Source organism: Meiothermus rufus DSM 22234 (assembly GCF_000423425.1).
Classification (GTDB): Bacteria; Deinococcota; Deinococci; order Deinococcales; family Thermaceae; genus Meiothermus; species Meiothermus rufus.
The window spans coordinates 1-45,486 of sequence record NZ_AUHY01000019.1; the positions used below are offsets into that span (position 1 = coordinate 1).

General features: G+C 63.5%; 40 protein-coding genes, 1 tRNA gene and 2 riboswitches. Of the genes, 19 read left to right on the top strand and 22 right to left on the bottom strand.

Annotated elements, in window-relative coordinates; translation table 11 throughout:
- Positions 1-171: 171 nt before the first annotated feature.
- Both trpA and trpB read right to left on the bottom strand, forming a co-directional pair.
- On the bottom strand, positions 172-960 hold the full coding sequence (gene trpA, locus G552_RS0104730) for a tryptophan synthase subunit alpha (RefSeq protein WP_027881984.1): 789 nt from the start codon (positions 958-960) through the stop codon (positions 172-174).
- On the bottom strand, positions 957-2,171 hold the full coding sequence (trpB, locus tag G552_RS0104735; RefSeq protein ID WP_027881985.1) for a tryptophan synthase subunit beta: 1,215 nt from the start codon (positions 2,169-2,171) through the stop codon (positions 957-959). Before trpB ends, trpA begins: the two co-directional genes overlap by 4 nt.
- A 405-nt stretch (positions 2,172-2,576) precedes the next feature.
- Between trpB and G552_RS0104740 the strand changes: the two genes are divergently transcribed.
- Positions 2,577-3,806, top strand: coding sequence for an aminopeptidase (locus G552_RS0104740; RefSeq protein WP_027881986.1), 1,230 nt, complete (start codon positions 2,577-2,579; stop codon positions 3,804-3,806).
- A 3-nt stretch (positions 3,807-3,809) separates the two neighbouring features.
- Here the strand turns inward: G552_RS0104740 and G552_RS0104745 are convergent, their stop codons facing one another.
- On the bottom strand, positions 3,810-4,256 hold the full coding sequence (locus G552_RS0104745; protein ID WP_027881987.1) for a regulatory protein RecX: 447 nt from the start codon (positions 4,254-4,256) through the stop codon (positions 3,810-3,812).
- 99 nt (positions 4,257-4,355) lie between these two features.
- Here G552_RS0104745 and G552_RS0104750 point away from each other — a divergent pair, with 99 nt between their 5' ends.
- A complete protein-coding gene (locus tag G552_RS0104750; RefSeq protein WP_027881988.1) occupies positions 4,356-5,066 on the top strand; it encodes a metallophosphoesterase in 711 nt (236 codons plus the stop codon).
- A 50-nt stretch (positions 5,067-5,116) separates the two neighbouring features.
- Here G552_RS0104750 and gcvP read toward each other — a convergent pair whose 3' ends face one another.
- The 8 genes from gcvP to G552_RS0104790 form a co-directional block, all read right to left on the bottom strand.
- Positions 5,117-7,969, bottom strand: a complete 2,853-nt coding sequence (gene gcvP / locus G552_RS0104755) for an aminomethyl-transferring glycine dehydrogenase (RefSeq protein ID WP_027881989.1) — start codon at positions 7,967-7,969, stop codon at positions 5,117-5,119.
- A gap of 79 nt (positions 7,970-8,048) precedes the next feature.
- Positions 8,049-8,136, bottom strand: a riboswitch (glycine riboswitch).
- A 48-nt stretch (positions 8,137-8,184) separates the two neighbouring features.
- Positions 8,185-8,565 (bottom strand): glycine cleavage system protein GcvH, encoded by a 381-nt coding sequence (gene gcvH / locus G552_RS0104760; protein ID WP_027881990.1) that lies wholly within the window; start codon positions 8,563-8,565, stop codon positions 8,185-8,187.
- A 51-nt stretch (positions 8,566-8,616) separates the two neighbouring features.
- On the bottom strand, positions 8,617-9,678 hold the full coding sequence (gene gcvT / locus G552_RS0104765; RefSeq protein WP_027881991.1) for a glycine cleavage system aminomethyltransferase GcvT: 1,062 nt from the start codon (positions 9,676-9,678) through the stop codon (positions 8,617-8,619).
- A gap of 33 nt (positions 9,679-9,711) precedes the next feature.
- Positions 9,712-10,302, bottom strand: coding sequence for a GTPase MglA (gene mglA / locus G552_RS0104770; protein ID WP_027881992.1), 591 nt, complete (start codon positions 10,300-10,302; stop codon positions 9,712-9,714).
- Between the two features lie 2 nt (positions 10,303-10,304).
- Entirely contained in the window at positions 10,305-10,796 is a 492-nt protein-coding gene (gene mglB / locus G552_RS0104775; RefSeq protein WP_027881993.1) for a GTPase-activating protein MglB, read from the bottom strand.
- Positions 10,797-10,894: 98 nt separating this feature from the next.
- On the bottom strand, positions 10,895-12,034 hold the full coding sequence (metX, locus tag G552_RS0104780) for a homoserine O-acetyltransferase MetX (protein ID WP_027881994.1): 1,140 nt from the start codon (positions 12,032-12,034) through the stop codon (positions 10,895-10,897).
- Positions 12,035-12,063: 29 nt separating this feature from the next.
- Positions 12,064-13,356, bottom strand: a complete 1,293-nt coding sequence (locus tag G552_RS0104785; RefSeq protein ID WP_027881995.1) for an O-acetylhomoserine aminocarboxypropyltransferase/cysteine synthase family protein — start codon at positions 13,354-13,356, stop codon at positions 12,064-12,066.
- A 205-nt stretch (positions 13,357-13,561) separates the two neighbouring features.
- Positions 13,562-13,678, bottom strand: a riboswitch (SAM riboswitch).
- Positions 13,679-13,753: 75 nt separating this feature from the next.
- Positions 13,754-14,650 (bottom strand): nucleotidyltransferase family protein, encoded by an 897-nt coding sequence (locus G552_RS0104790; protein ID WP_036270268.1) that lies wholly within the window; start codon positions 14,648-14,650, stop codon positions 13,754-13,756.
- A gap of 207 nt (positions 14,651-14,857) precedes the next feature.
- Between G552_RS0104790 and G552_RS0104795 the strand changes: the two genes are divergently transcribed.
- From G552_RS0104795 to G552_RS0104825, 7 genes are all read left to right on the top strand, one after another.
- A complete protein-coding gene (locus G552_RS0104795; protein ID WP_027881997.1) occupies positions 14,858-15,736 on the top strand; it encodes an FAD binding domain-containing protein in 879 nt (292 codons plus the stop codon).
- Between the two features lie 20 nt (positions 15,737-15,756).
- Positions 15,757-16,245: a (2Fe-2S)-binding protein gene (locus G552_RS0104800; RefSeq protein WP_036270271.1), complete on the top strand. Its 489-nt coding sequence runs from the start codon at positions 15,757-15,759 to the stop codon at positions 16,243-16,245.
- Between the two features lie 14 nt (positions 16,246-16,259).
- Positions 16,260-18,659, top strand: a complete 2,400-nt coding sequence (locus G552_RS0104805; RefSeq protein WP_027881999.1) for an aerobic carbon-monoxide dehydrogenase large subunit — start codon at positions 16,260-16,262, stop codon at positions 18,657-18,659.
- Between the two features lie 72 nt (positions 18,660-18,731).
- The gene (locus G552_RS0104810; RefSeq protein WP_027882000.1) at positions 18,732-19,181 is read left to right on the top strand and encodes an SRPBCC family protein; all 450 of its coding nucleotides are present in this window, start codon (positions 18,732-18,734) and stop codon (positions 19,179-19,181) included.
- 78 nt (positions 19,182-19,259) lie between these two features.
- Positions 19,260-20,288: an XdhC family protein gene (locus G552_RS0104815; RefSeq protein WP_027882001.1), complete on the top strand. Its 1,029-nt coding sequence runs from the start codon at positions 19,260-19,262 to the stop codon at positions 20,286-20,288.
- On the top strand, positions 20,285-21,181 hold the full coding sequence (locus G552_RS0104820) for an AAA family ATPase (protein WP_027882002.1): 897 nt from the start codon (positions 20,285-20,287) through the stop codon (positions 21,179-21,181). The genes G552_RS0104815 and G552_RS0104820 overlap by 4 nt, the downstream gene beginning before the upstream one ends.
- Positions 21,182-21,184: 3 nt before the next feature.
- Positions 21,185-22,405, top strand: coding sequence for a vWA domain-containing protein (locus tag G552_RS0104825; RefSeq protein ID WP_051195682.1), 1,221 nt, complete (start codon positions 21,185-21,187; stop codon positions 22,403-22,405).
- 9 nt (positions 22,406-22,414) lie between these two features.
- On the opposite strand, the gene G552_RS0104830 is transcribed toward G552_RS0104825, so the two are convergent.
- The 6 genes from G552_RS0104830 to G552_RS0104855 all read right to left on the bottom strand — a co-directional run bounded on the left by G552_RS0104830 (position 22,415) and on the right by G552_RS0104855 (position 26,118).
- Complete coding sequence (locus G552_RS0104830) at positions 22,415-24,016, bottom strand: aldehyde dehydrogenase family protein (RefSeq protein WP_027882004.1); 1,602 nt, start codon at positions 24,014-24,016, stop codon at positions 22,415-22,417.
- 1 nt (position 24,017) lies between these two features.
- Positions 24,018-24,515: a pantetheine-phosphate adenylyltransferase gene (coaD, locus tag G552_RS0104835; RefSeq protein WP_027882005.1), complete on the bottom strand. Its 498-nt coding sequence runs from the start codon at positions 24,513-24,515 to the stop codon at positions 24,018-24,020.
- Positions 24,516-24,562: 47 nt separating this feature from the next.
- Entirely contained in the window at positions 24,563-25,087 is a 525-nt protein-coding gene (locus G552_RS0104840) for an RsmD family RNA methyltransferase (protein ID WP_027882006.1), read from the bottom strand.
- Positions 25,088-25,094: 7 nt separating this feature from the next.
- Positions 25,095-25,493: a hypothetical protein gene (locus tag G552_RS0104845; RefSeq protein ID WP_036270272.1), complete on the bottom strand. Its 399-nt coding sequence runs from the start codon at positions 25,491-25,493 to the stop codon at positions 25,095-25,097.
- 25 nt (positions 25,494-25,518) lie between these two features.
- Positions 25,519-25,893 carry a hypothetical protein gene (locus G552_RS0104850; RefSeq protein WP_027882008.1) on the bottom strand — a complete coding sequence of 125 codons (375 nt, stop codon included), beginning with the start codon at positions 25,891-25,893 and terminating at the stop codon, positions 25,519-25,521.
- Positions 25,894-26,041: 148 nt separating this feature from the next.
- Positions 26,042-26,118 (bottom strand) — tRNA-Pro (locus tag G552_RS0104855).
- A gap of 178 nt (positions 26,119-26,296) precedes the next feature.
- On the opposite strand from G552_RS0104855, the gene G552_RS0104860 reads away from it, so the two are divergent.
- Entirely contained in the window at positions 26,297-28,783 is a 2,487-nt protein-coding gene (locus G552_RS0104860) for a G8 domain-containing protein (RefSeq protein WP_245575115.1), read from the top strand.
- Here G552_RS0104860 and G552_RS0104865 read toward each other — a convergent pair.
- Positions 28,780-30,669 carry a S8 family serine peptidase gene (locus tag G552_RS0104865; protein WP_027882010.1) on the bottom strand — a complete coding sequence of 630 codons (1,890 nt, stop codon included), beginning with the start codon at positions 30,667-30,669 and terminating at the stop codon, positions 28,780-28,782. The genes G552_RS0104860 and G552_RS0104865 overlap by 4 nt on opposite strands.
- Positions 30,670-30,772: 103 nt before the next feature.
- Between G552_RS0104865 and G552_RS0104870 the strand changes: the two genes are divergently transcribed.
- Genes G552_RS0104870 through G552_RS0104880 form a run of 3 tightly spaced genes read left to right on the top strand, consistent with a single transcriptional unit; the run spans position 30,773 to position 34,173 of the window.
- A complete protein-coding gene (locus tag G552_RS0104870; RefSeq protein WP_027882011.1) occupies positions 30,773-33,034 on the top strand; it encodes an FdhF/YdeP family oxidoreductase in 2,262 nt (753 codons plus the stop codon).
- Entirely contained in the window at positions 32,973-33,821 is an 849-nt protein-coding gene (gene fdhD, locus G552_RS0104875) for a formate dehydrogenase accessory sulfurtransferase FdhD (RefSeq protein WP_027882012.1), read from the top strand. Before G552_RS0104870 ends, fdhD begins: the two co-directional genes overlap by 62 nt.
- A gap of 25 nt (positions 33,822-33,846) precedes the next feature.
- The gene (locus G552_RS0104880; protein WP_027882013.1) at positions 33,847-34,173 is read left to right on the top strand and encodes a DUF503 domain-containing protein; all 327 of its coding nucleotides are present in this window, start codon (positions 33,847-33,849) and stop codon (positions 34,171-34,173) included.
- Here the strand turns inward: G552_RS0104880 and G552_RS0104885 are convergent.
- Together G552_RS0104885 and G552_RS0104890 are read right to left on the bottom strand one after the other, a co-directional pair.
- Complete coding sequence (locus tag G552_RS0104885; RefSeq protein ID WP_027882014.1) at positions 34,170-35,363, bottom strand: thiolase family protein; 1,194 nt, start codon at positions 35,361-35,363, stop codon at positions 34,170-34,172. The genes G552_RS0104880 and G552_RS0104885 overlap by 4 nt on opposite strands.
- Before the next feature lie 24 nt (positions 35,364-35,387).
- A complete protein-coding gene (locus tag G552_RS0104890; protein WP_211224806.1) occupies positions 35,388-36,410 on the bottom strand; it encodes a lipid II:glycine glycyltransferase FemX in 1,023 nt (340 codons plus the stop codon).
- 53 nt (positions 36,411-36,463) lie between these two features.
- Here G552_RS0104890 and pheA point away from each other — a divergent pair, with 53 nt between their 5' ends.
- On the top strand, positions 36,464-37,306 hold the full coding sequence (gene pheA / locus G552_RS0104895; protein ID WP_027882016.1) for a prephenate dehydratase: 843 nt from the start codon (positions 36,464-36,466) through the stop codon (positions 37,304-37,306).
- Here pheA and G552_RS0104900 read toward each other — a convergent pair.
- Positions 37,303-37,740 carry a hypothetical protein gene (locus tag G552_RS0104900; RefSeq protein WP_027882017.1) on the bottom strand — a complete coding sequence of 146 codons (438 nt, stop codon included), beginning with the start codon at positions 37,738-37,740 and terminating at the stop codon, positions 37,303-37,305. The genes pheA and G552_RS0104900 overlap by 4 nt on opposite strands.
- Before the next feature lie 123 nt (positions 37,741-37,863).
- Here G552_RS0104900 and G552_RS0104905 point away from each other — a divergent pair, with 123 nt between their 5' ends.
- From G552_RS0104905 to G552_RS0104915, 3 genes are all read left to right on the top strand, one after another.
- Positions 37,864-38,355 (top strand): OmpH/Skp family outer membrane protein, encoded by a 492-nt coding sequence (locus G552_RS0104905; RefSeq protein ID WP_027882018.1) that lies wholly within the window; start codon positions 37,864-37,866, stop codon positions 38,353-38,355.
- A 10-nt stretch (positions 38,356-38,365) separates the two neighbouring features.
- Positions 38,366-38,857, top strand: coding sequence for an OmpH/Skp family outer membrane protein (locus G552_RS0104910; RefSeq protein WP_027882019.1), 492 nt, complete (start codon positions 38,366-38,368; stop codon positions 38,855-38,857).
- 103 nt (positions 38,858-38,960) lie between these two features.
- A complete protein-coding gene (locus G552_RS0104915) occupies positions 38,961-41,705 on the top strand; it encodes a DNA translocase FtsK (protein WP_027882020.1) in 2,745 nt (914 codons plus the stop codon).
- Here the strand turns inward: G552_RS0104915 and ligA are convergent.
- Positions 41,671-43,701 carry an NAD-dependent DNA ligase LigA gene (gene ligA, locus G552_RS0104920; RefSeq protein ID WP_027882021.1) on the bottom strand — a complete coding sequence of 677 codons (2,031 nt, stop codon included), beginning with the start codon at positions 43,699-43,701 and terminating at the stop codon, positions 41,671-41,673. The genes G552_RS0104915 and ligA overlap by 35 nt on opposite strands.
- A 186-nt stretch (positions 43,702-43,887) precedes the next feature.
- Here ligA and G552_RS0104925 point away from each other — a divergent pair, with 186 nt between their 5' ends.
- Positions 43,888-45,015 carry an RNA-guided endonuclease InsQ/TnpB family protein gene (locus tag G552_RS0104925; protein ID WP_027882022.1) on the top strand — a complete coding sequence of 376 codons (1,128 nt, stop codon included), beginning with the start codon at positions 43,888-43,890 and terminating at the stop codon, positions 45,013-45,015.
- Positions 45,016-45,233: 218 nt separating this feature from the next.
- Positions 45,234-45,486, top strand: a 253-nt coding sequence (locus tag G552_RS14770; RefSeq protein ID WP_156890674.1) for a helix-turn-helix domain-containing protein, incomplete at its 3' end; no start/stop codon positions are given.

Below are 45,486 nucleotides of genomic sequence, written 5' to 3' on the forward strand. Positions count from 1 at the left end.
CCTGCTTTGGCCTCGGCCAGCCTCTGTGCTTGTCTAGCGCCTTGCCATATCTCTCGGCCAACGGTGGTAAACTGCACCTGGGGAACCTCCTTTCTTGGTTGGTTCCCCTCTTTTTATCCCAGCTTAGAGTCTCACATGTGTTTGTCCGGGTTCATCCCTACATTCATGACCTCATCGGCCCAACCCTATCGACCGCTCGAGGCCGGCCCGAACCTCCGCGAGCACCAATGCCAGCCCCCGCCCCTCCTCCATCGCCCGGATCAGGGCACTAGCGATCACCGCCCCATCGGCGGCCTGGGCGGCCTGCTGGGCGGTGGCCCGGTTGGAGATGCCAAAGCCGATGGCCACGGGCACATCGGTGTACTGCCGGATCTGCTGCACCAGCTCCGGCAGCCCATCGGGCAGCCGGTCGCGGGCCCCGGTCACCCCAGTCACCGATACCGTGTAGACGAAGCCATTGCAGTATGGAACCACCTTCTGGATGCGGGCCAGGGTGGAGGTAGGGGCTAGCAGGAAAGCGGTCTCGAGGCCACTGGCTTGGGCTTTGGCCACCAGGAGGGGATCCTCGTCGGGGGGCAGGTCGGGCAGGATCAGCCCGTTGGCCCCGGCCTCTTTGAACATCTCGAAAAAGGCCTCGGGGCCGATGGCCAGAACGGGGTTGATATAGGTCATCACGAATAGGGGTTTGTCAGTGAGGGCCCGAATTTCCCGCACGAACTGGGCCACATCCGCCACCCGCACCCCCTGGCGCAGGGCCTGTTCCGAGGCCCGCTGAATCACCGGGCCATCGCCCAGGGGGTCGGAGTAGGGCAGGCCCACCTCGAGCAGATCAGCATAGGGCAGCACCTGCCGCACCATCTCCAGGTCGGCCCCCCGGCTGGGGTAGCCGGCCATCACGTAGGGAATCAGGGCCGCCCGGCCCTGGGTGTGGGCCTGGGCAAAGGCTTCTTGGGTGGTCATGAAGCCCCTCCTTCGAGCAAGCGCATCACCTCGACCACGTCCTTGTCGCCCCGGCCCGAAAGGTTGATGACGATGACCTGCTCTGGTTCCATCTCCGGGGCCAGCTTGGCCGCGTAGGCGATGGCGTGAGCCGACTCCAAAGCCGGGATGATGCCCTCCAGGCGGCACAAGAGCTGGAAGCCCTCGAGGGCCTCCTCATCGGTGATGCCCACGTACTCGGCCAGGCCCTGCTCGGCATAGTAGCTGTGCTCCGGCCCCACCCCAGGATAGTCGAGGCCCGCCGAGACCGAGTGGGCCGGCCGAATCTGGCCGTCGTCGTCGTAGAGCAAGAACATCTTAGAGCCGTGCAGCACCCCTTTGCGACCCGCGCCAATGGAAAGCGAGTGCATCCCGGAAGCCTGGCCGTGCCCGGCGGCCTCCACCCCGATCAGGCGGGGGCGGTTTTCCAGGTAGGCAAACGGTGCAAACACCCCAATGGCGTTGGATCCGCCCCCCACACAGGCCAGCACCACATCGGGGGTCTCGCGCCCCTCCTTTTCCAGGAGCTGGGCCTTGATTTCTTCGCCCACGATGCTCTGGAAGTCGCGGGCCATCATGGGGTAGGGGTGCGGCCCCACCACCGAGCCGATGATGTAAAACGAGTCACGTACATTCGTAACCCAGTCCCGAATGGCCTCGTTGGTGGCGTCTTTGAGGGTGCGGGTGCCGCTTTCCACCGGGCGCACCTCGGCCCCCAACAGCTTCATGCGGAAGACATTCAAAGCCTGCCGTCGCACGTCCTCGGCCCCCTGGTAGACCACGCACTCCAGTCCCATCAAAGCCGCCACCGTGGCTACCGAGACCCCGTGCTGGCCGGCCCCGGTCTCGGCGATGACCCGCTTCTTGCCCATGCGCTTGCACAAAAGGGCCTGGCCCAGGGTGTTGTTGATCTTGTGGGCCCCGGTGTGGTTGAGGTCCTCGCGCTTGAGGTAGATTTTGGCCCCGCCTAGGTGACGGGTGAGGTTTTCGGCGAAGTAGAGGGGGCTGGGCCGGCCCACGTACTCCCGCAGATAGTACTGGTACTCGGCCAGGAAGGCGGGGTCGGTTTTGAAGTGCAGGTAAGCCTCGGTGAGCTCTTCTAGGGCCGGAATCAGGGTCTCGGGTACGTAGCGTCCGCCAAACTCACCGTAGCGGCCTCTGGAATCGGGGAGGGGGTACTGGGGTAGGTTCATCGGGCTCCTCGTTTGGTATGGAACAAATCAAGGCCAAGTGTCGCTGCCAAAAGAAAAACTCGAGGACTCGACCTCGAGTACAGGCTCAAGCGCTGCGGTTACAGCGCTCGAGCCGGGCTGCGCCACCAACGCTGGTGGTGCCACTTGTAGCTGCGGGGGGTTCGCACGCGCATCTAGGGGCAGGGTAGCAAGCCCCGTTGCCTCTCGTCAAGATTGGGTAGCCTGCCCCACACAAAGAGCTATGCTTTCCCCTTTTTGCCCAAAACATGGTTAGGCTCCCCAAAAGCTTCGAAAGCCCTTTAGTGGCTTCCACGCGCCAAGCCGATAAACGCTGGCCAAACACCGGGGTGAAGAGGCAAGGAAAAAGCCCTGTTGATCCAGTCATTATGGGTTAGAGTTTAGAGCGTGAACAACACTGACTCCCTCCTCGACAAACTCGCCCAGGTAGCGGTGCACATCGGCCTGGGCCTTAGGGAAGGACAGGAGCTGATCCTGACGGCCCCCCTCGAGGCCGCCCCACTGGCCCGCAAGATCACCGAACAGGCCTACAAGGCCGGCAGCAGCTTGGTCACCCTGCTCTATGAAGATGACGAGGCCACCCTGCTGCGCTTCCAGCACGCCCACGAGGCCTCCTTCGACCAGGCCCCGCGCTGGCTCTTAGAGGGTATGGCCGATGCCTTCGAAGCAGGGGCCGCCCGACTGGCCATCGTGGGCAACGACCCTGCCCTCCTCAGCGGCCAGGACCCCCAGAAGGTCGCCCGAGCCAACCGGGCCCGCGCCCAGGCCTACCAACGGGCCTTGGAGCTCATTACCAGCCACCACATCAACTGGAGCATCGTGGCCTATGCCAGCCCGGCCTGGGCCCGTCAGGTCTTCCCCCACGACCCCGAGCCAGTCGCGGTAGAAAAGCTGTGGGAGGCTATTTTCAAGGCCTCGAGGCTGGATACCCCCGACCCGGTAAGTACCTGGAAGGCCCACAACCAGGCTTTGCAAAGCCGGGTAGACTACCTCAACCAAAAGCGCTACGCCGCTTTGCATTTCAAAGGCCCTGGTACCGACCTAGTGGTCGGCCTGGCTGAGGGCCACCGCTGGGGCGGAGGCAGCGTACAGGCCAAAAACGGGGTGGTCTTCAACCCCAATATCCCCACCGAAGAGGTCTTCACTGCCCCGCACAAAGACCGCGTCGAAGGGTATGTACGCAGCACCAAGCCGCTTTCCTACCAGGGCAGCCTCATAGAGGATATCGAGGTGCGCTTTGAAAAGGGGCGCGTGGTGGAGGCCAAAGCCCGGCGTGGGGCCGATGTGCTCAACCGGGCGCTGGAAACCGACGAGGGAGCCCGCCGCTTGGGCGAGGTGGCCTTGGTGCCCCACTCCTCCCCCATCGCTCAGATGGGCCTCCTGTTCTACAACACCCTCTTCGACGAGAACGCCGCCAGCCACATCGCGTTTGGCCAGGCCTACCGCGAGTGCCTTCACGGCGGCGGCCAGCTCAGCTCCGAGGAGCTGGCTGCCAGGGGGGCCAACCAAAGCCTGATCCACATTGACTGGATGATCGGCTCAGAACACCTCGATGTAGACGGGCTTACCGCCGATGGGCGGGCCGAGCCGCTGATGCGGGGCGGGGCATGGGTGTGAAGCCTACGTGTCCCCCTCGGCGCAGTGGGCCTTCCAGGCCTCGAGGGCTTGCTCCAGGGTATAGCCCCGGTTGAGCAGAAAGCGAACCGCCCGGACTCTATCGCCTTTGTGGCGGCTGGGGTAGCGCTTGAGCAAGGCCTGAGCCTCCCCTACGGGGTCGTGCTGGGCGGCTTGTTCGGCCAGCACCTCCTCCACGATGGCGGAGGGAACCCCCTTCTCTCGCAAGGCTCGGCCTAGCCGGGCTGGCCCCCAGCGCCCCGCATGCAACCGGGCGTACCCTTGGGCATAGCTTCGGTCATCTAGGTAGCCCAAGCGCCGGAGCCGTCCTACCACCTCCTCCACCACCGGCGGGGGCCCGCGCCGGGCCAGCTTCTGCCGCAAGCCCCATTTGGTGTAAGCCCTAGCGCTTAAAAGACGCAGGGCATAGCGAAACAGGGCCTCGGCGTCCATGCCCCCATTCTGTCACAAAGCCCACCCCTTGACGCTTTCGGCCTAAGCCGAGACACTAGACACGGCTGCCCACCCCTTGCGGAAGCCCCAAGGAAGCCCATGCGCGTTTTTGCCATTGCCGACATCCACCTATCCAAAGCCTTTCCCAAGCCTATGAACATCTTTGGGCCGGAATGGGAGGGGCATCCTGAGGCGGTATTTGAGGAATGGCGCCAAACCGTGGGTGAGGACGATCTGGTCATCGTGGCGGGGGACATCTCCTGGGCCATGAAGCTACCTGAGGCGCTGCTGGACCTAGCCGACCTGGCCCAGCTACCCGGCACCAAGGTGCTTTTGCGGGGCAACCACGACTACTGGTGGCCTTCCATTTCCCGGCTGCGCCAGGCCTTGCCTCCCCGGATGCACGCCCTGCAACACGATTCCCTCCTAATAGGCAACCTGGCCATCGCAGGCAGCCGAGGCTGGGACACCCCAGGCAGCTACGGCTTTACCCCCGCGGACGAAAAAATCTACAAGCGCGAGGTCGAACGCTTAGCCCTCTCCCTCAAGACCCTCGAGGGCCAGGACTACGAACACCTGGTGCTGGCCATGCACTACCCCCCTTACGGCCCTACCGGTGGCCCTACCGGTTTCACCGAACTTATCGAACGCTACCGGCCTACCTGCGTGGTGTACGGCCACCTACACGGAGCCGACCCGCGAAAACTCCCCCAAAGCTGGAATGGCATTCCCCTGCACTTCGTCTCGGCGGACGTGGTGCGCTTCAAGCCCCAGCTCATCCTCGAGACGCCCCATCTCACTCACCTCTAAACCCCACCCTCACAAAGTCAGGATGGGGCCAAAATTCGGCGCGAAAGGCCTCAATCTGCCGCCTGGGCGTACTCCTCCAGCGGGGGGCAGGTGCAGACCAGATGGCGGTCGCCGTAGACGTTATCCACCCGGTTGACCGGGCTCCAGTACTTATCCAGAGGGCTCTGGCCCGCCGGGAAGCAGCCCTGGGCCCGGGTGTACTTGCGCGGCCAGTTCTCATCCGCCAGGTCGAGCACGGTGTGCGGCGCGTGGTGCAGGGGGCTTTCCTCGGCTTTGAGCTGGCCCCGCTCTATCTGGGCGATCTCTTCCCGGATGGCGATCATGGCCGCAATAAAACGGTCGAGTTCGGCCTTCGACTCCGACTCGGTGGGCTCGATCATCAGGGTACCGGGCACCGGGAAGCTCATGGTAGGGGCGTGGAAGCCAAAGTCAATGAGCCGCTTGGCCACGTCCTCGGCAGTGATGCCTATGGCCTTGAAGGGGCGCAGGTCGATGATGCATTCGTGGGCTACCCGCCCTCGAGCGTTCTTGTAAAGCACCGGGAAGTGGGGCTCGAGGCGGCAGGCGATGTAGTTGGCGTTCAAAATGGCCACCTGGCTGGCTTGCCTCAGCCCTTCGCTGCCCAAAAGCCGGATATAGGCGTAGGAAATGGGCAGAATCGAGGCCGAGCCAAAAGGCGCCGCCGAGACCGGGCCTACCGGGGCAGTGCCCCCATCCAGAAAGGGGTGGCCGGGCAGGAAGGGGGCCAGGTGCTTCTTCACCCCGATCGGCCCCATACCAGGCCCGCCCCCCCCGTGGGGAATGGCGAAGGTCTTGTGCAGGTTGAGGTGCGAGACATCGGCCCCATACTGGCCAGGCTTGGCCAGACCCACCTGGGCGTTGAGGTTGGCCCCATCCAGGTAAACCTGTCCCCCGTAGCGGTGCACAATCTCGCACAGGGTGCCAATCTCCTCCTCAAAAACCCCGTGGGTGGAGGGGTAGGTGACCATCACCGCAGCCAGCCGGTCGGCATACTGCCGGGCCTTGGCCTCGAGGTCGGCCAGATCCACGTAGCCCCGGGCATCGCAGGCCACCACCACCACCTCCATCCCCGCCATCTGGGCCGAGGCGGGGTTGGTGCCGTGGGCCGAGGAGGGAATCAGGCAAACGTTGCGCTGGGCCTCCCCCCGGGCGCGGTGGTAGGCCCGGATGGCCAGAAGTCCGGCATACTCCCCCTGGGCGCCCGAGTTGGGCTGGAGCGAGACCGCGTCGTAGCCGGTTATCTCGGCCAGGTAGCGGCTGAGCTGGACAAAGAGTTTCTGGTAGCCCTGGGCCTGCTCGAGGGGGGCAAAAGGGTGCAGCTGGGCAAACTCGGGCCAGGTAATGGGCAGCATGGCCGCGGTGGGGTTGAGCTTCATGGTGCAGGAGCCCAGCGGGATCATGGCCCGGTCTAGCGCCAGGTCGCGGTCGGCCAAGCGGCGCAGGTAGCGCAGCAGCTCGGTCTCGGTGTGGTAACGGTTGAAGACCGGGTGGGTCAGGTAGCTCGAGGTCCGGCGCAAGGCCGTGGGTAGGTGCGCCTGGGGTGTGAATTCGGCAAAGGCCATGGCCCCGCCGAAAGCGGCCCAGACCGCCTCCACCACCTGAGGGGTGGTGGTCTCGTCCAAGGCGATGCCGATGTGCCCTTCGTCCACCTTGCGCAGGTTGATGTGGCGAGCCCGGGCCGCAGCCAGGATGGCCTCGGTCTTCGAGCCCGTGGGCACAGTCAGGGTGTCGAAGAAGTGGGGGTTGAGGGGGGCATACCCCAGCCGGGCCAGGCCCTGGGCCAACACGCTGGTCTTGCGGTGAATCTCCCAGGCAATGGCCCTGAGGCCCTGAGGCCCGTGGTAGACTGCATACATCGAGGCAATCACCGCGGGAAGCACCTGCGCGGTGCAGATGTTGGAGGTGGCCTTCTCGCGGCGGATATGCTGCTCGCGGGTCTGCAAGGCCAGGCGGTAGGCCCGGTTGCCCCGGGCGTCCAGCGAGACCCCCACCAGCCGCCCCGGCAAAGCCCGCTTGAGCTCCTCCCGCACCGCAATGTAGCCAGCGTGGGGGCCCCCATAGCCCATGGGAACCCCAAAGCGCTGGGTGGAGCCCACGGCGATATCGGCCCCCAGCTCGCCCGGCGGCGTGAGCAAGGTCAGGGCCAAAAGATCAGCCGCCACCACCACCAGGCCCCCTGCGGCTTTGACCCGCTGGATGGGGCCCCGCAGGTCGCGAATCTGGCCCAGGGTGTCGGGATACTGGAAGATGGCCCCAAACAGCCCCTCGACCTCGAGACTGGCCTCTGGGTCGCCCACCACCACCTCCCAGCCCAATGGCTCGGCCCGGGTCTGTAGTACCGCCAGGGTCTGGGGGTGAAGATGGCGGTCGGCGAAAAAGCGGGTGCGCGGGGCCTTACAACCGCGCTGGGCTACGGCCATGCCCTCGGCAGCGGCAGTGGCTTCATCCAGCAAGGAGGCGTTGGCTACCGGCAAGCCGGTCAGGTCGGCCACCATGGTCTGAAAGTTGAGCAAGGCCTCGAGGCGGCCCTGGCTGATCTCAGGCTGGTAAGGGGTATAGGCGGTATACCAGGCTGGGTTTTCCAGGATGTTGCGCTGGATGACGGGGGGCAAAAAGGTGCCGTAGTAGCCTTGCCCGATGAGCGAGGTGTACACCTGGTTCTCCGCGGCCAAGGCCCGCAGGTGTTCCAGCACCTCCGCCTCGCTTAGGCCCGGGCCGATGGAAAGGGGCTCGCTCTGGCGGATGGAGGCCGGTAGGGTCTCCTCGATGAGGGCCTCGAGGGTAGGCACCCCCACCGCCTCCAGCATGGCTTGCCTCTCCTGGGGAGAGGGGCCAATGTGCCGAGGGGCAAAGTCCTGGGTCAACGGTTTTTCGCTAGACATAGGGGCCTCCTGAGGCCCCATCTGTCCTTTTGCCTGAGAGTGTTATCCCTTCGGCGGGCCGGATGGCCTCTCTCCAGATTGCTCCGCCGAGGTCCTTTTGCCTGAGAGTTTCCGGGGCGGTTGCTCCTTCGGCGCTGGCCGGGCCAGTCTCTCCCTTCGGCGGCGCTCCTATTTTCTTCATCATAGGGCAGGCCAGGCCCTAGGAAAAAGGGGGCCTAGGCGCTTTCCGCCAAGGCCTGGTACTCCGCTGCCGAAAGAAGGCTTGTGGTTGCCGCCGGATCGACCCGCAGCTTGAAAATCCAACCCTCCCCGTAGGGCGACTGGTTGATAAGCTCGGGTTTGTCGGCCAGAGCGGTGTTGACCTCGAGCACCTCCCCCGCCAAAGGTGCGTAGATGTCGGAAGCGGTTTTGACCGACTCCACCACCGCCACCGCTGCCCCCGCCTCCACACGCCGGCCCACCTGGGGCAGCTCGACGAAGACCACGTCCCCCAAAGCGTCCTGGGCATAATCGGTGATGCCCACCACGGCCATATCCCCTTCCAGCCGAACCCATTCGTGCGTTTTGCTGTACTTGAGCTCTGTCGGGTAGTTCATGGGGGCCAGTTTATCGCTAAAGGGCTTCCGCGCCCAGAGGCTTTCAGCCTTTTAGGCAGAGGAGCGGATAAAAGGCATCTCTACTACTTTAGCCTCCGTCCGCCGGCTGCGAATCTCCACCTCGAGCGAGGTGCCCAAGGTGGCTAGGCTCGAGTCCACATAGGCCATAGCAATCCCCTTCTTCAGCACCGGCGAGTGGGTACCCGAGGTCAGCACCCCCACTTCCCGCTCCCCCTGCCACACCCGGTAGCCCTCGCGCGGTACCCCTCCTTCGACCAGTAAACCCACCAAGCGGCGGGGACAGGGGGCTTCAAGCAAGGCCCCCTTGCCGTAAAAATCCTTTTGCGTCTTAACCACCCAGGCCAACGGGGTGCAAAGCGGGTTGGTCTGGTCGGTTAGCTCGTGCCCATACAGGGGGAAGCCCGCCTCCAGGCGCAGGGTATCCCGTGCCCCTAGGCCGCAAGGGGTCGCTCCCGCATCCAGCAGGGCCTGCCAAACCGCACCCACCTCGTCAGGGGCTACAAAAATCTCGTAGCCGTCCTCACCGGTGTAGCCAGTGCGGGCAAAACGCACCCATTTGCCCACCAGCCGGCCCATGAAGGTATCGTTCTTCTTGCGGTTTTCCAGCTCAACCTCGCAGAGCTTTTGCAGCGTAGCCACCGCCCGCGGCCCCTGCACGGCCAGCAGCGCGAAGAAGTCGGAGGCGTCCTCGAGGCTTACCCTAAAGCCCTCGGCCAGAGCCTGGAGGTGGGCCCAGTCCTTCTCGATGTTGGCAGCGTTGACCACCATCAGGTACTCCTCCTCGCCGGTACGGTAGAGGTAAATATCGTCCACCACCCCTCCCTGGGCGTTGGGCAGCATGGAGTACTGGGCCCGACCCACCTTAAGCCGGGAAACGTCGTTGAGGGTGGCAAACTGCAAAAACGCCAGCGCCTGGGGCCCCCGGATCCAGAACTCCCCCATGTGGCTCACGTCAAACAAGCCCACCCACCCTCGTACCGCCAGGTGCTCGGAGGTAATGGAGGTGTACTGGATAGGCATCTCAAAGCCAGCAAAAGGCCCCATCCGGGCCCCGAGGGCCAGGTGCGCTGGGTGAAGCGGTGTGGTTTTCATAGCCCCCCTAGCATACCCAAGGAGGGCTGGCGGCTACCCCGCCGAGGCCACCCGGGAAAGCACCTCGCGGCTTACCGCCTTTAGAGTCTCGAAAACCCCCACCCCGGTGGTAGCCACCGCCTCGAAGATGGGCAGCCGTTTCTCGGGGTCTATAACCGCCTGAATCATCTCCACTGGCAAGGCCTCGGGGACGTCGCGCTTGTTGGCCTGCAACACGATGGGAATATCCTCGAGCTTGATGCCATACTCGGCCAAGTTCTCGCGCAGGTTGCGCATAGACTCGGCATTGGCCCTTAGGCGGTTGGGAGCCGAGTCGGCCACAAAGACAATGCCGTCCACCCCCCGCAAAATGAGCTTCCGACTGGCATTGTAGAAGACCTGTCCCGGCACAGTGTATAGGTGAAAACGGGTCTTAAAGCCTTTGACCTCGCCCAGGTCCACCGGAAGAAAATCGAAAAACAGGGTGCGCTCGTCCTCGGTAGCCAGCGAGACCATCTCCCCTTTGCGGTTTTCCGGCACCTGCTGAAAAACCCACTTGAGGTTGGTGGTCTTACCCGACATACCGGGCCCGTAGTAGACGATTTTGAAGTTGATCTCCCTGGCAGCAAAGTTGATCGTGCTCATAATCAGTTACCGAATAGTTCATCCAGAAGGGCACTGGCCCCGTCGCGGTACTCGCTGTCGATGCCTACCTGGCCAGGGTTGACCACCGCGTCTTTGGTGATGGGCTCGAGGGCCTGGGCGGCCCGCTTGCCGTAAAGCTTAACCCGTCCCACCGGGGCAGTGTTGTCGAAGATAACCACCAGCAAAGCCAGCTCGCCCACCTCTTCCACATATAGGCCAAAGGCGCTGCCCTGGTGCAATAGCTCGTTGAAGCGGGGTTCGCCTAACATCTTGGCCAGGGCCTGGGTTGCTGCCGCGTTGCCTGCGATCAGGGTGGCTAGGGAGTCCAAAGCCGGGGGCCGGGGGGCCCATAGGGCCTCCTTGTGGGCCAGCACAAACCCCTTCCGATCCAGCAGCAAGGCGTAGCGGGCCCCGCTCTCGCGCAAAAGTTCCTCGAGGACCCGCGAGGCCTCCTCGTAGGCCCCCCCAAAGAGGGCGACGGCAGGCTCAACCATAACAGGCTCAGTCTAGCATGCAAACTTGACCTACCCCTGTGACGGATACAAGCCAGCCTGCCCAAAGCCATACCCATTCCAGCGGGGAAGGCCTGGGCCTAGAGGAAATCGCCCAGAATACGCTCGACCTGGTCGGTCTCAATGAGGAAGGCGTCGTGGCCGTGGGGGCTTTTAATTTCGCGGTAGATTCCCCCACTCAAAAGGGCCATCTCCCGCACCTCCTGTGCGGTGTAGAGCACGTCGGAGTCAATACCCACAAACATGCTGGGTAGGGCGCGCAGCCGGCGCAAGGCGGCCTCTACCCCTCCCCGGCCCCGCCCAACATCGTGGGTGTCCATGGCCTCGGAGAGCACCAGATAGGCATTGGCATCGAAGCGGCGGGCAAACTTCTCCCCCTGATACAGCACGTAGCTTTCCCCACGCTCAGGGTGTTGCTGCCAGCGTAGGCGAAAAGACTCGGGCGAGCGGAAGGAGAGCATGGCGATGGCCCGGGCCAACTGGAGGCCCAAAGGCTGCTGGGTATAGTGCCCTCCTTGGTAGGCTGGGTCAGCCAGCACCGCCTCGCGCGAGAGGCGGTTGAAGGCTCTGGCCCAGGGGCTGTGCACCGCAGGGGCTGCCAGCACCACCAGCTTCTGCACCCGCTCGGGGAAGAGCAGGGCGAACTCCAGGGCCACCATTCCCCCCAGGCTACCCCCCAGCAGGGTCACCTTCTCGATGCCCAAGAAATCCAGGAGCTTGGCCTGGGCCCGGGCCAGATCGCGCACGGTGAGTTTGGGAAAGTCGGGGCCGTAGGGCCGCCCGGTCTCAGGGTTCAAGGAAAGGGGGCCCGTCGAGCCATAGCAGCTTCCGATGTGGTTGGCGCAGATGACGAAGTATTTGTCGGTATCCAACATCCGCCCCGGCCCGGCTAGCTCGTCCCACCAGCCGTCGGGCCCGAAGGCCTGGTCGAGCCGGGGCAGGCGGGAGAGGGTCTCGCGGGTGTAGGTGCCGGCCAGGTGGGCCGAGCCGGTCCAGGCGTGAAAGACCAGCACCGCGTTGCTGCGCTGCTGGTTCAGGTGGCCATAGGTCTCGTAGCGGAAGTGCAGCTCGGGCAGAACGCCGCCGTACTCCAGCCGGAACCCCCCCGCAACCAACGCCTGGGCCGGCACCGGCGGCGGCACCCGCCCCCGGCTCTTGGGCGGCTTGATCAACAGGGCTTCGTGGTCGCCCCAGGCTTCTTGAATCAGCACCTCAGACATGGTTGCCCCCTCTCGGGAGGAAAGCGGGCTTATACCTGTACCTTCTGGCTCAGGGCCTGCTTGATGTCGGCCTGGATGTCCTCCAGGGCCTCGAGGCCCACGCTCAGGCGCACCAGCTCGGGGCTGACCCCGGCCTTGAGCTGTTCTTCTGGCGAGAGCTGGGAGTGGGTGGTGGAGGCCGGGTGGATGGCCAGGGTGCGGGTGTCGCCCACGTTGGCCAGGTGGGAGACCAGTTCCAGCCGGTCGATGAAGCGTTTGGCCGCCTCGTAGCCCCCCTTTAGGCCAAAGGTCAGCACCGAGCCCGGCTTGCCCTTGAAGTACTTCTGGGCCTTGGCGTAGCTGGGGTGGTCGTCCAGACCAGGGTAGTTGACCCAGGCCACCTCGGCCTGCTGGCGCAGCCAGTGGGCCAGGGCCAGGGTGTTCTGCACGTGGCGCTCGGCCCGCAGCGAGAGGGTCTCCAGGCCCAATAGCAGCAAGAAAGCCTCGAAGGGGCCTAAGCACTGCCCCTGGTCGCGCAGACCATCCACCCGGGCCTTGATGATGAAGGCCAGGTTGCCCACGGCCTTGGTGAGCTCGAGGCCGTGGTAGCCCGGCTGGGGCTGGGTGAGGAGGGGGTAGCGGCCATTATCCCAGTTGAAGTTGCCCCCATCCACAATCAGGCCGGCAATGGCCGCCCCGTGCCCCCCAATCCACTTGGTGCCGGAGTGGGTGACCACGTTGGCCCCCCATTCGATGGGGCGGAACAGATACCCCCCCTGGCCAAAGGTGTTGTCCACAAACAGGGCGATGCCCCGCTCCTGGGCAGCCTGGGCAATTAGCTCGAAGTCGGGGATGTTGAGGGCAGGGTTACCCAACGACTCCAGGTACCAGAAACGGGTTTTGTCGTCGGAAAGACGGATAAAGTCATCCACGCTCTCCGCGCTATCGGTGAAGCGGCTTTCGATGCCCAGCCGGGGCAGGGTGACCTTGAACTGGTTGATGCTGCCCCCATAAAGGTTGGGGGTGGAAACAAAATTGTCGCCGGCCTGGGCGATGTTGGTGATGGCCAGGAACTGGGCAGCGTGGCCCGAGCTGGTGGCCAGGGCCGCCACCCCACCCTCGAGGGCGGCTATGCGCTTTTCCAGCACATCGGTGGTGGGGTTCATAATGCGGGTGTAAATGTTGCCGAACTCCTGCAGCCCAAACAGACGGGCGGCGTGGTCGGTGTCCTTGAACTGGTACGAGGTGGTGGCGTAGATGGGCACCTGGCGGGCCCCGGTGGTGGGGTCAGGGCTATAACCGGCGTGGAGCTGAAGGGTCTCGAAACGATACTTCTGCGACATGTACTCCTCCTACCGCGAGGTCTGGGGCGCGAACGCAGCAGGCTTTGGGCCGGCCACGCGCTGGGTAGGAGTTTTACTAGCAAGTAAAACCCCCTACCAGACGTTCTTTTATGACTGGAAGGGGGTCACAATACGGAACCTATCCCTTCTCTTATCTTCCCCAGCAGCTAAACTATGCCAAGTCTCGAACGTCGTGTGCCTACAACGCTCAGCCGCCGGGCCGGAATTAGCACCTTCCAAAAAACCCCTGGTGATGGGCAGAGGTTTCTTGTGGGTTGCTGCGGCTTCATAGGGCCGGTCCCTCCACCGCTCTGGATAAAAGAACGTTTCTGATTGTGGCCGCGCCCCGGCGCGGATAGTTGTGAGTGTAGAAAGGCTTTCACCTTTTGTCAACCTTTTAGCTGTTCGTGGTCAGGGCCATGAGGACAGCCCGGCGCAACAGCCGCAGGTACTGAGCCGGGGTTCGCCCAGGCCCTCGCACCACCGCCACCACCCCACGGTAGGGCCGGGCTAGCTCGAGCCAGCGCGAAGCTCCCCCCGCGCCCGAAAGCAGCACCCCGGGGGCCAGCCAGGGAACCCTTTCGCTGGCCAGAAGGGGGTCTATCTCCCTAACCACCTCATCCAAAGGAGGGCGGTGCTTTGGAATGGGGCGAAAAGGCTCCCGATCCCAGCCTTTGGCCCGGGCTAGGGTGCGATAGGCAGACCAGGTATCCACATCGGCAAACCAGGGCCCCGTCCCCCATTCCAGCAGCTCGACCTGGCTGCTCTGTGCCTGTAGGAGGGCTCTGGCCCCTTGGTCGCCGGCCAGTTGCTCGATCTGAGCAAACAGGCCCGCGGCCAGATAGACCGGTGGGCGCGGCTGGCCCAGCTCGGCCGGGGCTACGGCCAGGCTCGAGGGTCTTTTGGTGCGGATGGCCTCCCTTAGCTGCATGAGCCGCTCCTGATCCAGACCCGGCATGTCGGCCAAAAAAACCAGCGCACCCGCCGAGCCCTCCAGAGCCCGCAGGCCTGCTTGGAGCGAGGTGCTCTGACCCTTGGCATAGTGTGGGTTTTCACAGAGGCGCACCCTGTCTCTGACACCCGGATTGCGGTCCAGCCAGCGCTCGACGGCCAACTGCGCCAACCCTGCCTCGTGCCCCACCACGACCACCACCCGTCCATCCACCACCCATAAAGCCTGCGCCAGCGCCCGTGTGAGCAGTACCTCACCGGGCCCCGCGGGCAGTGCAAACTTGGGTACACCAAACCTCGAGGCCTTCCCGGCGGACAGCACAATGGCATCAATTCGATGCATAAATACACCACATTCTATCGTTTGCTTCGCGGCTCGAGGCCTACTTCAGCGCAACGGGAGTGCCCTTAGCTAAGAATCTGTCCAAATAAAATTATGCCGATGAGAACAGACTCTTGTAACGCTTAAAAATGTAATCTCCCATATACTTGCCGGCTACTCTAGCGAATAGATTGAGTTTCGTTTTTTAAAGCAAGGAGGAAGGACTGCATGATACCCGCGGCCTTTGAATATAAACGCCCCATGTCCCTCGAGGAGGCCATCGATCACCTGGCCAAACATGGCTATGATGCCAGGGTGCTGGCGGGCGGCCAGAGTCTTATCCCGGCCATGCGATATCGATTGGCCCAGCCAGGCGTGCTGGTTGATATCAACAAACTACCCAACCTGAGTTATCTCAGCGAGGAAGGCGGCATGCTACGAATCGGCGCGCTGGTGCGTGACACCGACGTGGAGTTCAACAAAGACATCCAGCACAGATACCACCTAATCAGCGATGTGTCCATGGTGGTCGCCGATCCTATCGTGCGCTACCGGGGTACGGTGGTGGGTTCCCTCTGCCACAACGACCCCTCGGGTGACTGGGCCGCCGCTGCCATCGCTGCACGGGCTCAGATGGTCATCAAGGGCAAAAACGGGACTCGAGTCGAACCCATCGACCAGTTCTTGGTTGATAGCTTCGCCACCTCGCTGGGCGAGGGCGAACTGGCGGTAGAGGTGCGGTTTCCTACCCCAAACGCCCTCACTTCTGGGGCCTACGAGAAAATCGAGCGAAAGGTAGGCGACTATGCCACCGCGGCTGCTGCAGTACAGCTCGAGCTCAACCCCGACGGCACTATCAAGGAAGCTGGCATCGGCATTACCGCAGTGGCTCACATGCCCCTACGGGTTGTGGAGGGCGAGAACCTCCTGAGGGGGCAAAAACCGAGCATGGAACTAATCCGGGCGGCAGCCGAGGAAGCCCGTAAAATTGCTGACCCCACCCCCGATGCCCGCGGCTCCGCTGAGTACAAAAAAGACATGGCCCGGGTGCTGGTCGGGCGCGGGTTACTCAAGGCCCTCAATCGTCTAGGTGTTGCGGTGGCCTGAAGACGCTGGGAGAAAGCGCTATGGAAATCACCCTCAACATCAACGGTACGGAAAAAAAGCTCAACGTCGAGCCGCGCACCCTTCTGGTGCAGGCTATACGCGATGCTGGCCTGACCGGAACCCACATCGGCTGCGACAGCTCTTCCTGCGGGGTTTGTACGGTGGTCTTGGACGGGAAGACCGCGGTCAAGAGCTGCACCATGTTCGCTGTACAGGCTGAGGGTCACAGCATCACCACCATCGAGGGCCTGGCCCAGGGCGACAAGCTGCACCCCCTACAACAAGCCTTTCACGACCAGCACGGGCTTCAGTGCGGCTACTGTACCCCTGGGATGATTATGGCCGCCTACGTTCTTTTGCAACACAACCCCAACCCTAGCGAGGAGGAAATCCGCTTTGGCCTATCGGGCAACCTGTGCCGTTGCACGGGTTACCAGAACATCGTCAAAGCTGTGCAGCAAGCCGCCCAGATGTTGCAACAACCCACCGGCGCGGCAGCCGACGACTAGGCGAAAGGAGTGTCATGTCCGTTCAAACCCCCAACCTCGAGCCCAAAGGCATCCAGGGACTGGGCAAACCCATCAAGCGCAAGGAAGATGCCCGCTTCATCGTGGGCAAGGGCACCTACCTCGACGACATCAACCTGCCCGGCATGCTCTACATGGCCCTGGTACACAGCCCCTACGCCCACGCCAAAATTCTGAATATAGACGCCTCTGAGGCGCTCAAGATTCCTGGGGTCAAAGCGGTGATCACCGCTAAAGACCTAGCGGCCGCCGGCCTCTCCTGGATTCCCACCTTGGCTGGCGACAAGCAGATGGTGCTGGCCGATGGCAAGGTGCTCTACCAGTACCAGGAGGTGGCCGCAGTCTTCGCCGAAACCCGCCAGGCTGCGGCCGATGGGGCTGCTGCGGTACAGGTGGAGTACGAGCCCCTGCCGGTAGTAGTCGACCCCTACAAGGCCACCGATCCCGATGCCCCGGTGCTACGCGAGGACATCAAGGACAAGATGGAGGGCGCCCACGGACCACGCCGGCATCACAACCACATCTGGAACTGGAGCGTGGGCTCTAAGGAGGAGACCGAGAAAGCCCTGGCCCAGTCCGAGGTGCGCATCAAGCAGCACATGGTCTACCCCCGCAGCCACCCGGCCCCCCTCGAGCCCTGTGGCTGCATCGGCGATATGAACAAGGCCACCGGCCGGCTCACGGTGTACATGACCACCCAGGCCCCCCACGCCATCCGCACGGTGCTCTCCTTGGTCACCGGCATCCCGGAAAACAACATCCGGGTCATCTCGCCCGATATCGGCGGGGGCTTTGGCAACAAGGTGCCGGTGTACCCTGGCTATGTGTGCGCCATTGTAGGCAGCATCGTGCTGGGGGCCCCGGTCAAATGGGTCGAGACCCGCACCGAGAACCTCACCACCACCGGCTTTGCCCGCGACTTCCACATGGACATCGAGATCGGGGCCACCAAGGACGGCAAGGTCACGGCCATGAAGGTCTACACCCTGGCCGACCACGGGGCCTTCGACGCCGCTGCCGACCCCAGCAAGTACCCGGCAGGCCTCTTCTCCATCTGCACCGGCTCCTACGACTTCCAGAAAGCCTACGCCGAGGTGGACGCGGTCTACACCAACAAGGCTCCTGGTGGGGTGGCCTACCGCTGTTCCTTCCGGGTGACCGAGGCCAGCTACCTGATTGAGCGCAGCATGGACGTGCTGGCTCATGAGCTGAAGATGGATCCGGCCGAGCTGCGGCTCAAGAATTTCATCCGCCCCGAGCAGTTCCCCTACCCCTCGGCCCTGGGCTGGACCTACGACTCCGGCGACTACGAGAAGACCCTGAAGGTCGCCCTCGAGCGCATCGGCTACTACGAACTGCGCAAAGAACAGGCCGAGAAGCGGGCCAGGGGCGAGCTCATGGGCATCGGTATCTCCACCTTTACCGAGATTGTGGGGGCTGGTCCCTCCAAAGACTTCGACATCCTAGGTATCAAAATGTTTGACGGGGCCGAGATTCGCGTACATCCCTCGGGCTCGGCCATCGTGCGGGCCGGCACCCGTCACCAGGGCCAGGGCCATGAGACCACCTGGGCCCAGATCGTCTCGGAGGAGCTAGGCCTGGACGTGGACAAAATCATCGTGGAGGAGGGCGACACCGATACCGCCCCCTACGGCCTGGGTACCTACGCCAGCCGCAGCACTCCCACCGCTGGCGGGGCCATGGCCTTGGCTGCCCGGCGCATCCGCGAAAAGGCCAAAAAGATCGCCGCGCACCTTTTGGAGGTGAGCGAGAACGACGTGGAGTGGGTGGACAAGAAGTTCGTGGTCAAGGGAGTACCCAGCAAAAGCGTGACCATGAACGAGGTGGCCTTCGCCGCCTACACCAATCCGCCCCCAGGACTGGAACCCGGCCTCGAGACCACCTACTACTACGACCCCCCTAACCTGACCTTCCCCCACGGGGCGTATGTGTGCGTGGTGGACATTGACAAAGGCACCGGCGAGGTCAAGGTACGGCGCTTTGTGGCTATCGACGACTGTGGCACCATCATCAACCCCATGATCGTGGAGGGACAGGTACACGGGGGCCTGACCGAGGGCTTTGCCATCGCCTTCATGCAAGAGATCGCCTTCGACGAGCAGGGCAACCATTTGGCCTCCAATTTCACCGATTACCTGCTGCCCACTGCCCTCGAGACCCCCCGCTGGGAGACCGGCCACACCGTTACCCCCAGCCCCCACCACCCCCTCGGGGCCAAGGGGGTGGGTGAGTCGCCCACCGTAGGAAGCCCGGCTGCTTTTGTAAATGCGGTGGTGGATGCTCTGGCCCACCTAGGCGTGCGCCACATCGACATGCCCATCACCCGGGAAAAGGTCTGGCGCATCCTGCGCCAATCGGGCATCGACTCGTTCTAAAAGGCCACCGGCCTGTAGCCGTTGGCCGGCTCCATCGGGTCAGCGGCTACGGGTTTTCTGTGAGGTTTAAACATGAAGCTAGAGTATAGCGGACAAGAAAAAGTTCAGGCCGAACCAGAGAAAGTCTGGCGCTTCGTGCAGGACCCCCACAAGGTAGCCTCCTGCCTCCCCGATCTAAAAGCAGTGGAAATCAAGGACGAAAAAAACCTGGTGGCCACCGTAGGGGTGGCGGTAGGCCCGGTGCGCGGTACCTTCAAGTTCAACATCGAGCTTGACCCTCGGCCCGAGGAGAACAAGATGCTGGTGCGCCTGCGCGGTGGTGGTTTAGGCAGCGCAGTAGACCTGACCGCCAGCGCCAACATCATCGGCCAGGACGATCAGACCACCTTGCTCGACTGGAGCGGCGTGGCCAATGTGAGCGGCCCGGCGGCCACGGTGGGCGGACGGGTGCTGGATGCCCAGGCTAAACGCCTAATCGAAACCGTGTTTGCCAACATGGGGCAGAAGATGGCCGAGGTATAACTTGTCGTACAAGGCGCATTTTTTGTGAGCGGGAGGGGTTTGTCCCCAGGTTGTTCGGCCTACAATGGCAGTATACCTATGGACATCTACAGCAGGATTGCTGAGTTAAAACGCCAGGGCACCTCTTTTGCCCTAGCCACGGTGGTCTCGCGCCAGGCCCCGGTCTCCTCTCATCTAGGGGACAAGGCCCTGATTTTCGAGGATGGACGCCTCGAGGGCTACATCGGTGGGGCCTGCTCTCGCGAAGTTGTGCGCAAGCAGGCCCTCGAGGCCTTGCGCCTAGGTAGGCCACGGCTGGTTCGGATCACCCCGCAAGCCGCCGCCAAGATGGTGCTGGAACAGGCCGAGCAGGTGGTGATTCCCATGACCTGTGCCAGCGAGGGCGCGGTGGACGTGTATATCGAGCCCATGGTAGGGCGGGCCGACCTGTTGGTGGTGGGAGGGTCGCAGATTGCCCTCACCACCGCCCAGATTGCTGCGCGAATGAACTACCGGGTTAGCCTGGCCTGTGATAGGCCGGAGCTGGCCGGGGTTGACCTCGAGGCCGAGATAGAGGTGCTGGACTGGCGAGAAATCGGCCCCTGGCTCGAGGGGCGTAACCCGGAAAAAACCCACATCGTCATCGCCTCCCAAGGCCACTACGACGAGGACACCTTGGCTCTCATCGCGCGCTATATGCCCCATCCGGCCTACCTGGGCCTGGTAGCCAGCCGGAAGCGCGGGGCCAGCGTGCTGGACAACCTGGAAATCCTGGGGGTACCGCGCGGTACCTTCCCCAACCTTAAATACCCCGCCGGGCTCGACCTAGGCGGGCGCGAGCGCGACGAAGTGGCCATCTCCATCCTGGCCGAGATTGTCCAGTTAAAGGCCAACAAGCCTCTGTCTTCCCCAGCCCTGGTGTTGCAGGCCGCCGCCCAGGTTCCCCAGACTAGTCCCCCGCCAACCTTGGGCCCTGGCCTGGCCATTGACCCCACCAGCGGGGAGGTGCTGGAGATCGCCAAAGCAGTTAGCGCCGAATATCAGGGCCAGACCTACTACTTCAGCTGCCCCAATTGCCGGGCCAAGTTTCTTAAGAACCCAGAAAAATACCTCAAGGGCAAGGCATGAGTCAGGCCAGCATCCCGCCCCAGCTCGAGTCCGTCGAGGGCATCCAGGCCGTTTTGCGCCAGCACAACTACATCGCCGACCTTCCCATGGCCACCGCTCTGCGCTTGGTCTTGGCTCTCAAAAAGCCTTTGCTGGTTGAAGGCCCCGCCGGGGTAGGCAAAACCCAGATTGCCAAAACCTTGGCCGAGGTGCTCGACACGCGGTTGATCCGCTTGCAGTGCTACGAGGGCCTGGACACCGCTCAGGCCCTTTACGAGTGGAACTACCCCAAGCAGATGCTGCACATTCGCCTTACTGAAAACCTCGGCGAGAGCGTGGAAAAGCGTGAGGCGGAAATCTTCAGCGAGGGCTACCTGCTGCGCCGCCCGCTGCTAGAGGCCATCCTGCAGGACAAGCCCCCGGTCTTGCTGATCGACGAGATCGACCGCACCGACGAGGAGTTCGAGGCCTTCTTGCTCGAGCTTTTGGCCGAGTTTCAGATCACCATCCCCGAGCTCGGAACCATCCGGGCCAGACACCGCCCCTACGTGATTCTCACCTCCAACCGCAGCCGCGAGCTTTCCGATGCCCTAAGGCGACGCTGCTTGTACCTTTGGCAGAACTACCCCAGCTTCGAAAAAGAGGTGGAGATTATCGAGGCTAGGCTGCCCGGCATCAACCCCCGGCTGGCCCAGAAGATAGCCCGCGTGATGGCCCACCTCCGGGAGCTGCCCCTCAACAAAGCCCCCGGGGTAGCCGAGAGCCTGGACTGGGCCCAGGCTTTGGTGAGCTTACACAAAGAAGCGCTGGATTTGCAGGTGCTGGAGCAAACCTGGGGCGTCATTCTCAAAGACCGCGACGACCTAGCCTTGGTAGAAGCCCACAAGCAGCGGCTGGCTGAGCTGGTTCTTTAGCCCATGGTTCCAGATGCTATCGCCACCCCAGCCCTCGAGGGGCCCTTTCACGGCACCTGGTGCAAAAACCTGGTGGCTTTTGCCGATTTTCTGCGCCACACCCCCCAGCGCTTTAGCCTGGGGCCCCAGGAGATCGCCGAGGGCTTACAAGCTCTCGAAGCCGTTGACCTAGGCTGCTTACAGGAAGTCCGCCAGGCCCTTAAGCTGGTGCTGTGCAGCAACCTCGAGCAGGAGCGGGCCTTCGACGACCTGTTTTTCCAGTTCTTTCTGCCCAGCCGCAGGCGTCCCCACCTGGGCCAGGCTCGCCCCGGCGGCGAGGGGGAAAGCGGTGAGCAAGGCCCAGCTCCTCAGCAAAACCCCAGCCATCTGGCCCTCGAGGGCCCGGGGCCTGGAGGAAAAAGCACCCCGCATAGCTATCAAAACCTGAACACCGAGGACTGGGCCGCCCCCTTGCGAAGAGCCATGTTCAGCCGCAACGCGGGCCGCGAAGCCGACGAGGTAGAAATACCCCAGCAAGACCTAGACGAGATGCTGCAGGCAGCCACACGACTGGTCAACCAGGTTCGGTTGGGGCGCAGCCGGCGCTGGGCGCTAGCCCCCCGGGGAGTCCGCCTGCACTTTCGCCGCACCCTGCGCAAGGCTCTCCATACCGGAGGAGACCCCATCCACCCAGCCTGGCTGCAGCACCCCAAACGACAACCCCGCTTCGTATTTGTGCTGGACGGCAGCCGTTCAATGCATAGCTATGCTGACCGCCTGCTACAATTTGCCTTCGCCCTACGCATGCGTTGCAACCGGGTAGAAGTCTTCGTTTTTTCCACGCAGCTGAAGCGGATTACCCGCCAGCTCGAGCAAGCCAAAAGCCTGGCCGAGCGCCCCCGGCTGGAGCGGCTAGGCCTGGCCTGGGGCGGAGGCACCCAGATTGGGGAAAGCCTCTTGGCGCTGGAGCGAACACATGCGGGTCTTATCCGGGGCGACGCCATTGTCATCATCGCCAGCGATGGCCTGGATACGGGCGCGCCTCAAGTTTTGCAACAGGCCCTGCGTCAGCTTTATCTGCGTAGCGCCGCTTTGATCTGGCTCAATCCCTTGCTCCATAGCCAAGGCTACGACCCCCAGGCCACCGGCATGAGGGCTGCCCTCCCCTACCTAGACCGCTTTTGCGCAGCCAACACCCCTCCGGAGTTGGCGCTGCTAACCCACCGGCTTCGGCTGCGGAAGTAGTCCTTGCCGTTACGAAGAGTCGCCCAGCACGCGAGCCCAGTCGGTAGGGGCCTTGGGCTGAGCGTAACCGGTATCCATCTGGGCGAGCTGGAGCCGGCCCGAGTACTCCTCGTTGACCGCCTGCCAGTAGGTGTACTCCTCGATGACCCAGATGCCGCTTTCCCGCGCCCCGTTACCGCTAGCCCGCACGCCACCAAAGGGCAGGTGGGCCTCGGCCCCCACGGTGGAGTTGTTGATGCTGGTCATGCCAGCTTTGATCTCGTTTTTGAAGCGGTAGGCCCAGTCCCGCCGGTTGGTATAGACCGCACTCGAAAGCCCGTAGGGATGCGCGTTAGCCACCTGGATGGCCTCGTCCAGCCCCTCCACCCGCACCAGGTTGATGGTGGGCCCGAAAATCTCCTGCTCGAACTGGCGCATGCCGGGCCGGGCTTCCCAGACCGTGGGCCAGCCGAACAGGCCCACTTCCGGATCGCCCTTGAACCGGGGATAGGGGTTGGCGGCGGTGATGCGGCCTTGTCCGAAGAGCAACGTGGCCCCATCCTCGCGGCCCCAGGTGTAGTGCTCGAGCCAGCGTTCAAAGAGGCGCTGGTTCATAAAGGGGCCATAGGTGAGGCCGGTGGGGTGCTCAATGGGGTTGCCCACCACGGTAGCCTCTGTCCTCTCCAGGAAGCGCTTTTTGAAAGCCTCGTAGATGGGGGCTTCCACGATGATGTTGCCCGCGCTGGTACAGCGTTGACCACCGGTGGCAAAAGCGCTCCACCAGGCTCCCTCTACCGCCAGCTCGAGGTCGGCATCGCGCAACACCACCAGGGGATTTTTGCCCCCTAGCTCGAGGGTGGGCCGCAGCAGGTTACGCCCAGCGACCTCACCAATCCAACGGCCTACCGCAGTGCTCCCAGTAAAGGCAAATTTCTGCAAAAGGCCCTCATCCATCAGCTCAACCAGCCACTGGCCGGTGGCGTTCTTCCCACCCCCATGAACCAGGTTGATCACGCCTGGGGGCAGGCCTGCCTCCTCAAACAGCTTGACAAAAAGGTAGGCCAGCGCGGAGGCATCCTCAGAGGGCTTCCAGACCACGGTGTTGCCCGCGAGCACCGCCGGGATCAGCTTCCAGGAGGGCACGGCAATGGGGAAGTTACCCGCCGTAATCATCCCCACCACGCCCAAGGGGCGGCGGAAGGTGAAGAGCTCTTTGTTCTTCATCTCGCTGGGCACGGTCTGACCGTAGAGCCTTCGCCCTTCGGAAGCGAAGAAAATGGCCGTATCAATGGCTTCCTGTACGTCTCCCCCAGCTTCTTTGAAGGTCTTGCCTACCTCGCGCACCATCAGCCGCACCAGGGTACTTTTCTCCCGCAGGAGCACCTGGGCCAGGTTCGCTAGCACGCCACCCCGCACCGGCGCGGGGGTACGCGACCATTCCTGGAAGGCTTTTTGCGCCACCTGAGCCGCTTTGCGTAAGGTTTCCTTGGAGCCTTGGGGAAAGCGGGCTACCAGGTCGGCAACATCGGCAGGGTTTCGGCGCTCGAGTAAGCTACCTTCAAAAATCTCCTCGCCGCCAATCAGGTGTCCGATCTCCAAGGCATGGCCATATTTGCTAGGGTAGGTCTGCATACTATCCCCCAATCGTGCTCAGCTTGGCCCGCAAGGCTTCCGCTGTAGCGGGCGGAACCAACTTGGATACATCGCCGCCGTAGCGGGCGATCTCTTTGACCATGGTCGAAGAAACAAAAGACCAGCGGGTAGCTGCCATGATGAACAGGGTCTCGGGATGGTTGCCGTACTGCCGGTTAAGATGGGCCATCTGTAGCTCGGTCTCGTAGTCGGAAACCGCCCGCAACCCCTTGACGATCACCCGGGCGTTCACTCGCCGCATGTACTCCGCCAGGAGACCATGGAAGGAATCTACCTCCACATTGGTCAGGCGCGCCGCCGCTATAGCCTGGCGAATGATCTCCACCCGTTCTTGGGGCGCGAACAACCAGAAATTGCGCTTGGAGGGGTTTTCCAGCACGGCTACCGTCACCTTGCCAAAAAGCCTCGAGGCCCTTTGGATCACATCAAAGTGGCCGTTGTGCAAAGGGTCGAAGCTACCGGGATAAACCACATGCATAAGGCCTCGCTTTCGCGCCGTATCTTCACACAAATCCGCACCCTTGGTCAAACCCTGTGGGCTTCGACTAGGGTGAGGGTATTGAAGCCATACTCACGGCGCTGGCCTATGGGAAGCACTAGTTCGGTAGGGTGCTGCAGGATATACAGGCCACCCGGCTCGACCAGGCCGGCCTGGAGCAGGCGCTCGAAGTCCTGCAGTAAATCGTGAGGATAGGGAGGGGCCATAAACGCCACCGTGAAACGTTGCCCTTGCTGCTGGGCAATTAGCAGATAGCGCTCCACTGGCATCCCCTCTATATGCACCTTTAAACGAGCCTTGTGGGCATTCTCCCGCAGAAACTGGATGGCCTGGCGATCTTTCTCCACCAACACCACCTCAAACCCCTCTGAGGCTGCCTCCAGGCCCACTGCTCCACTCCCAGCATACAGATCGAGGAAGCGCCCTCGGCGCGGGTAGCGAAAGCGCAGGTAGTCGAACAGGGCCTTGCGTAGCCGCACGGGGCTGGGCCGGGCCGACTCGGGCACCTTGAGCACAACCCCCTTAGCCGTACCCCCTAGAATTCGCAGCATAGCCTCCCTACTGTCCAGGAACCAAGGTGGGAATCTGCAGCGCATCCGGGCTTCGGAACCATATCTGGCAACGCACCCCTTGGCTCCGGGTGGGCTTGACCTGCACTTCAAAGCGGCTTTGGGCCCCATTAGGCAAGGTGCGCAGGGCAATTGGGGCTGAGTTGGTTCCGTAAACCTTGCGGTTGGGCACCCCATTGACCACCGTAACCTGGCTATCCACCACCCGCAAGTTGACCCGCAAATTGTTCAGGGTGCGGCCCGATTGGTTCACCACTGTGCCTTGGGCCACCACTACTCCGCCTGCATGAGGCGCACAGCGCCACTCACTGACCCGTAGTTTGTATATGGTGTCTTGGGCCAATGCCAGACCTGCTAATCCAACCAGGCATACCAGTATGGGCTTCATAAAAGCGATGCTACCAGAAAGGCCATTAACGAGGGGCCGGTACCAAGGTGGCAATCTGCACTACTCTGGGGTTGCGAAACCAAAGCTCGCAGCGGTTAACTGTATCGAAGTTAGCACGGACGCGAACCTCGAAATAGGCTGTCTTCCCTGGAGCCAGGTTATGATTCAGTAGAGGGGCCGAGTTGCTGGCCATACGCAGGCCCGGCCCAATGACCCGCACATTGGCCCGTAGATCGGCAATAGCCCGTGAACTGATATTTTTGACCGTGCCTTGCACCAGCACACCCCGGGCATAGGCTTTGCAACTCCAGGAAAGCACCCGCAAGCGGTAGGCGCTGGACTGGCCTAGAGCCATACCTCCTAGGAGGAGGGTCAAAAACAAAAGCAGTAGGTGCTTCATGGCGGTAGGCTTTCTGCGGACTTTACACCGCAACAGCGGGGATCTACCAACAGCAGTTTACCGTCAACCCGAGTTTGGCAAAGCGTTATTTGAAGCCTGTGAGAAAGGCGCTCTTAATTGCGAAAACCCCACCCTAGGTGGGGTTATCTGGTCGAGGAGACTGGATTCGAACCAGCGACCCCCTGCTCCCGAAGCAGGTGCGCTACCAGGCTGCGCTACTCCTCGGCAGCGAGATGAGTATAGTGCGGACTCGAGGCTTTGTCTAGGCGGTGCAGTTCGTGAAGCCCGCCTTAATCCTGGACAAATGAGGCCCCGGAAGGTCTCTTTGGTATTCTAGAGATTAATGGGTTTGCCTGTAAAGGAAATTTGGCTACTGCTAGTCCTGTTAGTCAGCGCCTGTTCAATGCAGGATGCTCCTGGGCCCAGCCGCTGGGGGGTGTGGTCCGACCCCCGCATCTGGCCCAACCAACGGGTGCCCCGCGAGGGCGAGGTGGTCACCATTCCTGCCGACCTAGGGGTAATTTTGGACGTAAGCCCACCCCCACTCAAAGGCCTCACCATCAACGGCGCGCTGCGCTTTGGCGACAAAGACCTAGAACTAAAGGCCGACTGGGTCATGGTGCATGGAAGACTCGAGGTGGGTACGCCCAGCCGGCCCTTCCGCCACCGAGCCGTCATTACCCTCACCGGCAACAACCCTGGCGAAGACATCATGGGCATGGGCACCAAAGTCATCGGGGTAATGATGGGAGGGGTGCTGGAGCTGCACGGGGAGCCACGCCAAGGCTGGACCAAGCTGAGCCAGAGCGCAGCCGCAGGTTCCCGCCAGATCACCGTGCTCGAGGCCCGCGATTGGCGGGTAGGCGACCGCATCGTGCTGGCCTCCACCGACTTCAACCCCGGCCAGGCTGAGGTGCGCACCATCACTGCCGTCTCGGGCAATACCCTCACCCTCGACCAACCCCTCAAATACCCCCATTTCGGCGAAATTACCTTTGGGGTGGACCAGCGGGGTGAGGTAGGCCTTTTGAGCCGCAACGTGCTGGTCCAAGGGGACGAAAACTCGGAACAAGCCGGATTTGGGGGACACATCATGGCCATGGTGGGTAGCGCCATGCGCATCTCCGGGGTGGAGCTTTACCGCATGGGTCAGCGCAACACTCTGGCCCGCTACCCGGTGCACTGGCACCTGGTGGGCGATGCCTCTGGCCAGTTCATCCGGCAGTCCTCCATCCACCAAAGCTTCAACCGCTGTGTCACGGTGCACGGCACCAACCAGGTTGAGGTAGTGGGCAACGTAGCCTACAACGTCCTGGGCCATTGCTACTTCCTCGAGGATGGGGCTGAGCGCAAGAACCGCCTCGAGGGCAACCTGGGCATTCTGACCCGCCGCCCCAACCCCCAGCGGGGAGAGACCGGGGTCATTCCCACCGACAAAACCCCGGCCACCTTCTGGATCACTCATCCCGACAACATCGTGCGGGGCAATGTGGCGGCTGGCTCAGAGGCCATTGGCTTCTGGTATGCCTTGCCGGAAAACCCCACCGGCCCTTCCTACACCACCACCATCTGGCCTCGCCGCACCCCTCTGGGGGAGTTTTCTGGCAACGTAGCCCACTCCAACTGGGATGGGCTGATGGTAGACCGAGGCCCCAACCAGAACACCCTCGAGGCCGAGACCACCGTCTACAATCCCCGTACCTACCCTGCCGATAGGCAAAACCAGTACAACGACACAGCCAACCCACCGGTGGTAGCGGTGTTCAGAGACTTCACCGCCTACAAAAACCGGGGCAACGCCATCTGGCTACGGGGCCTCAACCATAAGGTGGTGGGGGCCAGGCTGGCCGACAACGCCATCGGGGTTACCTTTGCCTCGCGCGAAACCACCCTGGAAGACGCCTTAATCGTGGGTGATAGTGACAACAAAGGCTATCCGGAAAACTGGGAGTTTCGCGGAGCCGACGGGCGCAGCCTGCCTAGGCCCTGGGCCTCCAGCAGCGGCGCTATCCAGGACAACTTCCCCATCCGCGGCTTCGAGTTCTACGACGGCAAGATTGGCTTTCGCAATGTGGAGTTCGTGAACTTCCAGCCCTTGGACATACACAACGCTCAGGGTGGTCAGAACGCTACCCGCGAGGCCGGGGCTCTAAGCTACCTGCGCTTTACCTCCTTCAACATCGATAGCCGTAACTTTGCTCAGGGGGCCCGCTTCCGCAATGCCAAGGAGGTTTACCTTCCCCCCCGCGAAGAGCCCACTGCAGAAGAAATTGCCAACGACAAAACCGCTGACGGCTACCGGGGTGGGGTGTTTATCGACCTGGACGGCTCGGTGAGCGGCAGGGTAGGGCAAGCCGTGGTCTTCAACCACCCCTTCCTGCTCGACTCCGGCTGCATCCTGCGGGCCGAGTGGAACGCCGCAACCTGCCCCTACAGCTACGGGCGGCTACACCTCTACAACGAAAGTGGGGGCAACATCGCTCCGGTCTCCCTCACCCGCAACGACGGCAGCCACCCCATCTTCCGCATGTGGGGCACCCCTAAAAGCGGCGATAACACCCATTTTGGGGCCACTGTGCTCAAGGGTCGCCGCTACACCCTGGGCCTCTCGGGGGCCATGCCCACCAAACTCCGGCTGCGCTTCGACAACAGCAACCCCGGCGACTTCCTGGTGTTGGCCCTACCCTATTCGGGTGAGCCTTTTATCTACCGCGACTACTGGATCGACAACCGCAACCAGCTTCCTAAAGCCGCTTCCAGGGCCGAGTTCGACAGCAGCAGCGGGGAACGCTACTGGAGTGAGGGGGGCACCCTATGGTTGAAGCTAGTAGTACGCGAGGGGCGCGACTGGGCCGTGCTGGACCTCTGCCAAAACGACCTGTGCCGCTAAGGCTCCACAAACAGGGTGCCTAGGTCGAAGGTACCCTGGCCCCTTACCTGTATCTGGCGCTGTATACGGGGCTCCCCACTATCGCAAAGGCGGTTGCCCGAGTCGTCGCGGCAGACCACCAGGGTATAGGTGCCGGGAATCAGATAGGTTTCGAAGGAACCCTCACGCACGGGAAGCCACCTCGAGCTTGGCCCCTGGAAGCCGACCAGGAAATCGCCCAGGGGCAGGCTCCAGCCGAAAGCGCCCGGCAGGTTGAGTAACCCATGCCCGTAGGCGTCGTCGCGGCCCGGGGGGCCCAGATCGGTCACGCTGGAACGAATCAGGTTCCAGGCTTGCCCGGCATCGGAGGCGGCGCCTGCGGACAGCACCATGGCCAGCGCTGCTGCAACCTGCGGCGTGGCCTGGGAAGTGCCGGTATAAAAGGTGTAGTTGGGCTGGTTGGCGATATAGTTCCAAGTAGTTGAAAGAATGCCACCGCCCGGCTGGACATTGCTGCCCCCCGGAGCAGCAATGTCCACTTCGCTGTTTTGCTGGCTGTAGTAGGTGACCTGATTATTCCGGTCGGTGGCCGCGACCGAGATGGCCCCGGGGCATGAAGCTGGATAGAACATCGCACCGGGGTTGCGGTCTTGGTAATTGCCAGCAGCAGCCACCACCAGCACACCCTGGGCCACCGCGTCGGCCACCGCCTCGCACATCGCATGGGAAAACAGGGTTGAGCCCAGGGAAAGGTTGATAACTTGAGCTGGCTGGGGGTTTACCAGAAGCCGGCCCGCCTTTTCTACCGGCAGCCCCGCCGCATAGCGGATGGCTAGGGCCACATCCTCAAAGGTGCCGGCGCCCTGGGGGCCTAACACCCGCAAGGGCAGCACCTTGACGGGGGCGTTGTAGGCCATACCCACAATGCCCGAGTCGGTACAGGTGGGGCAGGGAGGAGCAAAAGTATCCGCATTGGCTACAATGATTCCAGTCACGTGGGTTCCGTGGCTGCCGCTCGTGGAGGTAAACGAATCACAGGGGTCGGTAGGGTCGGGATCGCCAGGGCTGCCCGGCAGGGGGTCGCCGCAAGGGTCGCTGGGGTGATCCCCCACAAAATCGTAGGCCCCCTCGCCGGGCCCCCACAGCCGGCCCGCCAGGTCGGGGTGGTCGTAGCGCACCCCAGTATCCACAACGGCCACGGTAATGGGGCGGCTATAGGTTTGCAGATAGGTGAAGCGGGCTCCGGTGGTTCGCAGATACCACTGCAGGGGGTAGTGCTGGTCGGTGGGTTCGCCCTGGGCCTGTACCCTCCCATTGAGTTCAGCCCACGCCACCGTGGGATCGAGGCGCAGCCGCTCCAAGAGCGCTTGGGGCCTCGAGGTGCGCAGTTTGGTGAGGCGGTTTACCCGGTCGTGCGAGACCACCTGGCTGCCCTGGGGCAGCACCACCGCCCGCAGGTCGGTGCGGTACTTGACCAGTACCTCGTCGGTGGGGGGGGGCGGCTCGGCTGGGCGCAACCCCGAGGGGGCCCCCACCCCGCTGGGCGCTGCTTCGGCTACCTGGCCCACCACCCGCACCAACGGCAGCACCACGGCAATCTCGGCCTGCACATCCCCCAACAGGCGCAGGTGGGCGGTATAGGCGGGCTGATCCCCCATCTCCTCGGTGAACGCTGCCCGCAAGCGCACCACCCCAGGGCCCACCCCCTGCGTGGGCGTGGCCGTAAGCCAGGCGCTGTAGACCTCGAGCCGCCAGGCCACTCGGGAGCCCACCCGTAGGGCCAGGCTGCCCTCGAGGCCCTCCATCACCACCTCTTGGGGGACAACGTGGGCCGGAGCGGGCAACCAGGCCTCCTGCGAGGCACACCCTGCCATAGCTAAAAGCAGCGCAATCCAAAAAAGCCGCATCATGCTCACACTAACCCACGGCAACGCAAAGTCAAGCCGATTTAGCCCTCCCATCTGCCCCTGGTTCGCCATGCAGTAAAATGCTTTGCACAGGAGGCATGCCGTGGGGCTCAAAGCGGTCAAAAAGGGGTGGAGCCCCCAGACCTGGGTAAGCCTACGACCTTTTGGTCTGGGTCTGCAAAAACCCAACAACTTCGCCGAGGTTTTCCGCGCCCTGTGGGAAAATGCCGATAACCTGGCGTATGCCTGGCGCATCCTGCGCGACGGGGTCTGCGACGGCTGCGCCTTGGGCACCTATGGGCTGCGGGACTGGACCATCCAGGGCCTGCACCTGTGCAACATCCGCCTGCGGCTGCTGCGGCTCAACACCATGGGCCCTTTAGACGTAGGGCTGCTGGCCGACGTGGCCCAACTCCAGGGCAAAAGCAGCGCCGAGTTGCGCGGGCTGGGCCGTCTGCCCTACCCCATGTACCGCCGCAAAGGAGAGGCTGGCTTTACCCGCATCAGCTGGGACGAGGCCCTCGACCGCATCGGCCTTAGGCTCTGCCAGACCCACCCCAAACGCATGGGCTTCTACCTGACCAGCCGGGGCCTGCCCAACGAAACCTACTACGTGGTGCAAAAAGCGGTGCGGGCTTTGGGCAGCAACAACATCGACAATGCCGCCCGCATCTGCCACAGCCCCAGCACCGTGGCCCTTAGGGATTCGCTGGGGGTAGCCGCCACCACCTGTAGCTACCGCGACCTCATCGGTACCGACCTGGTGGTCTTCCTTGGGGCCAACCCAGCGGTCAACCAGCCGGTATTGATGAAGTACCTCTACTACGCCAAAAAAGCCGGCACCCAGGTGGTCGTGGTCAACCCCTACCGAGAACCAGCTATGGCACACTACTGGGTGCCCTCCGACCCGGAAAGCGCCCTGTTTGGCACCCGCATCACCGATCGTTTCTTTTTGGTAGAGCCTGGGGGCGATGTAGCCTTCCTCAACGGCACCCTCAAGCACCTCATCGAGCAGGGGTGGCTCAACAGCGCCTTCATTGAGCAGCACACCCAGGGCTTCGATGCCCTGAAAGAAGCCCTAGAGGCCCAACCCTGGGAGGCCCTCGAGCAAGCCTCGGGGCTGAACCGCCGAGAAATGCTGGAGTTCGCCCTTCTGCTGGCCAAGGCCGAACGGGCCGTGCTGGTCTGGAGCATGGGCATCACCCAGCACACCTTCGGCGAGGATGCGGTGCAGAGCATCCTCAACCTGGGCCTGGCCCGGGGGTACCTGGGGCGGGAGGGCTGTGGCCTGATGCCCATCCGCGGCCACTCTGGCGTACAGGGCGGGGCAGAGATGGGGGCCTACGCTACCGCCTTTCCCGGGGGGCTGCCCATCACCCCAGAAAACGCCCAGCGGCTGGCCGAGGTGTGGGGGTTTACCGTGCCGGATTGGCCCGGCCTGAGTGCCCCGGAGATGCTCGAGGCTGACCTCGAGGTGTTGTGGAGCCTGGGGGGCAACTTCCTCGAAACCCTGCCCAGCCCGGCCCAGGCCAGAGCCCGGCTGGCCCAGGTGCCTATGCGGGTTCACCAAGACATCGTCCTGACCCCGCAGATGCTGGTAGAGCCCGGGGAGGAGGTCTTCTTACTCCCCGCCACCACCCGCTACGAGATTCCCGGCGGCTGCTGCGAGACCACCACCGAACGGCGGGTCATCTTCAGCCCCGAGATTCCCGGCCCCCGCATCGGTGAGGCCCGCTGGGAAGGAGAGGTCTTCCAGGAATTACTGGCCCGGGTCTGTAAGCCTGAGCTAGCCCAAAAGGTACGCTTTGCCGACACCGCCGCGGTGCGGGCCGAGATTGCCCGGGTGGTGCCCCTTTACCAGGGCATCCAGCACCTAAAAGCCAAAGGTGACGCCTTTCAGTACGGCGGGCCCCACCTGTGCGAGGGTGGGGTCTGCCCCACCCCCGACGGGCGGGCCCGCTTCCGCCCGGTCGCTTTGCCGCCGAACCCCGTACCGCCGGGGGCCTTCCGCCTGGTCACCCGGCGGGGCAAACAGTTCAACAGCATGGTGCACGAAGAGACCGACCCCATCAACGGCGCCCCGCGCGATGCGGTACTCATCCACCCCACCGACCTGAATAGGCTGGGTCTGGTTGCGGGCCAGGTGGTCTGGCTCTCCAATGCCTTTGGTACCCTGCGGGTGCGGGTCTTCCCCGCCGAGGTCAAGCCGGGTAGCCTGCAGGTACACTGGCCCGAGGGCAACGTGCTGCTCGACCCTAAGAAGCGCTCGAGCCGGGCGGGCATCCCCGCTTACAAAGAGGCTTATGTCTACCTCCACCTCCAAGCGCCCCAAGGCCAAGACCCAAACCACCCTGTGGCGGGTTGAAAAGGGGCGGGCCACCCCCCGCACCGACCTGCTGGCCACCGAGGAACCCCTGGAAATTCGCCTAGCGGCAGGGGGAGAACCCCGTCCTCTGGCGGTGGTGATGCGCACCCCCGGCCACGACTTCGAGCTAGCTGCAGGGTTTTTGTTCGCCGAGGGCCTAATCAAACGCCGCGAGGACATCCGGCAGATGCGCTACTGCCCCCCACCGGGCGAACCCCAGCAGTACAACAGCCTCGAGGTACGGCTAAACCTTCCTGCTCTACCCAGTCTAGCCCCTTTGGAACGCGCTTTCTACACCAGTGCAGCCTGTGGGGTGTGCGGCAAAGCTACCCTGGAAAACCTCGAGCGGCACTACCCCCGGCTCAAGGCCGGCTGGCAGGTTCCCGCCAGCACCATAGCCCAGCTCCCCCAAAAGCTATTGGCCCAGCAGGGGCTTTTTGCCCAGACTGGAGGGTTACACGCCGCAGCTTTGTTCGACCCCGAAGGCCGTCTGCTGGCCCTGCGGGAGGATGTGGGCCGGCACAACGCCCTGGACAAACTGATCGGCTGGGCCCTGTTGGAAGGCCGGCTACCCCTCTCCCAGGCTTTGGCCCTGGTAAGCGGGCGGGCCAGCTACGAGCTGGTGCAAAAGACCCTGGCTGCTGGCATTCCCCTCCTGGCGGCCATCTCTGCCCCCAGCAGCCTAGCGGTAGCCCTGGCCCAGCGCTTCGGCCTGACGCTGGTCGGTTTTCTGCGCGGCAGCTTCAACATCTATACCCACCCCGAGCGCATCCAGATCGACGCGTAGGCCCAGGCTGTGGCACAATCGGGACATGAAAGCCTATCTGGGCCTGTACACTGCGCGGCTGGAGATGCCCTGGGTACGCAGCCTCAAGGAGAAGCGGGCCCTGGTCAAGCCCACCCTCGAGCGCCTGCGGGCCCGCTTCCCGGTCTCGGCTGCTCGGCTGGCCGGCCAGGACGACCACGACTGGGAGGTGGTCGGGTTTAGCCTCCTCGGCCACGACGGGGTATGGGTCGAGACCGTATTGCGCGAGGCGGCTCTGTTCATCGCAGCCCAGGCCGAGTACCGGGTAGTGGACTCGAGCTGGAGCGTAGAGGAGGTCAGCCTGGAAGGCCTGGTGCCGCACTGGGCCCGCTAGCCTACCGCCTCCACCGCCAGGGCCAGCGAGCCCCCGGTGCCGTGGCAGATAGCCGCCAAGCCCCGCTCTTTTTGATGGGTGTGCAGGGCGTGGATTAGGGTCACCAGGATGCGGGCCCCCGAGGCCCCGATGGGGTGGCCCAGGGCCACCGCCCCTCCGTGCACATTGAGCTGCTCCATGGGTACCCCCAGCAGGCGGTGGAAGAGGATGTTGTTGAGGGCGAAAGCCTCGTTGTTCTCGAAGAGCTGGAAGTCGGAAATCCCCATCCTAAGCCGCTCTAAAAGCTTTTGCGCCGCGGGCACCGGAGCCTCGGGGAAGCGCCAAGGCTCACCAGCAGCCCAGCTATGGCCCAGAATCCGGGCCAAAGGCTTCAGGCCGTGCTTCGCCACCGCCTGGGGGCTGGCCAGCACCAGGGCCGCGGCCCCATCGGAAATCTGTGAGGCATTGCCCGCAGTCAGTACCCCGTCCTTACGGAAAGCCGGGCGTAGCGCAGCCAGCGACTCCAGGGTGGTCTCGGGACGTACCCCTTCATCCCGCTCAATTTTTTCCACCCCTTTGCGGGTCTGCACCTCGAGGGGCACCATCTCCCGGCTGAAGTGGCAGGCCTCCTGGGCCCGGGCCGCCCGCTGGTGGGATTCCAAAGCCACTTGGTCTAGCTCGGCCCGGCCCACACCGAACGCAGCAGCCAGCCGCTCCGCCTGCTCGCCCATGGCTTCGCCGGTAAAGGGGTCGGAAAGCCCATCCCGCTGCAGGATGTCCTGGAGCTGCTCCGGAGCCCCGGCCAGGTACTTGTAGCCCCAGCGGGCTCGGTGGGAAAGGTAGAACCCAGCCTGGGTCATGCTTTCCATGCCCCCCACCAGCACCACCTCGGCCTGCCCCCCCTGGATGGCCAAGGCCCCGTTAGCCACCGCCTGCATGCCTGAGGCGCAGACCATGTCCACCGCATAGCCGTCCACCGTGTGGGGAATCCCTGCTTTGAAGGCAGCCTGCCGGGGCGGAAGCTGCCCGTGGCCGGCCCGGAGCACCTGGCCAAAGATGAATAGGTCTAGCGCCGCCCCAGACAAACCCGCCCGCTCGAGGGCGGCCTTCATGGCCTGGGCCCCCAGATCGATGGGCGAAAAATCCTTCAGCGCACCGCCAAACCGACCAATAGGCGTGCGCACCGCTGAAACCACATACACCTCGCGCATACTGCCTCCTGGCGCCATGCTACCTCAAAGCACGTCCCGGGTGGTGCCCCGCATGCGGTAGTTAATCCAGCTCTTGCGCCAGCGCAAGGCCCGCTTGACCGCCCCGTACAGGGGGGAAAGGGGCTGATCGTAGGCAGGGAAGCGCACCCGTGTACCCCCAAAGCCCTCCTTAAATGCATCGATCCCCGCTGCATGGCTGCCTTCGGCCTGGCGGGGTACCCCCCACAGGTCGTAGATGCGGTAGCCGTGGGCTATTCCCCAGGTGATGGCCCCCCAGTGCATGCCGTTGGGGGCCTTGGCATGGCTGTTTTCTCGGCTGCTACCGCCGTAGAGATAGGCCACCTTACCGGCAAAGGCCACGAACATTCCTGCCGCCAGGGCTTTACCCTCCTGGCGGGCAATAGCGATAAACGCCTGCCCCAAAGGCTGGTTCATCTCCCGCAGCACAGCCTGGTAGTAGGCCTTGGCATGCTGTAACAGCCGTGCCCGGCGGTTGGTCTCCTCAAAAAGCGGCCAGAACTCCTCGAAAGCTTCCTCTTTCTCAATGGTGGTCACCACCCGCTTGAGGGCCAGCCGGGTGTTCCGCCGGTGCATGTTGTCCATCCGGGCCAACACACCTTCGGCCCCCAGGCTGAGGTCGAGCCAGATGGAGTACTCTGGCTGAATGGTTTCTGCCTGGCAAAGCGAGGAGAAAAGTGGGGTGGCCGCCTCTGCGGGCTGGCCGGTCTCGGGCTCGAGCTTGAGGTAGACTGCCCCCCCCGCCCGTGTGCGCAGGAGTTCAGCGACCTTAGGCAGATCCTCCAAGCGGCGCAAGGCCGGACCCCGGGGCGCGTACAACATAGCCAGGGGGCCGGCTAGCCTGCGGCGGAATAGCTGCACCGCGGCGACCAGTTCCGAACCCTGGTAGACCGCTACACGCTCGGGCTGCCAGCCCGACAGCCTCTTGACCTCTCCCCAGCCCCAGGACTGCAAGGCGCTGCTAATGGGTAGTGAGGCCACCATCTGGTTCCAGCGCGCCCCTTCGCGTACCTCCTCCAGTCTCCACACGGCTTTCCATTATGCCTCATGGGTCGGGCCACATGCTCTATACTGGCCCCGTGATGCGGGTTGCTTTCCAAGGAACCGAAGGCGCCTACAGCGAAGAGGTAGCCCTACGGGCCTTCCCTGAGGCTCAGACCATCGGCCTGCCCACCTTCCACCAGGTGTTCGCCGCCGTGGCCAACGGCGAGGTGGATCGAGGGGTGGTGCCGGTGGAAAACACCACTGCCGGAATTATCAACCAGACCTACGACCTGCTACTCGAGACCGACCTACACGTGGTAGGCGAGCTGGTGCTAAAGATAGACCACTGCTTGCTAGCCCCACCAGGCACCCGCCTGGAGGACATCCGCAAGGTTCGGAGCCACCCCCAGGGCCTGATTCAGTGCGACGGCTTTATCGCCCGCTACAAGCTCGAGGCCGAGCCGGTCTACGACACTGCCGGAGCCGCGCGCGAGCTGGCCGAACACCCTCAGCCAGGGCTGGCCGCCATTGCCAGCCGCCGGGCCGCCGAACGCTATGGCCTAGCCATCCTAGCCGAGGGCATCCAAGACTTTATAGGCAACTACACCCGCTTCTTCGTGCTGGCGCGGGAAGACCTTCCCCGCCAGGCAGGCCCTTACAAGACCTCGGTGGTCTTCACTACCCGCCACCGCCCCGGCGAACTTTTGGCCGCGCTGAAGGCTTTTGCCGACCAGGGCATCAACCTCACCAAGCTCGAGTCACGCCCCCGGCGCGACCCCGAACGGCCCTTCTCGCCCATCTTCTATGCCGATTTCGAAGGCCACGCCGAGGACCCCGGCCCCTCCCAGGCCCTCCTGACCCTGCTGCGCCGGGCTTCGTTTGTTAAGGTGCTGGGCTCCTACCCTGCCGTAACCAGCTGGGGTTTTATCAAGGAGCCCTAGCGGAAACTCGCTCCGAAAATCACCCGCCCATAGGAGCCCCCGTTGAAAGGGAAGACGCTCTGTCCGCCTAAAAACAGGCCGGTGCTGGGGTCGAGACTAAACTCCAGGCCAGCGCCCAGGGTTAGGGCGAAGTTGGCGCTGGGCAGGCCCACCGCCAGCCCCCCGCCGAAATAGGGCTTGATGCCGCGCAGGTCGCGGTCGAACTGGCCCAGATCGGGTTTGAACTGCACCTCGCCTCCTAGGAGGAAGGCCGGCCCCCTGAAGATCACATCCCCGTAAATCAGGGCTACCAGGTTGCGCTGAAGGGTGGCCTCGAGGCCAAAGCCCAGGCTGGGCTCGGGTACGGCAATGCGCAGTTGAAAGGCCCGCTGGGCCAGGCCGGTCGAAGCGAAGGCTAGCAAAAGTAGGAAAAGAACCACAGGTAGACGTTTCATGGCTTGCACCTCTTCCTGGGGGGCACAACCCCCGCAGGCGATACCATAGCCTAGATGGCCCTAAACCACCAGTGGCCTTGCTCTCACCCTATGCTAAGGGCTGGCCCTTACAGTGCGGGGCGTATGAAGCCTTTTGCCCTATTCGGGCCTGCCCTGGCGCTCTTGCTGCTCAGCGGGCTGTTGGTGGCACAAAACCAGCCTACCCCGAGCAAGATCGGCTATCTGAACGCGCGTGCGTTGGTAGAAGCCCATCCCCAGTTCGCCCAGGTGAAGGCGGTACAAGCCCAGGCCGAGGCCGAACTCAAGCCCCTGCGCGACCAGCTTCAGGCCCTCGAGGCCAAAATCCGCGCCGGCAACGCCAGCGCCAAAGAGCAGCAGGACTACCGCGTGCTGGCCCAGAGCCTGCAGGAGGCCGGGCGCAAGTGGACCGAGCGCAGCAATGCGGTCCTCAAACCCATCACCGAGGAGATCGACCAGGTGATCGCCCGGGTGGCCAAAGCGCAAGGCTTTGCCATGGTGCTCGACCAAGAAGTAGCCGCCAGTAGCGGCCTAGTAGTCTACGCCGCCGAGGAGCTAAACCTGACCCAGGCCGTTTTGCAGGCCTTACCTAAGTAGGAGCAAGGAAATGAACAAGAACAGCCTGTTTATCGCCCTAATCGCCGTCTTGCTGCTGGGGGGCTCGCTGGTCGCCCAGAACCGCCCCACCCCTACCCGCATCGGCTACATCGATGCGGAAAAGGTGGTGCAAGCCCACAAGGATTTCAAAAAGGTACAGGATGTGCGCAATCAGGCCGAGCGTGAGCTCAAGCCCCTGCGCGACCAGCTTCAGGCCCTCGAGGCCAAAATACGCGCCGGCAACGCCAGCGCCAAAGAGCAGCAGGACTACCGCGTGCTGGCCCAGAGCCTGCAGGAGGCCGGGCGCAAGTGGACCGAGCGCAGCAATGCGGTTCTCAAACCCATCACCGAGGAGATCGACCAGGTGATCGCCCGGGTGGCCCAGCAGCAGGGCTTCGCCATGATTTTGGATAAGAAAATCGCCGCCAGCAGCGGCCTGGTAGTCTACGCCGCCGAGGAGCTCGAGGTCACCGAGGCGGTCATCCGGGCTCTGCCCAAATAGCCGAGCCCATATGCGCAGGGCTTCGACCATCTCGGGCGGGCCCTGCGCTTTTGCTTTGCTGTTTAGAACGGTCGAATTGCCATCTATGTTAGAATCGTAAGCGATGGCTAAGGGCAAAGCCAAAGGAGACAAAAGCAGTAAGCCCTCCTCAACGGAGCGAAAGCGCGACCTCGAGGCCCTCGCATTGCTGGTACTAGGCCTGTCGGTGCTCCTGGCCGCCGCCATCTATTTTGGGGCCAACCTGGCTGGCCAGTTGGGCCGTGCGGTACAGGGCTTTTTCTGGGGCAACCTGGGCTATTTGGCCTGGCTCATCCCCCCCACCCTGGCCCTGGCCGGTGTGCGGCTGTTTCTGGATCGCCCCTTAGGGGGGTATGGGCGAATGGTGGGCCTGGGCAGCCTGGGGGGGCTTCTCACCCTACCCCTGGTGGCCCACTTCTCCCCTCCCCACGGGGGCCTCCTGGGCACCTATCTGCATGGCCTACTGCAAGGTAGCCTAGGCAATCTGGGCCTTCTGCTGCCCTTGCTGGCCCTGAGCGGGGTGGGCGATTTGGCCCTGCGCCAGCCGCCGGGATTTTTGCTGCGCCAGGGCCTGCGACGGGTGGCGCTGGCCGGGTATAGGCTCTACCAGGCTTACACCCTCTCTCGCACCGCCGCGAGGCTGTGGCAAGAGGCCCGGGCCCTGGCCCAGCGTTACCCTGAGCACAAGGCCCTCGAGGTACTGCAAACCGACCTGGCCGCCTTCCAGCGGGCCCCCAAGGAGGCCGAGGCTCTGCTGAGGCTGGAGCAGCTGCTGCGGGACTTCCGCCAGGAGCGGGCCAAGGAGCTATCGGCCAGGCTGGCCGCCGAAGCCCGCCCCCTGACAGCTCGCCTCGAGCGTCTCGCGGCTGCCCTGGCCGCCCCCCTCTCTGGCGAGGGATTGGCCCAGGCCCTGGAGGAGCGCCGGGCCGCGTTGGTGCTGGAAATCAATACCCTGCTGAGCAAAACCCAGCACCTTACCCACCAGGCCCAGGCTGCCGCCCAGCGGCTGGCCCCGTCCACCCCAGCCCAAGCGCTGCTGGCCGCTTTGGAGGCCCACCAGCAACGCCTGGCCGCCTGGCAGCAGGCCGAGGCCCTGACCCAAGACCTCGAGGCCCGGGTGGATGGCTGGCTGCGCTGGGCCGAGTGGGTGGAGGCCGCCCCCCTCGAGGCCCACCCTGCCGGGCTGCGAACCCTTCTGGAAAAAGGCCTGAGGAGCGAGCCCCCCGCTTTTGCCGTGGCCACTGCCAAACCCCCCGCCGAACCGCTCTTCGACTTCGAGCTGGTCTTCCCCGAACCCGAGCGGGTGGGAAAAAGCCCGACCGAACAAGAGAAGGTCAAAAGCCCTCCCCCACTAAGCCCCCAGACCCCCTCCTCCACCGCCTTGCAACGGCCCGGCTTCGACCTGCTGGATCCACCCGACCCTCCCCACCTCGACCCCAAAGCCCTCGAGCGCATCACCCAGCGCCAGGTGGAGGTCATCAACAACACCCTAGCGCACCACGGGGTGGAGGCCCGGGTGGTGGGCTGGTCGCGCGGGCCCACCGTGACCCGCTTCGAACTCGAGCCCGCTCCTGGCGAAAAAATCAGCCGGGTGCAAAACCTCCACAACGACCTGGCCCTGGCCCTGGCGGCAGGCTCGGTGCGCATCGAGGCCCCCATCCCCGGCAAGAGCGTGATTGGCCTCGAGGTGCCCAACCCCGAGCGCGAGATGGTGCGCTTCAGCGAGGCCATCCAAAGCCCCGCTTTCGTTCGTAGCAAAGAGCTTCTGCCTTTGGTGCTGGGCAAGAGCATCGAGGGAGAGGTCTGGGTGCGCGACCTGGCCCGTATGCCCCACCTCCTGATTGCCGGCTCGACAGGTTCGGGCAAGTCGGTGGCGGTGAATACCCTTATCACCAGCCTGCTTTTCAAATACCTGCCCACCGAGCTGCGCTTTTTGCTGATCGACCCCAAGATGGTCGAGCTTACGCCCTACGAAGGCATCCCCCATCTGGTGCGGCCCGTGGTCACCAACCCCGCCGACGCGGCAGGCGTGCTCCTGGGCGCGGTAGCCCACATGGAGCGACGCTACAAGATGATGAGCCAGGTGGGTGCGCGCAACCTCGAGCAGTTCAATCAGAAGATGCGCGCCGCAAAAGAGCCCACCTTGCCTTACCTGGTCATCGTGATCGACGAGCTGGCCGACCTCATGATTACCGCTCCCAAAGAGGTGGAGCAGGCCATTCTGCGCCTGGCCCAGATGGCCCGGGCCACCGGAATGCACCTGATCCTGGCCACCCAGCGCCCCTCGGTGGACATTCTGACCAGCTTAATCAAGGTCAACATCCCGGCCCGCATGGCCTTTGCGGTCTCTTCGGGCTTCGACTCCCGCACCATTCTAGATACCTACGGGGCCGAGCGCTTAGTCGGTCAGGGGGATATGCTCTTCCACCAACCTGGCCTGCCCAAGCCGGTGCGGCTGCAGGGCCCCTTCCTCTCCGAGGCCGAGGTCCACCGCATCGCCGCCTTCCTGCGCGAACAGAGCTTCGAGGACGCCTTCGTTCAGCAGTACGGCTCCGATTTTGAAGGCCCCCTGAACCTAGGCGGCAGCGGGCCCGGAGACAGCAGCGAGATAGACTTTGGCGACCCTCTGCTCAAAAAAGCCGCTGAGATTGTGATTGAAGAGGGCTACGCCTCGGTCTCGAGGCTCCAGCGCCGGCTCTCGGTGGGCCACGCCCGGGCGGGCAAGCTGGTCGATGCTCTCGAGGCCATGGGCATCGTGGGCCCCCACCAGGGCAGCAAACCCAGGGAGGTGCTCATCACCCGCGACCAGCTACCGGAGTACTTTGGCTAAGCGAAGCGCCCCTCTGCTCTACCAGCGCCAGCAGGCCGGCCTCGTCCAGGATAGGCACCCCAAGCTGCTGCGCCTTCTCCCGCTTGGACCCTGCCCCTGGCCCGGCCACCACATAGCTGGTCTTTTTGCTGACCGAGCCAGCCACCTTGGCCCCCAGGGCCTCCAGCGCCCGGGCCACCTCGTCCCGCGGGCGGGATAGCTCTCCGGTCAGGACAAAGGTTAGGCCCGCCAGGGCATCGCCCTGGGGTTTCTCCTGGGCCTCAAAGCTCACCCCGGCAGCCCGCAGCCGCTCGATAAAAGCGCGCATCGCCAGCCGGGCCAGGGCCTGGTGGATGGCCTGGGCAGTGGTCTCGGCGATATCCTCGACCGCATCGAGTTCCTCCACGCTGGCCGAGAGAATCCTGTCCAGATGGCCAAAGCGGCGGGCCAGGTTGCGGGCCGTGCTTTCTCCTACCTGGGGAATGCCCAACGCAAACAGCAGCCGCTCCAGGCCCTGGGTTTTGCTCTTCTCAATCTGTTGCAATAGCTTCTGCGCGCTTTTGCGGCCCATGCGCTCCAGATTCTCCAGGTCTTCCAGCTTGAGCTGGTATAGATCGGCTGCATCGCGCACCAATCCTTTTTGCAAGAGCTGTTCGATGAGCTTCTCTCCCAAGCCCTGGATGTCCATGGCCCGCCGGCTGGCATAGTGGCGGATGGATTCGAAGGCCTTGGCTGGGCACAGCGGGTTGGGGCAGAGGTGAATCTTGCCCGACAAGACTAGCTCGATCTGGCACTCTGGGCAGGCATGGGGCCATTCCACCGGCTGGCTTCCCCGGGGCCGGTCGGTGAGCACCCGCAGCACCTCGGGGATGACCCCCCCGGACTTGTGTACCAGCACGGTATCGCCAATGCGCAGGCCCAACTCCTGCACGTAGCTTTCGTTGTGCAGAGTAACCCGGCTGACAGTAGAGCCATCCAGCAGGATGGGCTCGAGCTCGGCCACCGGCGTAACCCGCCCGGTGCGGCCCACCTGGAAAACCACCCGCAGAACCCGGGTGGGCTTCTCCTCAGCAGGGAACTTGTAGGCAATGGCAAAGCGGGGGGTCTTGGCGGTGTAGCCTAGCTCCGCCCACAGCGCGAGGTCGTTGAGTTTGACCGTAATGCCATCAGCCTCAAAGGGAAGCTGCCGGCGCTGGGCCAGCATGGCCTGGTAGCCTGCTTCCACACCCTCCACCCCCTCTGCCCGCCGGTAGTGCGGCTCCACCGAGAAGCCCAACCCGGCCAGCCGCTCCAGCAGGGCTTCCTGGGTCCTTACCCCCAACGCCTCGGGCCGCCCCACCCCATAGAACAACCCCCGCAGCCCCCGGCGGGCACTGATGCGGGGGTCTTTTTGCCGCAGGCTGCCGGCCGCGGCGTTGCGGGGGTTTTTGAAGGGGGCAAGCCCCTCCTCCTCCAGATGGGCGTTGAGCTCTAAAAAGGTCTCTATGGGCAAATACACCTCACCCCGTACCTCCAGGCTCAAAGGCTCGCGCAGGCGGCGGGGAATATCGGGGATGGACAGCAGGTTGGGGGTGACGTCCTCCCCTACCACCCCGTCGCCCCGGGTCAGGCCCCGCTGCAACAGGCCGTCCTGGTAGATCAGGTTGACCGAGAGGCCGTCGATCTTGTACTCCAGCAGGTAGACCTGGGGGTGGTTCTCCAGCAGGCCTAAAGCCCGGTTTAGGCTGGCCTCAAACTCGGCGATCTCCTGCCGGTTGAAGGCGTTGGCCAGAGAATACATCCGGGTAGGGTGCGGCACGGCGGCGAAGGTAGTCTCCAGCACCCCGCCCCCCACCACCTGGGTGGGCGAGTCGGGGGTAAGGTACTCCGGATGGGCGGCCTCGAGGTCTTTTAGCTCCTTTAGCAGCCGGTCGTACTCGGCATCGGAGATTTCCGGGTCATCCAGGATGTAGTAGCGGTAGTTGTGGTAGCGAATCTGCTCGCGCAATTCCTGAATCCGCTCTTTTGGCGTAGACATAACGTGATTTTAGCCATGAACCAGGCCGAATGCACAACGGCTCTGGACTAGGCTTCCCCTGGGTCTTCAGAACAACCCACCTCACCACAACCACCCCCGGAAGCCCCTGCCTTTAGACATGGGGAGGAAGGGGGTGGCGAGCGAAGCTCGCTGAATGGTCGAAAGCGTGATAAACTGAGTCAAGGTATGTCCCTCCTGTCCGTGCGTTGCAAACTGATACCCGATGCGAGTACAGCCGATAAGCTTTCCCGCACGGTAGACCAGTTTGCCAACGCTTGTAACTATGCCTTGGCGGTGGCGCGGCGGGAGAATGCCTGGAACAAGTTCGCCCTGCAAAGACTGGTCTATCGGGAGATTCGGGAGCGCTTCGGCCTCAGCGCCAACCTCGCCGTTCGCGCCATCGCCCGCGTGGGCAAGCGCAAGGGGCACAAGGTGGGCGGGTTCAAGGCCACCTCGGTGGACTACGACCAGCGTATCCTCTCGCTGAACATTGCGGACGAGGTGGTCAGCCTCTCCACGGTGGAGGGGCGGGTGAAGGTGCCCATGCGCATCGCCGGGTATCAGCGCCACCTTTTGCGAACCGCCAAGAGCATCCAGGGCGGGCAGTTGGTCAGAGGGCGGGACTCCTCCTGGTACATCCACCTGTGGTGCGAGTACGATGACCCGCCTGTCCTTGACCCCCAAGGGATATTGGGGGTTGACCTGGGCATCGTGAACATCGCCACCGATTCGGACGGGGAGACCTACTCCGGCTCCCACCTCAACTCGGTTCGCCACCGCCACCGCCGTCTTCGTAAGAAGTTGCAGAAGAAAGGCACCAAGGGGGCCAAGCGTCGCCTGAAGAAGCTTTCGGGGAAAGAACGGAGGTTTGCCAACCATACCAACCACGCGCTCAGCAAGCGCATTGTCGCCAAGGCCCAACGCACCGGACGCGGCATCGCCATCGAGGCCTTGGGTGGCATCCGCGACCGGGTACGGCTCAGACGGCCTCAACGGGCGGCCTTGCATAGCTGGGCGTTCTTCGACCTGGGCCAGAAGCTTCGGTACAAGGCTGAACGGGCGGGAGTCGTTCTGGTCCAGGTTGACCCCCGCAACACTTCCCGCACCTGCCCGGCCTGCGGGCACTGCGAGAAGCTCAACCGCGTTTCGCAGGCACAGTTCGTCTGTCGGTCGTGCGGCCTCGTTGGGCACGCAGACCACTTCGCGGCCGTGAACATTGCCGTTCGCGGCTGGGCTGCCGTAAACCAGCCGTACCTGGGGGAAGCGGAGAGTGCTATCCGGCATAATCCTGTCCCTGGAAGCCCCCGGCTTTAGCCGTGGGGTGGTTTACCCAAAGCAACCAAAGTAGAACACCCAAGGGTCTGCCGCAAAGTCCAGTCAATCTCCCTCGAAACGCAGGGGGTGCCCAGCGCTACAGACCCGGATATCTTTGTACCTTTGGATACACCACCCTTCTGAACCTGGACGGACACATGTGAGACTCTAAGCTGGGATAAAAAGAGGGGAACCAACCAAGAAAGGAGGTTCCCCAGGTGCAGTTTACCACCGTTGGCCGAGAGATATGGCAAGGCGCTAGACAAGCACAGAGGCTGGCCGAGGCCAAAGCAGGCGACCCAGAGGTCAAGGAACGTCTGCGCAAGCTCCGACTGGTCAAAGCCCTGCGTGAAAGTAAAAAGAGCTGGAAGGAGATCCAGGACCTGGTCGGGATCAGCCGGGCCACCTACCACCGCTGGAAAAAAGCCCTAAAAGAAAAGGGCCTGGCCGGTCTCAAACCCCGCTCCCGCC

Excerpts from the sequence above, each read along its gene's own strand:
- trpA (WP_027881984.1), bottom strand. The coding sequence starts at position 960 with ATGACCACCCAAGAAGCCTTTGCCCAGGCCCACACCCAGGGCCGGGCG.
- trpB (WP_027881985.1), bottom strand. The coding sequence starts at position 2,171 with ATGAACCTACCCCAGTACCCCCTCCCCGATTCCAGAGGCCGCTACGGT.
- G552_RS0104745 (WP_027881987.1), bottom strand. The coding sequence starts at position 4,256 with ATGGACGCCGAGGCCCTGTTTCGCTATGCCCTGCGTCTTTTAAGCGCT.
- G552_RS0104750 (WP_027881988.1), top strand. The coding sequence starts at position 4,356 with ATGCGCGTTTTTGCCATTGCCGACATCCACCTATCCAAAGCCTTTCCC.
- gcvP (WP_027881989.1), bottom strand. The coding sequence starts at position 7,969 with ATGTCTAGCGAAAAACCGTTGACCCAGGACTTTGCCCCTCGGCACATT.
- gcvH (WP_027881990.1), bottom strand. The coding sequence starts at position 8,565 with ATGAACTACCCGACAGAGCTCAAGTACAGCAAAACGCACGAATGGGTT.
- gcvT (WP_027881991.1), bottom strand. The coding sequence starts at position 9,678 with ATGAAAACCACACCGCTTCACCCAGCGCACCTGGCCCTCGGGGCCCGG.
- mglA (WP_027881992.1), bottom strand. The coding sequence starts at position 10,302 with ATGAGCACGATCAACTTTGCTGCCAGGGAGATCAACTTCAAAATCGTC.
- mglB (WP_027881993.1), bottom strand. The coding sequence starts at position 10,796 with ATGGTTGAGCCTGCCGTCGCCCTCTTTGGGGGGGCCTACGAGGAGGCC.
- metX (WP_027881994.1), bottom strand. The coding sequence starts at position 12,034 with ATGTCTGAGGTGCTGATTCAAGAAGCCTGGGGCGACCACGAAGCCCTG.
- G552_RS0104785 (WP_027881995.1), bottom strand. The coding sequence starts at position 13,356 with ATGTCGCAGAAGTATCGTTTCGAGACCCTTCAGCTCCACGCCGGTTAT.
- G552_RS0104790 (WP_036270268.1), bottom strand. The coding sequence starts at position 14,650 with ATGCATCGAATTGATGCCATTGTGCTGTCCGCCGGGAAGGCCTCGAGG.
- G552_RS0104795 (WP_027881997.1), top strand. The coding sequence starts at position 14,858 with ATGATACCCGCGGCCTTTGAATATAAACGCCCCATGTCCCTCGAGGAG.
- G552_RS0104800 (WP_036270271.1), top strand. The coding sequence starts at position 15,757 with ATGGAAATCACCCTCAACATCAACGGTACGGAAAAAAAGCTCAACGTC.
- G552_RS0104805 (WP_027881999.1), top strand. The coding sequence starts at position 16,260 with ATGTCCGTTCAAACCCCCAACCTCGAGCCCAAAGGCATCCAGGGACTG.
- G552_RS0104810 (WP_027882000.1), top strand. The coding sequence starts at position 18,732 with ATGAAGCTAGAGTATAGCGGACAAGAAAAAGTTCAGGCCGAACCAGAG.
- G552_RS0104815 (WP_027882001.1), top strand. The coding sequence starts at position 19,260 with ATGGACATCTACAGCAGGATTGCTGAGTTAAAACGCCAGGGCACCTCT.
- G552_RS0104820 (WP_027882002.1), top strand. The coding sequence starts at position 20,285 with ATGAGTCAGGCCAGCATCCCGCCCCAGCTCGAGTCCGTCGAGGGCATC.
- G552_RS0104825 (WP_051195682.1), top strand. The coding sequence starts at position 21,185 with ATGGTTCCAGATGCTATCGCCACCCCAGCCCTCGAGGGGCCCTTTCAC.
- G552_RS0104830 (WP_027882004.1), bottom strand. The coding sequence starts at position 24,016 with ATGCAGACCTACCCTAGCAAATATGGCCATGCCTTGGAGATCGGACAC.
- coaD (WP_027882005.1), bottom strand. The coding sequence starts at position 24,515 with ATGCATGTGGTTTATCCCGGTAGCTTCGACCCTTTGCACAACGGCCAC.
- G552_RS0104840 (WP_027882006.1), bottom strand. The coding sequence starts at position 25,087 with ATGCTGCGAATTCTAGGGGGTACGGCTAAGGGGGTTGTGCTCAAGGTG.
- G552_RS0104845 (WP_036270272.1), bottom strand. The coding sequence starts at position 25,493 with ATGAAGCCCATACTGGTATGCCTGGTTGGATTAGCAGGTCTGGCATTG.
- G552_RS0104850 (WP_027882008.1), bottom strand. The coding sequence starts at position 25,893 with ATGAAGCACCTACTGCTTTTGTTTTTGACCCTCCTCCTAGGAGGTATG.
- G552_RS0104860 (WP_245575115.1), top strand. The coding sequence starts at position 26,297 with ATGCAGGATGCTCCTGGGCCCAGCCGCTGGGGGGTGTGGTCCGACCCC.
- G552_RS0104865 (WP_027882010.1), bottom strand. The coding sequence starts at position 30,669 with ATGCGGCTTTTTTGGATTGCGCTGCTTTTAGCTATGGCAGGGTGTGCC.
- fdhD (WP_027882012.1), top strand. The coding sequence starts at position 32,973 with ATGTCTACCTCCACCTCCAAGCGCCCCAAGGCCAAGACCCAAACCACC.
- G552_RS0104880 (WP_027882013.1), top strand. The coding sequence starts at position 33,847 with ATGAAAGCCTATCTGGGCCTGTACACTGCGCGGCTGGAGATGCCCTGG.
- G552_RS0104885 (WP_027882014.1), bottom strand. The coding sequence starts at position 35,363 with ATGCGCGAGGTGTATGTGGTTTCAGCGGTGCGCACGCCTATTGGTCGG.
- pheA (WP_027882016.1), top strand. The coding sequence starts at position 36,464 with ATGCGGGTTGCTTTCCAAGGAACCGAAGGCGCCTACAGCGAAGAGGTA.
- G552_RS0104900 (WP_027882017.1), bottom strand. The coding sequence starts at position 37,740 with ATGAAACGTCTACCTGTGGTTCTTTTCCTACTTTTGCTAGCCTTCGCT.
- G552_RS0104905 (WP_027882018.1), top strand. The coding sequence starts at position 37,864 with ATGAAGCCTTTTGCCCTATTCGGGCCTGCCCTGGCGCTCTTGCTGCTC.
- G552_RS0104910 (WP_027882019.1), top strand. The coding sequence starts at position 38,366 with ATGAACAAGAACAGCCTGTTTATCGCCCTAATCGCCGTCTTGCTGCTG.
- G552_RS0104915 (WP_027882020.1), top strand. The coding sequence starts at position 38,961 with ATGGCTAAGGGCAAAGCCAAAGGAGACAAAAGCAGTAAGCCCTCCTCA.
- ligA (WP_027882021.1), bottom strand. The coding sequence starts at position 43,701 with ATGTCTACGCCAAAAGAGCGGATTCAGGAATTGCGCGAGCAGATTCGC.
- G552_RS0104925 (WP_027882022.1), top strand. The coding sequence starts at position 43,888 with ATGTCCCTCCTGTCCGTGCGTTGCAAACTGATACCCGATGCGAGTACA.